At 57.2% G+C, this 55490-nt stretch carries 44 protein-coding genes and 1 pseudogene; 17 read left to right on the top strand and 28 right to left on the bottom strand.

Going from position 1 to position 55490, the window contains the following annotated elements:
- Positions 1-955 precede the first annotated feature (955 nt).
- From AC07T0_RS28655 to AC07T0_RS28645, 3 genes are all read right to left on the bottom strand, one after another.
- Positions 956-1504, bottom strand: a complete 549-nt coding sequence (locus tag AC07T0_RS28655) for a hypothetical protein (RefSeq protein ID WP_495004343.1) — start codon at positions 1502-1504, stop codon at positions 956-958.
- A gap of 143 nt (positions 1505-1647) precedes the next feature.
- On the bottom strand, positions 1648-1995 hold the full coding sequence (locus AC07T0_RS28650) for a DUF6124 family protein (protein WP_495004342.1): 348 nt from the start codon (positions 1993-1995) through the stop codon (positions 1648-1650).
- A gap of 602 nt (positions 1996-2597) precedes the next feature.
- Entirely contained in the window at positions 2598-3302 is a 705-nt protein-coding gene (locus AC07T0_RS28645; RefSeq protein ID WP_495004341.1) for a hypothetical protein, read from the bottom strand.
- A 387-nt stretch (positions 3303-3689) separates the two neighbouring features.
- Between AC07T0_RS28645 and AC07T0_RS28640 the strand changes: the two genes are divergently transcribed.
- From AC07T0_RS28640 to AC07T0_RS28610, 7 genes are all read left to right on the top strand, one after another.
- Positions 3690-6314, top strand: coding sequence for a UvrD-helicase domain-containing protein (locus AC07T0_RS28640; protein ID WP_495004340.1), 2625 nt, complete (start codon positions 3690-3692; stop codon positions 6312-6314).
- Between the two features lie 228 nt (positions 6315-6542).
- Positions 6543-8012, top strand: coding sequence for a hypothetical protein (locus AC07T0_RS28635; RefSeq protein ID WP_495004339.1), 1470 nt, complete (start codon positions 6543-6545; stop codon positions 8010-8012).
- 132 nt (positions 8013-8144) lie between these two features.
- Positions 8145-8627: a hypothetical protein gene (locus AC07T0_RS28630; protein WP_495004338.1), complete on the top strand. Its 483-nt coding sequence runs from the start codon at positions 8145-8147 to the stop codon at positions 8625-8627.
- A 31-nt stretch (positions 8628-8658) separates the two neighbouring features.
- Entirely contained in the window at positions 8659-8853 is a 195-nt protein-coding gene (locus AC07T0_RS28625) for a hypothetical protein (protein WP_495004337.1), read from the top strand.
- A gap of 573 nt (positions 8854-9426) precedes the next feature.
- Positions 9427-13254, top strand: a complete 3828-nt coding sequence (gene dsr1, locus AC07T0_RS28620) for an anti-phage defense-associated sirtuin Dsr1 (protein ID WP_495004336.1) — start codon at positions 9427-9429, stop codon at positions 13252-13254.
- Between the two features lie 441 nt (positions 13255-13695).
- Complete coding sequence (locus tag AC07T0_RS28615) at positions 13696-16158, top strand: AAA family ATPase (RefSeq protein ID WP_495004335.1); 2463 nt, start codon at positions 13696-13698, stop codon at positions 16156-16158.
- A complete protein-coding gene (locus AC07T0_RS28610; RefSeq protein ID WP_495004334.1) occupies positions 16155-16922 on the top strand; it encodes an HNH endonuclease in 768 nt (255 codons plus the stop codon). The genes AC07T0_RS28615 and AC07T0_RS28610 overlap by 4 nt, the downstream gene beginning before the upstream one ends.
- 207 nt (positions 16923-17129) lie before the next feature.
- Here AC07T0_RS28610 and AC07T0_RS28605 read toward each other — a convergent pair whose 3' ends face one another.
- Positions 17130-17432, bottom strand: a complete 303-nt coding sequence (locus tag AC07T0_RS28605; RefSeq protein ID WP_495004333.1) for a hypothetical protein — start codon at positions 17430-17432, stop codon at positions 17130-17132.
- Between the two features lie 575 nt (positions 17433-18007).
- On the opposite strand from AC07T0_RS28605, the gene AC07T0_RS28600 reads away from it, so the two are divergent.
- The 4 genes from AC07T0_RS28600 to AC07T0_RS28585 all read left to right on the top strand — a co-directional run bounded on the left by AC07T0_RS28600 (position 18008) and on the right by AC07T0_RS28585 (position 19819).
- On the top strand, positions 18008-18181 hold the full coding sequence (locus AC07T0_RS28600) for a hypothetical protein (protein WP_495004332.1): 174 nt from the start codon (positions 18008-18010) through the stop codon (positions 18179-18181).
- Between the two features lie 80 nt (positions 18182-18261).
- Positions 18262-18813: a DUF2857 domain-containing protein gene (locus tag AC07T0_RS28595; RefSeq protein WP_495004331.1), complete on the top strand. Its 552-nt coding sequence runs from the start codon at positions 18262-18264 to the stop codon at positions 18811-18813.
- 271 nt (positions 18814-19084) lie between these two features.
- A complete protein-coding gene (locus AC07T0_RS28590; protein ID WP_495004330.1) occupies positions 19085-19564 on the top strand; it encodes a hypothetical protein in 480 nt (159 codons plus the stop codon).
- A 12-nt stretch (positions 19565-19576) separates the two neighbouring features.
- Positions 19577-19819: a hypothetical protein gene (locus tag AC07T0_RS28585; RefSeq protein ID WP_495004329.1), complete on the top strand. Its 243-nt coding sequence runs from the start codon at positions 19577-19579 to the stop codon at positions 19817-19819.
- Between the two features lie 261 nt (positions 19820-20080).
- Here the strand turns inward: AC07T0_RS28585 and AC07T0_RS28580 are convergent, their stop codons facing one another.
- Positions 20081-20416, bottom strand: a complete 336-nt coding sequence (locus AC07T0_RS28580; RefSeq protein WP_495004328.1) for a DUF6124 family protein — start codon at positions 20414-20416, stop codon at positions 20081-20083.
- 636 nt (positions 20417-21052) lie between these two features.
- On the opposite strand from AC07T0_RS28580, the gene AC07T0_RS28575 reads away from it, so the two are divergent.
- The gene (locus tag AC07T0_RS28575) at positions 21053-22102 is read left to right on the top strand and encodes a hypothetical protein (RefSeq protein WP_495004345.1); all 1050 of its coding nucleotides are present in this window, start codon (positions 21053-21055) and stop codon (positions 22100-22102) included.
- Positions 22103-22153: 51 nt separating this feature from the next.
- Here the strand turns inward: AC07T0_RS28575 and AC07T0_RS28570 are convergent, their stop codons facing one another.
- On the bottom strand, positions 22154-23353 hold the full coding sequence (locus tag AC07T0_RS28570) for a lysozyme inhibitor LprI family protein (RefSeq protein WP_495004327.1): 1200 nt from the start codon (positions 23351-23353) through the stop codon (positions 22154-22156).
- A 362-nt stretch (positions 23354-23715) separates the two neighbouring features.
- On the opposite strand from AC07T0_RS28570, the gene AC07T0_RS28565 reads away from it, so the two are divergent.
- A complete protein-coding gene (locus AC07T0_RS28565) occupies positions 23716-25071 on the top strand; it encodes a Fic family protein (protein ID WP_495004344.1) in 1356 nt (451 codons plus the stop codon).
- Positions 25072-25338: 267 nt separating this feature from the next.
- Here the strand turns inward: AC07T0_RS28565 and AC07T0_RS28560 are convergent, their stop codons facing one another.
- Both AC07T0_RS28560 and AC07T0_RS28555 read right to left on the bottom strand, forming a co-directional pair.
- Positions 25339-25680 carry a DUF6124 family protein gene (locus AC07T0_RS28560; protein ID WP_495004326.1) on the bottom strand — a complete coding sequence of 114 codons (342 nt, stop codon included), beginning with the start codon at positions 25678-25680 and terminating at the stop codon, positions 25339-25341.
- 755 nt (positions 25681-26435) lie between these two features.
- The gene (locus AC07T0_RS28555) at positions 26436-26777 is read right to left on the bottom strand and encodes a DUF6124 family protein (RefSeq protein ID WP_495004325.1); all 342 of its coding nucleotides are present in this window, start codon (positions 26775-26777) and stop codon (positions 26436-26438) included.
- A gap of 558 nt (positions 26778-27335) precedes the next feature.
- Between AC07T0_RS28555 and AC07T0_RS28550 the strand changes: the two genes are divergently transcribed.
- Both AC07T0_RS28550 and AC07T0_RS28545 read left to right on the top strand, forming a co-directional pair.
- On the top strand, positions 27336-28316 hold the full coding sequence (locus AC07T0_RS28550; RefSeq protein ID WP_495004324.1) for a DUF3742 family protein: 981 nt from the start codon (positions 27336-27338) through the stop codon (positions 28314-28316).
- 226 nt (positions 28317-28542) lie between these two features.
- Entirely contained in the window at positions 28543-28902 is a 360-nt protein-coding gene (locus AC07T0_RS28545; protein WP_495004323.1) for a DUF3742 family protein, read from the top strand.
- A gap of 3 nt (positions 28903-28905) precedes the next feature.
- Here the strand turns inward: AC07T0_RS28545 and AC07T0_RS28540 are convergent, their stop codons facing one another.
- From AC07T0_RS28540 to AC07T0_RS28510, 7 genes are all read right to left on the bottom strand, one after another.
- Positions 28906-30438, bottom strand: coding sequence for a conjugal transfer protein TraG N-terminal domain-containing protein (locus AC07T0_RS28540; RefSeq protein WP_495004322.1), 1533 nt, complete (start codon positions 30436-30438; stop codon positions 28906-28908).
- Position 30439: 1 nt separating this feature from the next.
- Entirely contained in the window at positions 30440-30784 is a 345-nt protein-coding gene (locus tag AC07T0_RS28535) for a hypothetical protein (protein ID WP_495004321.1), read from the bottom strand.
- Positions 30781-32175: an integrating conjugative element protein gene (locus tag AC07T0_RS28530; protein ID WP_495004320.1), complete on the bottom strand. Its 1395-nt coding sequence runs from the start codon at positions 32173-32175 to the stop codon at positions 30781-30783. Before AC07T0_RS28530 ends, AC07T0_RS28535 begins: the two co-directional genes overlap by 4 nt.
- A gap of 48 nt (positions 32176-32223) precedes the next feature.
- The gene (locus AC07T0_RS28525; protein ID WP_495004319.1) at positions 32224-33171 is read right to left on the bottom strand and encodes a TIGR03756 family integrating conjugative element protein; all 948 of its coding nucleotides are present in this window, start codon (positions 33169-33171) and stop codon (positions 32224-32226) included.
- The gene (locus AC07T0_RS28520; RefSeq protein ID WP_495004318.1) at positions 33168-33572 is read right to left on the bottom strand and encodes a TIGR03757 family integrating conjugative element protein; all 405 of its coding nucleotides are present in this window, start codon (positions 33570-33572) and stop codon (positions 33168-33170) included. The genes AC07T0_RS28525 and AC07T0_RS28520 overlap by 4 nt, the downstream gene beginning before the upstream one ends.
- 477 nt (positions 33573-34049) lie before the next feature.
- Positions 34050-34718, bottom strand: coding sequence for an HNH endonuclease (locus tag AC07T0_RS28515; RefSeq protein WP_495004317.1), 669 nt, complete (start codon positions 34716-34718; stop codon positions 34050-34052).
- A gap of 32 nt (positions 34719-34750) precedes the next feature.
- Positions 34751-35368, bottom strand: a complete 618-nt coding sequence (locus tag AC07T0_RS28510) for a recombinase family protein (protein WP_495004316.1) — start codon at positions 35366-35368, stop codon at positions 34751-34753.
- Between the two features lie 208 nt (positions 35369-35576).
- Between AC07T0_RS28510 and AC07T0_RS28505 the strand changes: the two genes are divergently transcribed.
- Positions 35577-36782 carry a hypothetical protein gene (locus AC07T0_RS28505; protein WP_495004315.1) on the top strand — a complete coding sequence of 402 codons (1206 nt, stop codon included), beginning with the start codon at positions 35577-35579 and terminating at the stop codon, positions 36780-36782.
- Between the two features lie 475 nt (positions 36783-37257).
- Here the strand turns inward: AC07T0_RS28505 and AC07T0_RS28500 are convergent, their stop codons facing one another.
- From AC07T0_RS28500 to AC07T0_RS28455, 10 genes and pseudogenes are all read right to left on the bottom strand, one after another.
- Entirely contained in the window at positions 37258-38310 is a 1053-nt protein-coding gene (locus tag AC07T0_RS28500) for a hypothetical protein (protein WP_495004314.1), read from the bottom strand.
- A gap of 14 nt (positions 38311-38324) precedes the next feature.
- On the bottom strand, positions 38325-40151 hold the full coding sequence (locus tag AC07T0_RS28495) for a hypothetical protein (protein WP_495004313.1): 1827 nt from the start codon (positions 40149-40151) through the stop codon (positions 38325-38327).
- A 3-nt stretch (positions 40152-40154) separates the two neighbouring features.
- Positions 40155-41441: a hypothetical protein gene (locus tag AC07T0_RS28490; protein WP_495004312.1), complete on the bottom strand. Its 1287-nt coding sequence runs from the start codon at positions 41439-41441 to the stop codon at positions 40155-40157.
- A 13-nt stretch (positions 41442-41454) separates the two neighbouring features.
- Positions 41455-42396 (bottom strand): hypothetical protein, encoded by a 942-nt coding sequence (locus tag AC07T0_RS28485; protein ID WP_495004311.1) that lies wholly within the window; start codon positions 42394-42396, stop codon positions 41455-41457.
- Positions 42397-42463: 67 nt separating this feature from the next.
- Positions 42464-42709 (bottom strand): annotated as a pseudogene (locus AC07T0_RS28480) (hypothetical protein); the annotation flags it as partial.
- Positions 42710-43007: 298 nt separating this feature from the next.
- On the bottom strand, positions 43008-43892 hold the full coding sequence (locus tag AC07T0_RS28475; RefSeq protein ID WP_495004310.1) for a UbiA family prenyltransferase: 885 nt from the start codon (positions 43890-43892) through the stop codon (positions 43008-43010).
- Entirely contained in the window at positions 43889-45772 is a 1884-nt protein-coding gene (locus tag AC07T0_RS28470) for a 3-dehydroquinate synthase (RefSeq protein WP_495004309.1), read from the bottom strand. The genes AC07T0_RS28475 and AC07T0_RS28470 overlap by 4 nt, the downstream gene beginning before the upstream one ends.
- A gap of 486 nt (positions 45773-46258) precedes the next feature.
- A complete protein-coding gene (locus tag AC07T0_RS28465) occupies positions 46259-46615 on the bottom strand; it encodes an HNH endonuclease (RefSeq protein ID WP_495004308.1) in 357 nt (118 codons plus the stop codon).
- A gap of 224 nt (positions 46616-46839) precedes the next feature.
- Entirely contained in the window at positions 46840-47478 is a 639-nt protein-coding gene (locus AC07T0_RS28460) for a hypothetical protein (protein WP_495004307.1), read from the bottom strand.
- Positions 47479-47667: 189 nt separating this feature from the next.
- Entirely contained in the window at positions 47668-48021 is a 354-nt protein-coding gene (locus AC07T0_RS28455) for a DUF1640 domain-containing protein (protein ID WP_495004306.1), read from the bottom strand.
- A gap of 573 nt (positions 48022-48594) precedes the next feature.
- Here AC07T0_RS28455 and AC07T0_RS28450 point away from each other — a divergent pair.
- Entirely contained in the window at positions 48595-49881 is a 1287-nt protein-coding gene (locus tag AC07T0_RS28450; protein ID WP_495004305.1) for a DUF1173 family protein, read from the top strand.
- Between the two features lie 632 nt (positions 49882-50513).
- Here the strand turns inward: AC07T0_RS28450 and AC07T0_RS28445 are convergent.
- From AC07T0_RS28445 to AC07T0_RS28435, 3 genes are all read right to left on the bottom strand, one after another.
- Positions 50514-51068, bottom strand: coding sequence for a hypothetical protein (locus tag AC07T0_RS28445; RefSeq protein WP_495004304.1), 555 nt, complete (start codon positions 51066-51068; stop codon positions 50514-50516).
- 567 nt (positions 51069-51635) lie between these two features.
- Entirely contained in the window at positions 51636-53318 is a 1683-nt protein-coding gene (locus AC07T0_RS28440; protein ID WP_495004303.1) for a UvrD-helicase domain-containing protein, read from the bottom strand.
- The gene (locus tag AC07T0_RS28435; RefSeq protein WP_495004302.1) at positions 53315-55234 is read right to left on the bottom strand and encodes an ATP-dependent nuclease; all 1920 of its coding nucleotides are present in this window, start codon (positions 55232-55234) and stop codon (positions 53315-53317) included. The genes AC07T0_RS28440 and AC07T0_RS28435 overlap by 4 nt, the downstream gene beginning before the upstream one ends.
- Between the last annotated feature and the right edge of the window lie 256 nt (positions 55235-55490).

The following is a 55490-nucleotide window of genomic DNA, read 5'->3' as shown; positions in this document are numbered from 1 at the left end:
CACCACCGGCTACAACTTTACTGAGGTACTTCACTGAACAACTCCATGGCAGAAATCCCAGGATCCAATTCCGGGGGACGACACTCTAACCGCCCCGCTGGCCATTTGAAAACAATCGATTCGAAGCGGGCCAAAGGTCAGAGGCTGCTTCTGGCCGATCTCTGCCTGTCGCGAGGGCCGTAATCGACCGAGGCTGTGTAAAAACGTTTTTCAGCGCGATTGGAGCCCAGTGCTGGACTGAAAATCGCGTTTCTACGCAAAATCCAGATCAGCTGAGCAGCCGATAATTTTCAGATTTCGCATAGACGCGCAAACTTCAATTTTGACGAAGCGTTTTTACACAGCCTGGACCCAGAGCGGATGCCCAGACATTCAAACCAAACGAGTAGATAATTGTCTGCTATTCCAGCCATTTCCAGTGCGTATGAACAACGAATCTTCCCAGCGCGAATCTACCGGCAGTACAGCATATAACCTTGCGCAGGCCCACGGTGCCCGGCCCCTGTCCGTTGATGGCTATCATCAAACGGTAGAACTGTGCGGTCGCGTCGCCTGCGGCTGGCTGTTCCGCTACAGGATCATTTGCAGCTTGGACATCCCAGCGCATGACCAAGAGTCATTCGCTGGCGCTGTAGGTTGCTTGGTTGCTGACGACGGAGAGATACGTGATCTCTCAGGTCCGATGTTCATGGACATGCTTCACATGCTTGCATAGCTCGCGGGACCACTTTTGGCCGATTGTGCCTGTGATGATCATCTGACTGATCGATCACACGATTCATTGTCGCGTAGGCGGCTTGGTGAGTTTAGGGGCAACGCATCGATCGCGGTGCGAACTTGCCGACACCGGAATGTCGCAATAGCAGCACCAAGCATCCAGCGCGGATCTCGCCCAACCCAGAATACAAAAAAACCGCCTACTCGCCTGAAAAGGCGGGTAGACGGTCAGTTAGCCTCAGTCGAACTGGGGCAGGGTGGGTTCAATGGGCAGGAGGAGGGAGGTGAATCGCCTGTCCGCCGAGGTGATGATCCAGAGCTTTTTCGCCGCTCCAACGTCAACGTCGTATTGCGAGAACAAGCTGGCGCCGGTCAGCACCGCCAGTTCGTTTTTCTGTCTGTCCGTCCCGGGTAGATTTCCCCAATCTCCACAGAGGTGACGGTCCAGATAGGGCGCTATGTCCAACAAACCTTGTTGAACGAGCGCCTCCACACCAAGGGTCATGACAACTTCACCAAGAGCAAAGAGCTCTCCAGGAATCCGCTTTTCAAGCGCCTCGGCTTCATGCCTGAGCATGAGCGTCAGCACCTGCCGCTCTTCTTCCTTTCGGTCTACGACCAGGCGCAGATCCAACAGGATTCGATCTGATCGCTCACCTGTGGAAGGAAAGCATTTGTGGCCGAAGTCAAAGAACAAAGGCTCATCATCCCACGCTTCCTGGATGACGGCTTCGCGAATGGACTGAAGCACTTCCGTCAGACGATAGCCCTGTTTGTTGTGGTTCAACAGGCTCGGACACTGCATGGAGTGGTTTTGGTCTCGGTCCGAGCAGGGGCAGGCAATCGACTGAGGGGGGGGCTGACACGGCTGTTGAACTTCAGACCCGAATGAGCGAGAAGCCAGGCTTTCCGCTCACCCGCAGAGCGTGGTCAGCCGCCGATGCTGACCGCTTGCCTATCCAGCACCGAGTCCATCCTCAGCTGTGCCAACTCAATCAGATGCACCACACCCATCGCCACGTTGCGGTTCGAACCGGTCTGGTTATCAGCGTGCTCATAGGCCGTGGCCGCGGCGGATTGCAGAATTGAGTAGACGTTGGCCAGGGCGTCTTCCTGGTTCCCGGGTTCATTCAGACGATCATGCAGCATGGTGACAGGTGCTGGTTTAGCGCCTGCCTTCGGACCGAGGTTGTAGTGAGACAAGGCACGGTCGGCGATACGAGGGTCAATGCTTTCGATGTTGGAGGTTGCGGGCGGATTGGGGGTGGGCTTGAACATATGGCGTAACTCCCTAGTTTGAATGGAGCCGCCGCAGATCGCGACTAAACGATGGGTGGCGGCCGTACGCAGGTTAGTCGACCGGAAACTAGGGAACCGGCGCACCCGAGGGTGCCCTGCGCACGGCCACCATATTGTGCAGGCGATAAAAAAACGCCTGTCTCAAAGGGGACGCAGTGCGCCGTAGTTTCGCGGGCGACTAAACCCGATCACTGATGAGCAGTGAGGAGTCGAAGCCTAGCCGCGAGATCAGGCGCAAACAAGCGGTCAGGATTTTCTAGGAAATTTCACTCAAGGGAAAGAGAGAACTCTTGCCGGTCGTTGAAATTGCCGACGTCTGTGAGAGGCTTGAGCGCCACTGACCCCGTGTTCGATCCTACTAGTGTAAGGGGCCGTTGATGGGGCGCTGCTTTCGAGCCATGGAGGGCGTTGGCAGCAATGGGGGTTGAAATGCAGAAAATTCAAATGTAGCCGTTACAAAGGCGCGTTCCAATTGAAGCCACACACCTCCTGTCGAAACCATTGCGTTAGAACACATCATGATCGATCTATTCATCGCTCATCTGGCGTTCCCGGGCCCTCTGGACTCCGTAGATGTTTGGCTAATCCGCGATAACCCGGCTCTCGTCATAACCCATCTGGCCGCCGCTATGCTGAATGAGCAGGTTTAGGCCTTTGCCCTGTGCCGAAGCCTCGACGTTCATATAGATCGGCGTCATTAACAAACCGGCCATGTCATCGACTTCCAGAGTCCGTACCAGCCTGCCAGTCTTGATCTCGACCTCCTTGATCGTCTTCATCGTGATGAAGGGCACTTGGTACGTTTCTGCTGGGGCCTGAATACCGTAGACGCCCAGGAACATTCGATCCTTGGTATGGGACCACATCGGGATTTCGACGCTGCCTTCCAGCAACTGTTTGCTCTCGTCGGTGTTATCCAGGCGTCCTACCTGTTGCAGGTTGATCGGCAAGGTCCGCTTGCCGTTACTCCAGGTACCGCTCGCGCCTTGGTCAGTCACCATCAGTGTAATGGGACACTTTTTGCCAGGCTCTTCGCAGAGTGCCAGCTGGTTTTCAGCCTGTTGCTCACCATGCAGAGCAATCGGGATGCGGTGCTCATCATAGTAATAACTGCCATCGACCTTCCCGGGCTTACCTTGCTGCAACCACACATATGTCTGCAGCGACATATGCACCGAATGACTGCCCAGGGTGCCGGTGTAGTTGCGGATCTCATACCAGCCAGCCCAGCTTGGCAACGACAGACAGGTCAGAAGCAGGAGCGACAGTGAGGTGTTTTTTTTCATGGGGGCATTCAGTCCGAGTGTCCATACGAGGCGTTGGTAGTTTAACTAGATTGCTGTCAGTACCGATGGCATGGCCTCCGGAACAGGTCAAGAAGGTGTGGAGCATCTGTTTGATGAGCCCGCCCCGGAAAATGACTGAGGTACCCCTTCCAGCCGAAGCGAGATTACGGCGGCAGCCAGCCAGTCATAGCTACGGCTTGGGCATTATGTTGGGCACGGAATGCGTTTGGTCTGGGACTTTCATGGGCTCAAGCTTGGCACTTTATGATGGCTCGGTGATATCATTCTCCGTAGCTGCCGAGGTTTTCTCAGGCAGAAGCCCTGCCGAAGGTGATGAGTCAGTAAGTCTCATTTCATCCTGAAAAGGCCGGGCGCGTGGCGGTGGGTGTGCGCCTACCGGATCGAACGGATATCGCAAAAGGCTGGTACCAAGTGGGTTCTCTACACGAGTCGGATAGCAAGTCACCCACCGAGAATGAATCGGAGAACACGCCAACATCTAAGCAATCTAAGAGTGCTGAAGGGCATGTGGCCAAACGAGCACAGGCTTTCGCCCAGTGGTTGCTAAAGAAGGCAGATGCGCACGATGACACTTCCTGGGACGCTGGTAAGACTTATGGTCATGCCGCCGGTTATACAAAAGGTTGGGATGCAGGCCATGAGGAGGGGGTCAAAGATGGTCGCACAGAAGGTCTCCGCGATGGACGAAGAATAGGTCGTGAGCAAGGCTATCAGGCCGGTCATGAGGCAGGCTTCGAGGAAGGAAAGTTGGTACTGGAGCTGAACCCCGGAGCGGGGCTGACAGACGTAGCTCCCGGAGTAGACGCCAACCTCTTCGAGCACTTCGATTTCCCCATCACCGCAGAACTCGAGCGTAGGATTCGCTCTGATATCGAAGCGAAGCTTCCTTCCTATCAGCAGCCGACAGATCCCCAATGGAGGATGATTCTTTCACGAAGTCCTTCCACCTACATCGTCGCCGGTGCTGGTAGTGGCAAGTCCACAACGATGGTGCTGCGCCTGCTCGTTCTTCGGCATTACCTGAATGTGCCTGAGGAGAACATCACGGTCGTGACATTCACTCGAGACTCACGCTTCGACTTCATCGAAAAGGTGGTCAAGGTGTTCACGTTGTGGAAAATCCCCATGGACGAGGAGAAGGGTAAAAGCTTTGTACGGACGTTCCACTCTCGCATTCTTGATTTTTTCAGATGGTCGCCGCTATTTCAGAATGCGAAGGCATTCGAGTTTCTCAGCAAGGACAACACCGCTGAAGACGAAGAGCCGGAAAACGTCTTGGACGTTAGGTTGAATGTGCGACAGCTAGACCTCATGAACCGGTGCTACCAGAACCTGTTTGAGAACAACCAACGTTTCCGCGAATTGATCATCGAGCTTGTTAAACATTCTGTAAGCATCGGAGAGCCCCTTAATCCGCAGGATCCAGAGCATGCCGCACGCATAGCTGTGATCAAGCTCTGCTCAGCTCGTGATCAAGAGGCCTGTAAGGCGGTGGAGTCACTTTGGCGTAAGGCTGGGTATTGGCCAATGCCTGGGGTAACGACTGAACTCGAACCCATAAGGCTAAAGGGGCACACGTTCCATGCTCACGGATACGCAGCGGACTTGAACGCTCTGGTGGTGCTCGGACTCGACCGAAGTGAAACTGACACCATAATGGTCGAAATGGGCAAGACGGAACTCTCTCTGGCGCTGAACATGAGGAGGATTTTCTTCAGACTTTTCTGTTCGAAGCGCGTCCTGTATTTCACGAACTACGAAGAGGCCTTGTGCTCGCTCGAGACGCTGAGAGGAGAGGTTTCTGCTGTCCCCAAATTTAGCTATCAGGTCGGCGGAGATATCAGGCCAGCTCCAATCATGCAGGCGTTCCACAGCGCTGCATCTTTCCTTGAAAACCTCGGTCTTGGGGTGCCTGAGGCAGTGAAGGCGATGGAGTTCAGGAAGAACGATATCGAAGCAAAATTCTTCGAGGCGCTTGGTCTGTTCTGGCCAGCATTTGAGAGCTTCCTCGCTGATCAGACACCGCGTGTTTTCACCTTCAACAAGATGTTCTCTATGTACAGCGAGCATGGCGAGGAAAACCTCAGCAAGCTTCCTGATAGCGTATTGAGAGCTCAAATGGTCACCCTCGTGGATGAATTCCAGGATTGTGGTGCGAACACTATCAGTTGGCTACGCGGTCTACTCGCTGAGCTTCGGCGACGAAGGTTTGAGTATCGCTCTCCACAGGGCTTGATCTTCCCCTCGTTGATGGCAGTGGGCGACGACTGGCAAAGCATCTACGGATGGCGCGGCAGTTCACCTAAGTTCTTCCAACAGTTCGAACAGTATTTCCCGTCGCCCAAAAATCTACGGATCATGCTGCAGCAGAATTTCCGTTCTCAGCAGATGGTTATTGATGCTGCCGAAAGTATCGTGCAGCACACCCGCTCCATTGAAGAAAAACATGGTGTAGCTGCTCATCCCGACGTCAAGGACTTGAGCATCCCGGTTCAGCTTTTGCGACGTGATGATCGGCGCCTGGTGGAGCTGGTCGAGCGACATTATGAGGCAGGGCATGAAGTTATGGTGCTGTCCCGATCCAGAAGCACATTGCGTGAGGTGACTACAAAGCTCGCAGGCGTGATGCAGCGTGCGAAGAGGGAGAAGCGGAAAGAGGATCGAGATCCAATTCGGCTCATGACGTACCACGGCTCGAAAGGTCTTGAGGCCGATGCCGTATTCCTAGTCGGAGATTGCGAGCAGCTTTCCTCGTCCGACTGGCGAAATCAGGCCTATGCTATGGCCAAGCTGGTTATGAATGGCGAAGCAAGGGCCTATGACTTTGCCCAGGGCGAGGAGGTGATGAGGCTCGCGTATGTGGCGATTACACGTGCCAAGCTTCACTGCTACTGGTTCCTTGATCCCCCGAAGCCAGGGGCTCAGGGGTTCCCGAAAGCCTCGGAGCGAATAGACAGAAGCCAACCCTATTTCCGAGACCTCAGGCGCTAAGGGCATGAACATGTCGTCATTAACCTAGTTGAGCATCGAGAGGGCGTGTTCATAGCGTTTCGTAGATGCCACTCTGGAAGGCTGCTCTGGATTAGCTGCTTCGCAAGTACGTTGCTGCGGCGTAGTTCTTCGGTATGCGCACGTTTTGTATGGCGCTCCCGCTGCGGCTCAGTGACAGAAATGCATTCATGTTAAAGTGCCATCTTTCTGTCAATCAAGTACGCCCGCATGGATGCCTTGTTCCACCGCTTTGACTGTTTTCCTTTGCTCACCCTCACCCTGGCGCTTTCAGGATGCCAAGCCCTAGGGGGCGCATCGTCCTCACCGCCGGTAACCCCGTCAGGGCTAGAGGTGTTCAACGCCCTTCTGAACGGGACCCCAGAGCCGAGCTCAATCGTGCGTGAAGGGGATCGAGTCACTTATATCGTGCGCACCCCGCCGGGTCGGGAGCACCGCTATCTGGCGAGTTTCCAGGCGAGTTGCAGCCAGCCAACTGTCGAGATGTACTTTCGTACTACCGGGGGTATGGTGCCATTCTCTGATGGTCCAAGCGCGCCACCCGAGGAGTTGGGACAGCTTCCTGCAGAACAAAAAAAGCAGTACCTGCAGAGCACGCAACTCAAACAGGTCTGTGCTCAGACAGCACCGCCCGACTGGCGCGCCTTCTCAACACCTGACCATCAGGATTGGCAACTGATCGATCGCGCCAGCCTGAAGGTAAAGGGCGATGAGGTCACGTTCTGGAGCGCCCGAGTCCCGGTCAGCGAGATGCTGACGCCGGACAAAGAAGCCTTGTATCGCCAGTCACGCCAGCGTTGGACAGCCAACTGTTCACTGCAACAGCTCGCCCTCTTGAGTACCTTCCACCTCGCCCCGAAAGGCCACGTCATGGGTGGACAGATACAGGCAAAACCCGTCCCCAAGGGCCAGGGCAGTCTGGACGCCGATGAACGCCAACTGCTTCAGTTAGCGTGCGGCAAACCGCAGTCACTGGAGCAGTACGCGCATTATGAGGGGCGTGAGCAATCACCCTTCAAATTGCCGGCACCGGTGATCGCCCCCTCTATCGTGAAGGCCGTCGAGGCATTGAATATGCCCAGGCCGGAGAAGGGCATCCAGCACCTGCAACTGGTGTTCAACGACTTGACCGAGGCAAACCGACCAGGGCTATACGGCCTGGGGCGCTTGGGGAGCGATACAAGCTACCCGTCGAGCGAGGCGAGCACGCTATTGGTCGAGCGTGGCCAAGGCTCGCTGAACCAGGAGGTTAAAGTCAGTTTCCGAGGTCTGATTACCCTGGGCAAAAGTCAATCCAACACCCTTGCCAGTGGGCTCTCTGTCAAAGAACGTTCACCTGCCACTGACCTCAAGTTCGAGGGTGATTGGGCGACGATGCCGGTCGGTGCGCAGCTGCGATACACCCTGCAGATACCGTTCGTCTTTGACGAAGAACTTAAGATTCCCAAGGACTACGGCTTCACGTGCAACGTTGAATCGCAGCGGCCTGCCAGCACCTATTACCCGAGCCTGACGGGCAACGCAAAAGTACTCAACTGCACCGGCCAGGACTACCAGTGGGGGAGTGGCATCGGTACTTTCGCCTACCTGGAGACGTATGGACTGTTTGTGCCGGTCGAGTATGTCGCGAACAGCCCGTCCAAATGGTACGGGAAGTGGACGATCAAGGCGGTGGAGTAAAACACCTGGAGCGGGAAGCCTGGCTTCCCACTCCCGCTCTACATGGAACGCTATCAGCGACTCAACCCAGCACTCATGGCTTGGACGCTCAGGCACGAAATGGACCCTTCAGCATCACGTCGAGAGCCTTTCATGGTGTGTACCCGCAACTGTTTCAAAACCGCGTTCTTCTTCCTGATCAGCTCGTTCCTTTTGGGCGGTAGTGCGCTCGTGCAAGCCGAAGATACCGTGACCGCCCTCAAGCAGGGCCAGGTCTTCGCTGATATGAAAGCGCTTGAGGCATTCCTGGCCCACGACGGCGGTTCAGTAAGTGGAACCACCACCGGCGAGCTTGCGGGAATAGGTGAAGTGCAGGCTATTAGCATCAGGCACACGGAGCCCTTGATGAGCCTTCAAATAGCCTTGCTGACACACGACACCAATGGTTCTCTGCGGGTCATCGCTCAGACCTTGGCCGTCGCAAGTGGCTACATTGAAGCCGCCACCCGTATTGAACGGGGCAGCCTGTTCATCGATCTGGATGCGATAAAGGGCGCCTGGGGGAGGCTATCAGTTCAAGCAGCAAGCCGATGGGAGGCTTCGCCTTATTGGTATCAAGCTCCACCGCGCGAGTGACAGCGGCGAGCCGGATCATGATCTCGTCGCGGTGGTCGACACGGACTTCAACCTGGTCACGGGCAAGATGCTGTTCAAGCGAGAAGGGGACCCGCGCCCGCTCAAGGCCCAAGTCCATGGCCCAGCCTGCTACCTGGAGGATTTCGATTTCGACTTTTATGCCTGCTCCGCAACCATGAAGACCGTCGATGGAGTCGCTGCGGAAGATTTGATGAATACACCGTGAGAGGATTTACCGGCATAGGTCGGTGCCCAAGTGCTCAAGAGCACCGACATTCCGGTCTGGGTGGGCATTGCCGGTACCAGGCCCCTCAGCAAGTTGACCAACCGGAGTGCGAAGAGGCGGCAGGTGCAGTTGGGCGGTTCTGGATGTCCGCGCAACGAGCCGTAAGGAGAGGGGGCTGAAGGCCGGCGACGTATCAGATGTATGAGGCATCGGCCGGAAGATGACGGCGTACCTGGAACAGAATCCTCCCAAGCAGGAAATTTGCTGCATCCGGATGCTCGGCAGGTACCTGAGAATAGTTTGATCGTGAAAGTGTCGGCCCCTAAAAATCCAAGGTTCCATAATCTTTTAATTCATTGTGCGACTTCGTTCGAGTCCATCGTCCTTCAGCTATTGGGAGTGCTATGCCACTGATTCCGTGGTGCTTGATTCTATCTTCTCAATGTCTTGATTGACGCAAAGTGCTGGGCATGTGGGTAAATCCGGATGGGAAAACTCCGGAGTTTATGTTAAAAAATCCTGCATTAAGGGGGCGCGCGGTTCCATTAGGCGAATTTGGGAGAGGGCAAGGGAATGCAATTTGTTGCTAATGGGCCGGACATCCCCGATGAGCTATTGCAGGCTCATGAGGAAGGTCGCGTAGTGTTCTTCTGTGGCGCCGGTATTTCCTATCCAGCAGGGCTACCAGGCTTCAAGGGGCTGGTAGAGCAGATATATCGGCGCACTGGCACAACGCTCTCTGACATTGAGCAAGAGGCATTCGGCCGAAGCCAGTTTGATGCCACGCTCGATCTGCTGGAGCGGCGTCTGCCAGGGCAACGTCTCGCCGTCCGACAAGCTTTGGCGCAAGTCCTTAAACCCAATTTTCGTCGCAAAGGTGCGACAGAAACTCATGCAGCCTTGCTGAGGTTGGCACGTAGCCGCGAGGGCGCATTGCGCCTCGTAACCACCAACTTCGATCGCGTATTCGACACCGCAGCCAAGCGAACGGGGCAAGCGTTCCAGTCATATGCTGCGCCGATGCTCCCTATTCCAAAGAACAGTCGCTGGAATGGGCTTGTTTACCTGCACGGCCTACTGCCGAAAAAAATAGATGACACAGTATTAAACCGCTTGGTGATAACCAGTGGCGATTTCGGTTTGGCATATCTTACGGAGCGCTGGGCAGCGCGCTTTGTGAGTGAGTTATTCCGCAACTACGTGGTGTGTTTCGTCGGGTATAGCATCAATGATCCGGTGCTGCGCTACATGATGGATGCGCTGGCTGCCGACCGAATGCTGGGAGAAATTACACCGCAAGCTTGGGCATTAGGTGATTGTGAACCAGGGCAAGAACATCGCAAGACCATTGAGTGGGAAGCGAAGGGTGTTACCCCCATCTTGTACGATGTTCGTGCCGGTAGTCATGACCATTCGGCCCTGCATGAGACCTTGCACGCATGGGGGGAAACCTATCGTGATGGCGTAATGGGCAAGGAGCGGATCGTTGTCAGTCATGCTCTTGCACGGCCATCGGCCAGTACGCGACAGGATGACTTTGTTGGTCGAATGCTATGGGCGTTGTCTGATAAGTCCGGCTTGCCAGCTCGACAGTTCGCAACGTTCAACCCCGCCCCATCGCTGGACTGGCTACTAGATGCGTTTTCCGAGGAGCGCTATGAGCACGGTGATCTCAATCGTTTTGGCGTACCTCCGCGCGATGAGGTAGACGTTAAGTTGCGCTTCAGCTTAGTTCGCCGTCCGGCACCATATCCACTCGCACCAGCGCAAATGTTGGTGTCCGGTGGTATCTCGAGTTCCCAATGGGACGATGTGATGTTTCAGCTCGCCCGTTGGGTGGTGAGGCACTTGAATGATCCACGGTTGGTTATTTGGATTGCGCAGCGAGGTGGGCAACTGCATGACCGTTGGGTTTGGCTGATTGAGGAACGGTTGAATGAGTTTGCTCGCCTTGAGCGTGAGGGTAAGGCGGCTGAGTTGGACGAGATTCGCAGCCACGCACCCAACTCCATACCTGGACTGTTGATGCGAACTTTATGGCGGTTGGTTCTCAGTGGGAGGGTGAAGTCGCCATGGCGTGAGTTTGATATCTACCGCTGGAAAGATCGCTTGAAACGGGATGGATTGACAGCCACGCTGCGGCTTGAGCTCCGGGGGGTGCTTGCGCCCAAGGTAGTATTAAAGAAACCATTCCGCTTAGGCGAGGAGTCCAAAGTTACGGATGAGCCCACCCACATTCGACACCTCGTGGACTGGGAATTGGTACTGGCAGCTGATCACGTGAACTCTACGTTTCGAGACCTCACAGACGATGCTTGGGGATCAGCTTTGCCGTTGTTGCTGGACGACTTCCAGCAACTACTCCGTGATGCGTTGGATCTGCTGAGCGAGTTAGGTGAGGTTGACCATCAAAGAGACCGATCTCATTGGGATCTACCATCTATCAGTCCGCACTGGCAAAATCGTGGCTTTCGCGACTGGGTATCGCTTATTGAGTTGTTGCGCGATGCGTGGTTGGCGGTCCGTACAGTCAATGCCGGCCGTGCGACGCGGATCGCGCAGGTGTGGTTCGAACTCCCATATCCAACGTTTAAGCGCCTGGCATTCTTCGCCGCCAGCCAGGACGATTGCATTGCTGCCGAAAATTGGGTGGGTTGGCTGTTGGGCGATGGATCTTGGTGGCTGTGGGCAGTGGATACGCAGCGAGAGGTATTTAGGCTTTTGGTACTCCAAGGTGGTCGATTGGTAAAGCCTATCCAGGATAGGCTGGAGATGGCCATCTTGAGTGGTCCGCCGCGTGAGATGTACAGAGAGGACCTTGAAGCAGATCGTTGGCAAGAATTGGTCGAGCACTCTGTGTGGCTGCATCTCTCCAAACTCAATATATCAGGGCTCGCTCTGGGGCCCGCCGCCACAGTGCGCCTGGTCGACCTGTCACGTGCTAATCCTCACTGGAAATTGGCGACCAACGAGAGTGACGAGTTCTCGCATTGGATGAGTGGTACCAGTGACCCGGACTACGAGGAACGGAAAGATGTTGAGATTGCGCCTCACAAAAGGCACGAACTCGTTCAGTGGCTCAAGCAGCCGCTACCCGATCGCCGCTCCTTTTATGAGGACAACTGGGTCGAGGTCTGCCGAAAGCATTTAATGAACAGCTTGTTCGCGTTGAGCGACTTGGCCCAAGAGGGCGTATGGCCGGCGGGAAGATGGCGGGATGCGTTGCAAGTTTGGAGCGAAAAAGGGCGGGTGTTGCGATCTTGGCGATACGCCGCGCCTCTGTTACAGAGTATGCCAGATGCAGTACTACTGGAAACTGTACATAGCGTCACACGCTGGCTGGACACCGTGTCCAAGTCGATCAATCGACATGAGGAGCTGTTCCTAGGTCTCTGCCGCCGCGTGTTGGATCTGCCGCTGAATGCTGGTACCGGCATGACGCGAAACGGCCAACCGCTCAACGACCCTGTCACCGAGGCGATTAACCATCCGATAGGTCACGTTACGCAGGCCCTGTTGAACTATTGGTTCCAGCGTGAGCCGAACGACAATGATCAACTGCCATCCGAAATCGAACCTTTTTTCACCGAACTCTGTGATATTCGGGTAGACCGGTTCCGTCACGGCAGAGTATTACTAGGTTCGCGACTAATCGCGCTCTTCCGCGTGGATCGCCCGTGGACCGAACGCCACCTGCTGCTGTTACTTAATTGGGCGGTCAATCCGGTAGAAGCTCGTGCCATATGGATGGGCTTTTTGTGGTCGCCCCGCCTGTATCGGCCACTGCTGATCGCGTTTAAATCACAGTTCCTTGAGACTGCACACCACTATGCCGAATTGGGTGAACATGCCCAGCAGTTTGCTGCCTTTCTGACTTATGCGGCGTTAGGGCCTATCGATGGCTATACGACGAAAGAGTTCCAATCCTCTATCAAAGCGTTGCCCCAGATGGGGCTTCAGGAGTCTGCACAAGCGCTTTCGCAGGCCCTTGAAGGGGCCGCTGATCAGCGAGAGGAGTACTGGAGGAATCGCATTCAGCCATTTTGGCAGCACGTCTGGCCCAAATCTCGTGATCTCGCCACGCCGCAGATAGCAGAATCTCTCGTTCGAATGAGTATTGCAGCGGGCTCTGAGTTTCCCGCAGCCCTGACGTCTGTCCAAGACTGGTTGCGTCCGATCGAACATCTACATTTTGTCGTGCATAAATTGCAGGAATCTGGGTTAAATGACCGTTTCCCAATAGAAGCCTTGGGACTGCTGAGTGCCATCATTGATGATCAAGCATGGGCGCCTCGTGAATTAGGGCAATGCTTAGACGCAATCGTGCGGGCAGCGCCAGATCTGAACCTGGACGCCCGATATCAGCGCCTCTTTGAATATTCCCGCCGCCGAGGGATGTGAGTCTGGAGAGCACTCGAAACGTGTGCTCCTGGCTGAGTGTTGCTCCTTGCAATAGACAGCTTTGGGGCGATCTCTTGCCGGCCGCAGAAATGGCCGGCTTCCATGAGAGGGCGGGAGCACTACTAACCGTTTGGTCAATCCCACGGGTGGCTGTCAGTAGCTCACATTCTTGGGGCGGCTTTGGGAGAGAGTAAGCATCTGGCGAACACATCATGTTGTAGTTAAACGGGCGCCCCTCTATGCGGCAGCAGCTCGGCAATTGTGCCTATCAGTAGTGTCGTCCCGAATGTGTGTAAGCAGATTGTCTATCGGGGCGGTTGCGAAAGCTGTAAGGGTGCTAGGCTGCTTCTAGCGGTCCCTGCAGCAACCAATCCGGACTTGTGGGGCCGCTGCCGGCACAGGCCGCTTTCCATCTACAAGGCTATGCAATGGTAATGCACGATGTTTGACGAAAAGGATTTTGCCGTCGCTCAGTTTTGGAAGATGTTGAAGAAACGTATCGCCTCACGCGAGCGAAGCGACGATCGCCAGGTGGATAAGGCCCTGCTGCAGATGCTTTTTATCGTGGCTCTCGATCAGGGGCTGTTATCGATTTCTGCTGAGAAGCCTATCCACTTCAGGCATCTGTTGATCGCGGAGCACGATCAGGAATTTGACCGGCAGTGGCGGGGCATCTGTGATGAATTAATCGGCATTCTGGACTTGCCACCGCAGGCTGAATTTTTTGGATCGATCATCGACAGATCCTTCTTCACAGAAGCATTCGAAGCCATTGACGGTGAACTACCCCGTTCGCCGGGCGAGGTGTTGAGACTGTTCGATTATCTGTTCTTCGCCAGTGCGGCCGCTGATCTTGGGTCCAGTTCACGCTACCTGAACATGGTCGCCAGGTTCTCCAGCATGTTGGCTGGTCGAGCTTACAGACGAGTCGAGGCATTCGCTTTGACGGGTGAGTTCCTGTCATTGAGTCCCTCCGGAGCGCCTGCCATTCCACCTGGATGGGGCTCTGCCATTGTGCGATTCATCAAAGGTTGGGAGTTTGAGTTGCGGCTTCGCATGGCTTTCCTTCATGTCGGTACGGAACAACTCGCTGAGAAGGCCTTTGGCTCCATCGAGCTCCTGTCTGGGGATTTTGTCCTGATTGACGCTCCTCGGAAGCTGTCAAATCGTGCTTCAGGCGCTTTTCATCAGCTGCGATCAGCATCCGCTGCCGACAGTTCTGTGCAGATGCTGGACGTATTGCTGAGCCGCAATCATTTTCTCGACGGCGTGGTGATGGTTCGTGGATCAGAACGGATCGCTACCAAACACGAGATTCAAAAAGTGCGAGAGTGGTTGGTGGAGTCGAAGATGTTGGTCGCAGTGATCGATTTTCCCTCGGGCAGCCGTAATACGACTATTTCCCATAGCGCGTGGGTGCTTCGCGCCCATCCGACCTCTTCGCGAGAAGCGGTGTTGATGGCGGACATGCGAGCGCTGCTACCTGCCAATCATCGTGATGGTTGGACCGCGTTGGCCGAGTTTGCGGCTCGTCTGGTCCTTGCGTGGGAAGTCGATCAAGATCATGCCGACTGGTCGCTGCCGGAGAGGACCAACAGCAGCGACAAACGCCTGCACAATATCTACCTGCGCGAATTCGGTGATGGCTATCGTGACGTGCCGGGGTTGTGTGTGCGTGTGTCAAGGCAACAGCTGTTGGCGAATCATTCTCGTCTACAAGCCCTTGACTACTTGGCCTCCCAGAAGCCCCGCATCTGGGCTTCCGGTCTGGATAATGCCGCTATCGCCCAACTGCTAGCAGCAAAGCGAGAGCCCCGTGAGCCGATCTATGTGATTGGAAACAATGGTGAGGGTAAGAGCCTGCTGCTGCGTGAAATTGCAGAGCTGTCTGTTGACCAGGGGCGCGCCACCATTGGGGTGGCTTTTGGCTTTAGTGATCGGTTTTCCCATCGCGCCCAGAAGAACAAAGAGGACGTTTTTTTCCGTTATGAGGGGACCCGCAACGCCAACTCGACTGCGTCAGGAAAGAAGCTTGCCTTGGACATGGGTAAGAAGATGTTTGACATCCATTGCGATCCCCATCGACTGGCCGCGTTCAGTATGGGATTGGAACTGTTGGATTTCAGGGCGCGGCGGTATTTGGTGCCTTTCACATCTGAACGGGACAGCCAGGATACTGATTTGCTGGTCAGCTCGACCGTTCTGTTGAGCGATCTCGCCAGGGAAAATATCGGTCTGGTTGAGCCGAGCGCTCTGGCGAGTATGCAGCCTGCGCTGGGGCGCATGAGCGCGCGCAGTGAGGTCACACCATTCTCCGAGCTGAGTTCGGGAGAACAGCAAATGCTAGCCTTGCTGGTGAAGTTGGCGGTTTCGGCGACGCCAAACGCACTCATATTGATCGATGAACCAGAGATAAGCCTGCATGTGAGTTGGCAGCGCTTGCTGCCCGTCATGCTGAGCAGGATGTGTGAGCACTTCGAGTGCGACATGGTGGTAGCGACGCACTCTCCTCTCTTGGTAACAAGTGCGTTGACTGCCAGCAATCATTGCTTTGTTGCCCGAGATCAGCAGTTGATCCCTCTGCGAGTCCATGATCGCGGTTCTGTTGAGCGGGTACTGTTTACTGGCTTTGGTACCCATACTGAAAATAACCGACAAGTACACGAACGTTGTGCCGCGATTGTCTCGGAGGCCATTAAGGCCGTGAACGCGGAGCATCAAAATCTACAGGCCGTCACCCGCTTGGAGGAGGAGCTGGTTGCGATGCGCCGCACCGTCCACTCGGCAACTGGGCAATTGCGCAGTTTATCCCTTGATAGCGAACTGGTGCTCATCGAAAAAACTCGCGAGGCATTGGATCAGTTGCAACGCTGGGCTCAGGAGACTGGGGAGGGTGGGCGGTGAGTCTGTTACCCGCAGGTCGTGACCGGCAAGCAGAAGAAGCGCAGTACCTGGCGAAGAGCCATCGGAGGGTGAAGCGTCGCCCCCATGCGGCGGAAATCATGAAGGGCGAGAATTTCTTTGATGCTGCACGTAGGGAAAGCCATGATGTGTGGGTCGAATTCTACGCTACCGAGTGGCAGACCCCGGCAGGTCCGATAACGGGAGCGGAGCTGATGGCTGCCCTGCGCGATCATTTGGCTGGGTTGCAAGAAGAGCAGTGTTGTTATTGTCGGCAACCGCTCCTTAAAGGCGGCTACGCCCGCCCCATTGAACACGTTCTTTCCCGGTCCGAGCATCCAAGATTCACCTTGCACTTCTGGAATCTCGCAGTCAGCTGTGAACGCTGCAACCGGCTCAAGGGAAAGACACAATCTGAGATTTTTGGGCGTGCGCTCTCCAGTTACCCCGACCATGCGGATTTCGTGTCTCAGTATCATCCAAGGTTGCATGAGTATGATGCGCACATCAAATACACCGCCATTACCCAGAATGGGGTCAATATCCCGTTGTATGCCGGGCGGACCGTCCATGGTCGAAACCTTTGTTCGCAATTCCTTCACGCGGCCGCGCTCGAGATGACCCTTTTATCGCCCAAGTCAAAGCTTTATGGGGACGTGAACACCATTCAGAACTTTATCGTCAGTCATGACGAGGCTGCCATTGACAAGGTTCAGGCGGTTCAGACTGCATTGATCGAGGCCATGGTCAATGCCGCCACCGGTTGAGCATGACGCGAGCAAAGTGGCGAGACTGACCTGAGCACAGATCGGTGCTTGCAGAGGAGATGATCGAGCGGTGTGCGTCACATTGCCACCCCTCACTCCTTGATCCTATTCAAGCGCTTGTACACGATCTTGCGTTGCGTCGTCGCAACCGAGATATCAGATGAACCTGGCACCGGCACGGACGGCTCAAGCTTTAAATCGATGAAGTCACAGGTTGAAAATAGTTAAGCATAGGACTAGTCCTGTGCCCGCACCAAACAGCCACGGCACCATAACGTCAGACCTTTGTTGTTTTGCCCTATCACGTTCTTTACGATTATTCAGTGCAATTTCTTCGGCGATTTCTTTACAAAACTGACGGCGTTGATCGATGAGGGTTTTGCTGAGAGTAGCTATGCTTTCGCTCTGTTCTTTAATAGACGTATGTAGCTCTCTGATCGTGGTATTTAATTTGTCGCCCTGATTTGAGACATTTCGGCTCAACAGATTTTCAGTAGATGTCAGCATCATATTTTGATGCTGGATCTCGCACTTCGGCCTCCTAAGCCGTTCACAGCGGCTTTGGTCTTTTCGGGTGGTTTATTGAAGGCAGCTCATACTCGCAAAGACTGAGTAAACCTCAACCGGTCAATGAGCCGTCAGTACACGGTGGTCTTGAAGGCAACACCGCCTGGGAAGAGGTTGTTGCTAGCCGTCATCCCGATCTAATAATCGAGCTAAACCCTTTAGCTGAGATAGCCGGCCATTTCCCGGGTGGTTGTAAGGAGATACTTCGCTTGTCGCGTGCCGGTGATGTGTTCTGAGCTGGCGAACTGAGTGAATTTTGGCGCATTCCTCGAGAAAACAGCTGCCTCACAACTGACACATGCTTTTCCCTTTTGATGAAGCGCTTTTTCTGACAGATGCGTCCTCATGGATGCACTACATAATTAGGGGCACCACAAAATCGAGCAGTTGCGCAGCAGACCCGTTCGATGAACCCGCGGAACGTTTTCGCAGGTTCGCACGGGAAAATTGACGCCGGCCGCTCAGCCATCACCGCCTATCGCGCCTGGAGCGATAGCGACTACAGGGAGAACAAACAAATGGATTTGAGTCCTGATACCACTGGCGATACCACCTATACGGTCCTGCTCAAGCTCAGCACAGAGCAAATGAAGAACCATGGCTTTCTGTATGAGCTGGCCCGCCGTATGGAGGACTGGGCCGGTGTCGAGATACTGAGCGTCCAGCGTAATGGGCATCGCGAAAACACATAGAGCCCGATGGACTATCGGGCTTGAGAACGAACGGCTTGTAAGTGAGGCCGATAAAAAACCATGGGATGGTGGAGGTACACGTGCACCCTTTGAATCTGGCAATCGCCTTTCAAGTTTTGGACAACATCAAAAATGGCCAGCTGCGTAGCTGCCTGGCCATGGGGTTTGAAGAGAAAGATCTGCAAACCCTGATTGATCCTCGCAGCATGGGGACGTTGGTGAACTCACCCGTTCCCTGGTTCAAGGTCGTCGTGGATGGCAGCATCGTCCACCGTCTGTTGGCCCATGCCAGTAATACGGATGAAGAGGACACGATCCGCCGCGCAATCACCCTGGGCGCGAGCACCCCCATGATCACTGAGCTCTTTGGTTTGCAGGCCAAAGAGATTGCCGTGCGCCGCGATATCCTGGGGATTCCCTGTCGCAAGGGACGTTGGCCTCTGGTCGGCCCTGAGGAAGAGCCCCGCCTGTGGGAGCATTGGGTCCGCCTGACGAAAGAGCAGGGCACCAACTTGCAGAACCCACGATCCGTCCTGGAGGTGGCCATGTCGATGACCGAGTGCGAACCCACCTTGAACCTGACCATGGTCTGGAACCTCGTCCAGCGTTGGATCGCCGAAGGGCTGGTGTGAGGGCCTGAGGATTCGATAACCGTTACGGAAATTGCTGCAGGTCTGGTGAGAGGACCGTTACTCCCCCTCACCAGACCTGCAGCAAGAGCCGCCCAGTCTCACCGTCGCCACGACGCGCGCGAAGGCGATGGGAGGCGCGTGCGGCGGACGCTTACGCCTGTGCGAGCTGATCGATGAAGGCCCCCGCCGCCTTGCCAGCAAGGTGAAATGATTTGAACTCAATGCGCTCCTTGTAGAGAATCGCCACCTTTGTGCCGAAAGGAAGCGCGCGATGAAGTTCGAAGGGACTTTTCAATACATGGGCAATCACGGGATCGTCTTCAGCGTCTCGCAGATCACCCTCACCGACAGTGAACGTGGACGCCTGCGCGAGCTGCATTTTGGCGAGGCGAAAAGCGCCCACTATGAGGTCAACAGCAAGGTCGTCGAGGTGTACGACAAGATGCAGGCCAAGAGCCTGCCGTGCACGATGAGGATCGGCATCTCCAAGCCGCTGACCCGGCAACAGGGCGATGTCCTCAATGCCCAACGCACCAAGATCGCCAACCTTGCCGCCACGGCCTTCGCTTCCGCCACCACTGCCGTGTCCTCCTCTTACGTGGGTATTCCTGTAGGGGCCGGCGTGCGCATGTACGCCAATGAAATCCTGCCCACCTACCATGCTGGCGACGTACTGGTCAGCATCGAGGCGCAGGTCAACGGCGGTATCGGCCCGCAACACACCCTCTCGACACTGATCATCAAGACCTGACTGGAGACGCACATGTCCGACATTACCCAACTGGTCATTGCCATGGTGCTGTTCTTTCTGTTCGATCGGTTTCTCAAGCCGTATCTGTTGCGCAAGTGGCTAGGGGTGGTGCTGGTGGTGGCTGGTGCGGTTGGCTGCGTTGCAGCGAGCCAGGTCCACTTGTTGGGGTTTGATCTGGGGTTGCTGTCGATCTTCGCCGTGGCGTTGGGGGTGGGATTGTTCATCAAGCGGCGGCGGTTCGAGCAGATGGATTGAAGGGATGATCGGGAGAATTGAGTGTGCAGTGGCACCTCTGGGGTTTGCCCTCGATTCAGATCTGATTTGTACGGCAGGGCCACATGGAAAATGAACCTGACCATGGTCTGAAACCTCGTCCAGCGTTGGGTCGCCGGCGGGCTGGTGTGAGGGCTTGCTGATTCGGTAACCGCCCTCTGAGGCGGTTACCGTTTTGGTAAGAAAAGCTCGGCCCCTCTTACGAGACGACCTTCAGCAAACGCTGCCGCAGGTCCACTTCAGTCAGGCCCGAAACCCTTGAAGTTTTTCCTCCAGCGCTGAGTCCACTCGGCGTTGCGCCAACTCAATCAGATGAACCATGCCCATAGCGACCTTGCGGTTTGAACCTGTGAGGTTGTCTGCATGATCGTAGGCCATGGCCGCGGCCGATTCGAGAATGGAGCAGGCGTCAACGAGCGTTTGTTCCTGATTGTTTGGACCCGCGACATTGTCAGGGCGAGAGGGTTTGGATGTGGAGGGCCGCGGAAAAATGTAATGCGCCAATGCTCGATCGACGGCATCAGGGGTAAGGTCTAATGGGCTGGGCGTCGCCGGCGGGTTGGGTGTGGCTTTGAACATGATGGAGCTCCTGTGATGGGCTACCACCGCCTGCTGTCAAACAGGGAAGGGTGGCAGCTGTACGTAGGTTGACAGACCGGACACAGGTACCCGGCGCACCCGAAGATGCCCTGCGCACAGCCGCCATAACACGCACGACAGGCTCGCGCCTGCAATGAGGATTGGCGCGCTGCTTGCGCCTGTGAGTATCGGTCTGTCAAAACCGGTCACCGAGTGAGCGATGACGAAACGCAGACTAGCCACCGAAAATATCAGGCGCAAGCGGCCGGGATTTTCTAGGAAATTTCACTCGAGGGAAAGCGAGATGTCTTGCTGGCCATGGCAAATCACGACCAGGAAACGCTCTGTCAACAGCTCACGGGGCTTCACACCCTTTCCATCATTCACCCAAAAACTCATTGATCCTGGCTGCATGAGAACTTTGGTGAGCTCGCCTGTTCCCAGGTTCAAGGTCGTTGTGGAAGACACCGTCGATACCCGTTGTTGGTCTATGTCGGCAATACGGATGAGGAGGACACGATCCGTCGCGCGATCAGCCTGGGCGCGAGTACACCCATGCGGTTGACTCAAATGCGAACGCTCCCTAGCATCGCCGCCAGTAAGCCCATTCATCGGACATCCGGACGTCTGATTCCTATGCGAAGCCCTCTGTTACTGCTCTCCCTCGTGACCCTCTCGTCTTTCGCCCACGCCGACCTGGCTGGCGTCTGGAAAGGCACTCTGGACAAAAGCCCCATCACTGTCTGTTTCAACGCACCGCCTTTCGAGGGCGCCAGTTACTACTACCAACGCTTCCTGACGCCCATTCAACTGACCCAGAGCAAGACGGGTGAGCCATGGGTCGAGGCAGGTAATACCGGCATCTGGCGGTTGGATGCACCACAGGGCGATGTGTTGACCGGGGCGTGGAGCAAGAGTCAGGACAGTCAGCCAGCTCCCTTGCACCTTGAGCGCATCGGCACTTCATCAAACGATAGAGACTGTACCAGCGATACCTATAACGACCCAATCGACGCCGTGCCGCCGGCAGCCAAGATCGAGAAAAAAAGCTTCCAGGACCACCCCTATCAGGTGAAGACCCAAGGTGCGCAAGTCACCTTGAAGCTTGAAGGGGATGCCCCGGCCATTGCCAAGATCAATAAGGACTTGGCACGCCTAGCGATCAGCCCAGAAGGTCAAAAAGATTTTTACCAAGAGCGGCGCAACTCCCTGGGTAACAGTGGCGGGGTCTTCACCAGTGAACTACTCGTCGAGCCCACGTATTGGTCGTCGCAATGGATCACCGTCCGCTTCTATCGCTGGACCGCCGGTTACGGCATAAACGGTAACAGCTGGGGCCGGCACACCTGGAACCTGAAAACCGGTGAAAGCGTTGACCCGTGGTCTTGGCTGGGTGGACGCTACGAGTGGCATGATCCTTACTACGGCAATATCAAACTGCCCGCCAAGTTCGGAGCCTGGATGGTAAAGCAACCCAAGGGGGCCGAGGATCAGGTTGAGCCCGAAGGCTGCCACGCCCCCAGCTACTCCGACTCAGACCTGACCTTTGATGCCCAAGGCATAAAGCTCTCTACGCGCGCCACGGGCGACGGTTGCGACGTTGAGCTGAGCTTTAGCTGGGACCAGTTGCAGCCAATCCTGACTGCCGAGGGCAAGGCGGCACTGCCCAGTTTGAAAATGCCCTGAGGCCTTTCCACCCAGGAGGTGTCACCCGGTACGGAGGAGGGGCAGCGGGGTTTACTCACCCCCGCTGTTTTCGCTGATGAAATCCAGGCGCTGGCTCATCCACTGCCGAACGATTTCCCGCGCGGCCTGCTGCGCCTCGCTCGCGGATAAACCGCGCTCGTGTTGTAACCAGGTGCTGGTCACCTGCCGGGCGGGTTCAACCGCCGCCAAGGCCTGCTGACGCTGCTTTTTCGGCCAGGACTTGTCGTCGGTCCAGTCACGTGCGATCTGCTCGGGATCGTCCACCTGCGCAACCGGCGCCTTGAGAAAGTCCCGGGGAGACACCGTAGCCCGCAGCGCCATCAAGTGCCAGTCGGCATAGCTGGCAAAGCGGATGGTGCCGGCATTCCCGCTCGCCGCAGACAGCGCTTCGTTAAAGCTGCCGCTCAGTTGCTTCCAGGGACCTTGTTCAAACAGGTTGCCCTGGGGCGCGCAGATCGGCGCAAAGGTGTCACGGGTAGAGCCGTAGAGCGAGCCGAAGGCGTCATAGGCAGCCTCACCCTGGCGCGAGAAAACAAAGCAGTGCACAAAGGCGCGCTGGTCAGCAAAGAACGCGTACTCTGCCCGCTCGATCATCATGCGCAGTAGTGTCAGTTCGACCCGGTCGCGACTCACTGACTGATTGCTCTGAATGTCGCTAAACACCGAGCGCGGAAAGTCATCATCAGCCAGTGCCTTGAGTGCCTGCTGGCGGCTCGCTTCGGCTTCCTCTTGTGTCACCCCACTGGCGGGTTCAAAACGATGCAGATAAACCAGCCAGGCCGCGGCTAACTCACTTTTCGGAAAACGCCTCAGCCCTTGTGCCGCCTCAGCCGGGCGGTAGGGAATACTGGCGATGGTCGCGTCCAGGGCCGCCGTGTCCGGCTGGGTAAGCGTGCCCACCTCAATCACCCGCTGGCTCAGTAGCGGTTGCAGACAGGCGACCAGTTTGTCCTGTTCCGTGGCGCAGGCGTTGCGGGTTTGCAACCAGGCACGCTGGCCAGTGCGCAAGGCGTCGCGCTGATCGGGTACCAGCTTGGCGATTGCCCGGGTGTAGTGTGCACCAAGGGTGCTGTCCAGCTCGCTCAACTCGGGACTGGCACAGATAGTGCGCTCCACCGGTGTCGAGGCTTTCTGACAATCGAAGGACGCCGCCATGGCAGGCGTGCCCACATTCAGCAGCAATCCGGCAGTCATCAATATTGAACGCAGAGGCTGTACGGGGCGGTCCATGGTTTTCCTTGTGAGAGTTCCTTTCAGGGGGCGCATTGTGCCAAGACCACTGATTTCACGTCTATCGGCCGTGGTGTTTATGACGGCACGACGACGGCTCATCAGCGCGGAACAGGCCGGGCCAGCAAGCGGGGGGTATACCCGCCGGCGTGGACACTGCGTTGCTGGGTCAGTCCAGAGTCCACTTCACGTCTGAGGGGCACGGTGAGCTGACTGCGCACGGCCACCATAAAGTTGAGGCCGAAAAAAGCGCCTTGCTCAAGGTGGCGCTTTACTGCTTCTGGGGCAGCGATTTCATTTTGTGGAATTTTGAAATGGAATGCCCTATGCTCGTTTCAATTCATAGGTATTTTGAAATGAGCATGATCAAGTCTCCACCTCCTACCAATCCGAACCCCTTTGCAGAGATCCTTGAAAAGCACCCGGACAAAGTAGGTGCGTACCTGGAACTGAGCCATAGCGTTGACTCGAAAGGTCGCTACCTACATTTCGACAAACTGAGATTCAGAATCCCTAGCGATTTAGATCCCGCATTGGCTTGGTCCGTGGTGAGGCAGGCAAGGTTGAGGCAGCTGACGGACGTTTTGTTACTAGGCGAGCCCCCAAAAAAGTGTAGTTTTCTTTACACCCCTGCTATGCACATGGCGATCTCAGCGTGCGATCAACACACGACCACTGCCGCGCTCGAATGGATGTGCTCAAAGATAGGTGAGACCAAACATTTACACTATCTTTTGAATGATTTGATTGAAGATGAAGCGATTAGTAGTAGTCAGCTGGAAGGCGCGGCGACTACCACCAAGGCCGCTAAAGACCTCCTTAAAAGGAAAAGGGGGGCGAGAACACTCGATGAGAAAATGATCATCGGAAACTTCAAGATGATGAACCATGCCTGGGATTTTAGGGAGCATGCGCTCACGCTGGACATTATCTCTGACCTGCATCAAGTCGGTGTGGAAGGTATTAGTGACGAGAGCTATCGGCCCGGCGAGTTTAGAAAAGACGACAATATCGTTGTAGAAGATGGCAGTGGTGATGTGGTACATCAGCCCCCACCGGCTCAACATCTTGAAGAACGGTTGAAGGTGATAATCGATTGGGTCAACACCAATCACTCAGACATGGAAAACCAAAGCTATATTCACCCAGTAGTGAAGGCGATCATTATTCACTTCATCATAGGGTATGAGCATCCCTTCAATGATGGGAATGGCAGGGTCGCAAGGTCATTGTTTTATTGGTATTTGTTCAAGAGTGGATTCGGTGCCTTTAGATATATAGCAATCAGCACACTGCTTAAGATATCCCCTATCCAGTATGGAAAGAGCTATCTCTATACTGAAACCGATAGTATGGATCTCACCTATTTTATCGACTACCAGTGCAGGGTTATCGCCAGGGCGATTGGGCAGTTCAGGAAAACATATGAGGCTACTGTTGAAGATATGGAAAAGTTTAACGCTTTTTTATATCAGTCTGGTCTGTATGGGAAACTGTCTGAGAAGCAACGAGTCGTCTTCAATGTGGCGAAATCTGGAAAGGCGCAAGAGTTTACGATTACCAATGTTAAAGAGAATTTAGGTTGCGCCTACAACACGGCTGCAACAGTGCTTAATGGTTTGGTTGAGCATAAGCTGTTCGAAAAAACAAAAATCGGTAATGAATGGGTTTTTAATATGATTGATGCTAGCCAGATTATAAATGGCTGGAAAAAATAGAAGGTACAGCCTCGACGTCCAACGACGTATTTAACGATGATGGATGCGCTCTAGCCGATCGGCGATATTCCCAGCGTGCGAGGTGCTCTTCGCAACCCGCAGGGTCACCGTGCAGTGGTCAATTGATTCCGGACTGTTGCGGTTCAACTGAGCCGGAGCCAGCCTTGGGTTTCCTCTCTCGGTCCAGGCAGGCACCAGTCAATTGCCTGAGGAGGGCTGAGTCGAATGAGCGGGAAGCCAGGCTTTCCGCTCATTCGCAAAGTGCCGTCAGCCGCTGACGGCCTGCTTATCCAGAACAGAGCTCATTCTCAGTTGTGCCAGTTCAATCAAATGCATCACCCCCATCGCCACCTTGCGGTTCGAGCCGGCTTGGTTGTCGGCGTTTTCATAAGCGGTGGCCGCAGCGGATTCCAGAATCGAATAGACATCGGCCAGGGCGTCCTCCTGATTCCTGGGTTCATTCAGATGATCATGCAGTACGGTGACAGAGGCCGGTTTCGGGCAAGCGTCTGGACCTAGGTTGTAGTGAGACAAAGCCCGGTCGGCGATACGAGGGTCGATGGTTTCAACGTTGGGTATTGCAGGCGGATTGGGGGTTACTTTGAACATATTTGCACTTCCAATGTTAAGTGGAACTGCCAGTTATCGCTGCTAAACGAAGAGGTGGCAGCTGTACGCAGGTTAGCAGACCGGAACATTGGGAACCCGGCGCACCCGTGAGGATGCCCTGCGCACAGCCACCATAAAGCGGAGGCAAAAAAATAGCGCCCGACTAGGGTGGCGCTGTGCGCCCAATGTTTATTTCCAGGCTGCTAAACCTGATCACTGATGAGCAGTGACAGTCGAAGCCTAGCCGCGAGATTGGGCGCATACAAGCGGTCAGGATTTTCTAGGAAATTTCACTCGAGGGAAAGCGAGTTGTCTTGCTGGCCTTAGCAAATCACGATCACGAAACGTTCGTTCAACTGCCCGCCGAACCTCAAAAAGCTCCCCACCGTCCACCCTGCGCCCACTTCACGCCTGAAGGTCACCGTGAGCTCTCGAGCGACGGCGTATACCTGCTGAAAAATGCCCACCGTTTTTGCGAATTCCCCTACACGTGTCTTGCGTATCTATCTGCAAAGCTGAGGGCCAGGAGGCCAGTAACGGCTGCTGATTCTTTGAAACGTTGTGCTGAGCTTCGTGGTGGATGAAACCGCAGGCGGGCTACCAGTGACGTATGACTATGGAGTGTTGCGGTTCAACTGAGCCGGGCCCGGCCTTGGGTTTCCTGTCTCAGTCTGGGCAGGCACCAGCCAATTGCCCTGGGAAGGCTGAGTCGAATGAGCGGGAAGTCAGGATTTCCGCTCATTCGCAGGGTGCCGTCAGCCGCTGACGGTTTGCTTATCCAGCACTGAGTCCATTCTCAATTGCGCCAGCTCAATCAAATGCATCACGCCCATCGCCACCTTGCGGTTCGAACCGGTTTGGTTGTCGGCGTTTTCATAAGCGGTGGCCGCAGCGGATTGCAGAATCGAGCAGACATCGGCCAGGGCGTCTTCCTGATTCCTGGGTTCATTCAGATGATCATGCAGTACGGTGACAGAGGCAGGTTTCGGGCGCGCCTCTGGACCGAGGTTGTAGTGAGACAAAGCCCGGTCGGCGATACGAGGGTCGATGGATTCAACGTTGGAGAAAACAGGCGGATTGGGGGTGGGTTTGAACATAGATTGGTTACTCCCGATCTGTTGAGGGAGCCGCCAACATCGCTGCTAAACGAGAGGGTGGCAGCCGTACGCAGGTTAGCAGACCGGTGATCAGGAAACCCGGCGCACCGAAGTGCCCTGCGCACGACCACCATAAAACGGAGGCTGAAAAAAAGCGCCTCGTAGAAGGTGGCGCCGTGCGCCTGATCACAATGGGCTGCTAAACCCGGTCACTGAATTGGCAGTGACGGATCGAAGCCTAGCCGCGAGATCAGGCGCAAACAAGCGGTCAGGATTTTCTAGGAAATTTCACTCGATGGAAAGCGAGTTGTCTTGCTGGCCTTGGCAAATCACGACGACGAAACGTTCGTTCAACTGCCCGTCGAACCCTAAAAAGCTCCCCACCGTCCACCCCGCGCCAACTGCACACCTGAAGGTCGCCGTGAGCTCTCGAGCGGCAGCGATTCCTGCTGAAAAACACCCACTGTTTTTGAGAATTCCCCTACACATGTGTCTCGTATCCATCTGCGAAGCTGAGGGCCTGCAGGCCAGTAACGGCTGTGGGTTCTTTGAAACGTTGTGCTGAGCTTCGTGGTGGATGAAGCAGCAGACGGGCTACCAGTGACGTATGACTATGGAGAGATTTACGTGGCAGACATGGACAGTAGAGCCGCCGGTAGCATCGCAGGTGTCGTCATCAGTTTTGTTCCCATCAAGGGGTACGGTTTCATCAAAGGGGAGGACGGGGAGCAGTACTTTTTCCACCTTGATGACGTCGAGGAGCGAGCGCCTCTGGTGACGGGGCAGCATGTCACGTTCATGCCGACACCTTCTGCCAAGGGCTCGAAGGCAAAGCGCGTGATGCCTGGACCTGGTCCGACAGTCATTTACGTTGATCCGGACGACTTCGTCTGGTCCAAAGCAGGCCCACCGAAAGGCATGAAGGCGGTGCTGATCACCGGTAAAGGCTGGAGCGAGTCCGACGATCCCAACGAGGCCCGCCAACTGCTGATCGAGACCGCCAGGCTGTGGGGTGCGAACGCGGTGTTACACGTCACCCAGTCCAGGTACACGGAAGAAGAGGCCGGCTCCAACTACAAATACACGGTGCACCGGTTTGACGCCGAGTTGGCTGTCGTGAAGGTGATCAAAACCACCTCTGACCCTGAGCTCATTGCGGCCTCGCAGGCGCAGATGCAGACGTTGAAGGACTGGTGGGCAAAATACAAAGCACAACACAGCAGCGAGCAGGACGGGCCTTCTGCCGCGACGCGCCATCGTGGACAGTCCTATCGGCTGGGCTTCTGGCTGGGGCGGTTTTCTGGCCGCTACCGGAGGGCTGAGGATGACGCCATGGACTGGCTAAAGAACAAAGGCGTGCCCGCTGTTCTGGCCGGGATCCTGACGTGGTCGGTGAGGCTGAGCTTTCTCGGCTGTTTCTTGTATTTGGCGTTTTGGATAGCGCCCTTGATTCTTGGGCTCTTGGTGCTGATGGGCATTCTGAGGAATGATCCTGACTGCGGCGCAGAGAGAGTGGACTCTGAAGTGGAGGAGCTTTGACCTGATCCGACATCGATAGATTCGACCACGCAACGGCAAGAAACTGGCGGTCTCACGGTCCTCGAGGGTAATGCCACTTCAACAGTTTCTCTATTGAGAGACCACGCCGTCAGCATTTGCCGAAAAACCCTACAGGCGCTTCTGCGGATCATCTGCAAAGCTGGTCTGAACAATCGCACCATTGAACTGTGCGAAGAATGGAATCTCAACAGCAGAGGTCAGCAGCATGGCGGACGACATTAAAAAGCAGAGACCTTCATATCGCTTGGGCTTCTCGCTGGGGCGGTTATCTGGCCGCTACCTGAGGTCTGAGGATACAGCTATGGGGTGGCTAAAGGGCAAAGGCGTGCCCGCCATTCTGGCGGGCATCCTGAAGTGGTCGGTGAGGTTGGTTTTTGTAGGTTGTTTCTTGTATTTGGCTTTTTGGATTGCGCCGTTAATCGTTGGACTTCTGGCGCTCCAGGGGCTTAAGAGAGGAAAGTCGGGCTGTGGCGGAGAAATAGTAGATTTTGATGTGGAGGAGCTCTGTCCTGATCCCCATGCACCTAAATATATTCATGACCCGAGGTTTGATCGTGACTTGTAGGAGTCAATTTTCTTCATCTGGCTCCGTATTTTCATGAATGCTCTCTATCATTATGTCCCCACCCTGGCCTCCCTGTTGTTGGGCTCCACTGGTTCCACCTACCAACCCTTGGATAATTGGTCCAGCGTGTATGCCCGCCCAAGCCAAGGCAGTGATCCAGAACGTTGGCAATATGATGAATAGCGCGGCCATCACATAATTCAGCAGCATGTCGGCCTGTATGTTGTGCAAGCCCATCAACGGGTCCAGATTCGAGTAGGGCGAATTTTGGCCGTACAGGGCGTCGAGGATGGTGCTATCGATCCAGCGCGCAAGCTGAAACCAAAAGTCCACGAAGATCATCGCGAACTGCACGATTGAAACCGTGACGGCGGCCTTCAGGTCGTAGGTGCTGAAAATCAGCACCAGTGGTATGCAGATCACCAGCGCCATCTTCAGCGCCGCCATCACCATGGGCAGCGCCTGGCGCACAACGTCCATGGCCGGGAAGTACGCAGCTGTTCCCATCGATAAGCCAATGGTGCTCACCGCTCGGCTCAAGTCGTTGTAAAGGGAGCTTTGCACCTGACCGCCATAGTCAGAGTAGAGCTGCCCTTGGGTCATCCACTGGCTACTCGGCGACACCACTTGCCGAATGATCGCGTCGTTCACTTCATCCTGGGGCATGGAGCCGGCCCACCGCACAAAGCGATCCAGCAGAGTGATGTCTACCTGAGTCAGTAGCCGTGCGCGCAGCCCCTGATCACTGTCGGCCCACCACTGATTGCAGGTCGGGTAACCGCCGCCATGGCTGACCTCAGCCAACCCCATGTCTCGCACCGGGTCGTAGGGCCACTCAACTCGCGGGGTCTTGGAATGGTAGGTGTCGTAGTACCCGGACTGCTGGTTGAAGTACCGGGAGCCGATCCAGTTGATGTCGTGGGTTTGTTCGTCACTCAGGGTAGGGCGGCTCATGAACAGCTTGGCCCGGGAGTAGCCGTAGCAGTCATTAGTAAAGTCAGCCACTTCCTGGGTGAGCACCGGGTCATGCAGCCGGGTGGTGTTGACCTGCATGCGCATCTGCCGCAGATCCGTCCCGCACGGAATGGCCGCCACCGCAGCGCCGGTCACCGCCTTGGACATTGAATGCACGAACCACCACCACACCGGCACGCGAGCGCTCTGGTTATTCAGGGAGGTGAAGGAGCGGCCCCAGCCGGTGTCCTCGGGCGCCGGCACCTGGTACTGACATTGTTGCGAACGCGTGTCGTCGAACTGCAGGGTGGTGAGATTGAGCTCAATGAAGGGCACGCCCGCAAACATGATCACGGCGGTGGCCAGCCAGAGCCGATTCTCGATGCGGGTGGCGGCCAGCAGCCCCTTGTTGCCCTCATCGGCGCCTTCGTCACGGGCCTTGAGCCATTCCTGAAGCAGGATCGCAAAGAACGGCAGGGCAAAGAGCCCTGAGTCCATCAGCACGTCCCAGATGCCGTTGCCGACGAGCCAGCCCACCAGGGTGAGGTAGTACTCCAGATAATCGTTGGTGTAGAGGGTCATATCAGCCTCCTAGCTGCGTGTGAGCGCGGGACAGTTCCATCAGAACCAAGGCCATCACGACCGCAATTTCGGCTCGGCGCCAGCGCAGGCTCGCGCCCGGTTCACGCTTGAGTAGGCGTGCGCGGTACTTGAGCCACCCCAGTAGGGCAGCGCTGTAAAGCCCCATCCGCCAGGCAAAGAAATACCAGTAGGTGTGAGCTCTCCAGGATTGCCAGGCCGGCAACCCCTGCATCACATACACACCGCCGAGGTTGAAGGCTGCGGCGATGATGATGACCAACAAGGCGACGGCGATGGGCCCCCAGATGCCCAGGCTTTTGAAACGGGAAGAAGAGGGCGTGCTCATGGCTGCATCCTCCGACGGCTGTTGACGTCCTTCTCCACGCTCTCAAGGCGGTTGGTGTCCGGGTCGCCCTCGTAGATGGTCCGGGAGTTGTCCTTGCGCTCGGTGTGGCGGGCGATGATGGCGGCGGGGGAGTTGCTGGTCAGGGCACGGCGCAGCTCCAGCTCGGTCCGCAGGTTGGTGATTTCCTGTTGCAGGGATTCACGCTCCTGGTTCACTGCTGCTGTGGCGATCTCGTTGGCGGCGACGTTGGGTTCCTTGTTGCCGGCCAACAGGGCACGTTGTAGCAACAGGGCTTTCTCCAGCACGCTGGTGACGGCGGTCTCCGACGCCAGGCGCTGAGCCAACAGCTCCTGGTCGGGCTCATCGCGCAGTGCGGTGATAACGCCACGGGTGATGGGCATCGAGCTGCTGCCAGCGGCGGCGAGGTTCTCCAGGCTGGGCGGCTGGGTACCGGCAATCAGCGCTTGCAGCGACTGGAGTTTGCTTTCGTACTCTTCCTGAATCAGTGGCGTCAGGCCGACACCGGCCGTGGTGCTGCTCTTGGTGCAGTCCTCACAGGTCTGCTGTTCCACTTCGCCCAGCACTCGGTTGGCGAAGGTGGCGGCTTCATCGGGTGAGCGCCAGACACCGCAGAGCATGCCGTTGTTGCAATCGGCGGGCGCGATGGGCGATGACTCTGTGGCGCCACGACCATTGAGGAGGTTGTAGCCGGCCTTGGTGACGGTGTTCACCACCCGGATTGGTGGCTGGCCCTGGCCACCGGCTTTGTCACCACCCACCCAGGGAATGCCGGTGTTGCCCTTGTCCGACTCGGCCTGGGCTGTCACCGCGACGGCATCGCTTTTCTGGCCCATGGCTTCCTTGAGGGCCTGGCCTTCAGCGAGTGAGCCCCAGCCGCTTTGGCTGCCGGCCACGTTGATCATGCGCTCGGCCATGGCGCGACAAGTGCTCTTGGAGCGATCGAAGTCCAGACGAGCCTGCAGGATGCCGTTGGTGAGCAGGTTGTACAGGGCCGGGTCCGCCCGCTGAATGATCAGCGCCGGCAGCGAGGCCACAGCTCCGGTGGCGTTCTGAATCAAACTCCCCATGATGCTCTGAAAGCCATCGGTGAGTCCGTTGAGCTGGTTGTGCAGGGTGGTGGACAGGTCCATGTTTCCGCACATGAGGTTGCTGTTCCAGCCGACGCCCACGCCGAAACTGCGCATGTTGCCGGCACGTCCCATGGACACCGCATTACCACCACCAATGCGGTACAGCACATCGTCACCGATCACACTGCCGGAGTTGCTGAAACTGGGAGTCGCTGCGAAGGTGAGGGGGCCCGATAGGGCCGTGAGGAGGACCAGCCAGGGGGCGGCTGAAGAAGAGTGAAGCACTGACATCCAAGTCATGAGGGGGAACTCCGTTCCGTAAAAAACGATGCAAAGACGGGAAAAACGTTACTGAGGGCCGGTGCTGCCGAGGAAGGTCTGTCCCTCTCGCTTGCAGCAGGTGTAGGGGCGCCACAACGACCAGGCATAACCGCCGTCCCGGGCCTGCGGGTGAGGGCCCGGGTGAGGAAAGACCGAGCAGGATTGACTGAGCACCGGCGTCAGCGATTGCCACTTGCCCGTGCTGGGATCGGATTCGCGTAATTCCCCCGCTGGCCAGTAGCCCGGGCTGGGCAACGCCAGGAGCGGCTGGTAGACATGCAACTGGCCCGGGCGGGTGACGATGTCCCCCGCGCGTTGAGCCGTCACGGCGGAGGCCTTGTAGTCGTCAGGCTGGTGCAGAAAGCCACTGCGCGGATAGACGCTGCCCCACAGGTTCAGTGCCAGCCGGCTGCCGATTTCGCGCAGGCCAGGGATCAGTGAAGGCGGATAGATGCTTTCTGGAATGCCGTGGCGCCAGCCAAGGGGATCCAGGGTGCTGAGCAGGTTGGGTACATAGGGTGTGCCGGCGCCCGCACACGTGTATCCCGAACCGCTGGCAAAGGCATTGAACGCCGCGATGCCTGGATGGCCAATCACATCGACGTTCTTGAAGACGGCGAGGTTGTTCTCGTTCGAGTTGTTGGTGGTACCGCTGCCACCGCCCTGGGCCGTTGGGTTGGTCGGGCTCAGCAGTTTGACCTCGGTCCAGGGATTCTCACCCGTGGAGGAGTAACTGGAGACCACGGCATCGGGCACGTAATGCCGGACCTTGGCCGATGTCTTGACGCTACAGCCGAAGGGCGTGCACCGCAGCCAATAGCACACGCCCACGACCTGGTACTCCAGACAGCTCGGAGACGACACCGACGGGATGATGGTGGCGGTGTCCAGGGCTAGGCTCAGGGTCGAGTAGGGAAGGGCCAGGAGAACGGGTGCCAACGATTTCACACGTCGACGTGGCGCACAAAGACTCATGGCCGATCCCTCCTGAACTGCTCGATCTTCGCGAGCGCTTGCTCAAGGTTTGGATCGCCGTAGACGACGTAGCGCTGGTCCACGACAACGGCTGGCATCTTGGTGACGCCGAGGCTCCAGGCTTCTACCACGTCCTGGTGAGCCTGACTGATCTCGGCGGCAGCCTCGGCCGTGAGGCTTTCTTGAAAGAGAGCCTGTGCCTGGGCTGGGTCGTCCGGCAGCAAACTGGAAAGTGAAGCCTCCAACTGATCAAGTCGATCCAAGTGGAGCAGACGAACGTCCGCCGTCACCTCAACGGGATGGGCTGAGTCCGTGATGACCCAGGTGCTGGCGAAACAGGTTGGGGCAACGGTCAGCAGGGCAAACAGGCCGAGCGGCCGGAGAGAGGGCAAAAGCATCATGGCAAAGGTCCAGGCAACAGAAACCTAGATCCTCTCTAAAACGATACACGATCACAGCCAGAAAACAGGATCCCGGGCGATGGCTTTTTTGTGAGAAGTGCGCAGAGGTTTTTCCGTGGAAGCTATGTCAGGTGCAGGCCCGAGGCCAAAAGAAACTGTGCCAGCAGGCTTTGATGGGTGTCGCTGAGCCGGTATTGAGGAAGGGAGTGGTTCTACCTGCCTGTGTAGCCTTCTCTGAAGTACGAAGGAGAAACTCGCAGCCCTCAATGCGCGGGATATGCACGCGAATGCGGTACATCACATCGTCACGCTCTCCTAAGGGGAAGGTTGGCAGTTCGAACCTGCCCTGGGACACCATATAATTCAAGGCTTACAGCCTGTTTGCTCCAGCCGCTAAAAAACCTATGGGTGCAGGGTGGGTGCAGCAGAGAAAAGAAAGCCCCGCACAGGTTCGCCTGACGGGGCTTTTTTGTAGGATCAGAGCGCTGAGCAGGGTTGCATCTTCTGCGCGCCAAAGTGAGCAGGGGCATTGGCTGTTGCTATTGCCAGGTGACCGCCGAAAAACATAAGCCCCCAAACGGATTTTCCTGACTCGTCGAACGCTACCTTGTAGATAAACGTCGATTCATTAAGATGGCGGGGTGGAAGGCTATCCATCAAGGTCTTTATCTGAATGACCCTGTCTGGATCTGTTATATGCCCAAATGCATCTACAGTCACCTTCGCTGCCAGCCCGAGCGCTGAGCCTTTTTCTACCCAATACAGCGCTTTCACAATCCTCGTCATTACTTCACGGTACGGCTTCCCGTCAAAGCGCACTGCTATGGCAGGACGAAGGATCTTCCCGTTAAAGGGGTGAAAGGTAGGCTGGGCTGATCGTATTACCTCGCGTTGAAGTTTTTTGTTCCCAGCCAAGGTACGTTGCATCGACTCAAGCACCAAAAGCGAGTCTTCTCTTAGCTCGCCAGTGCCCAGGCCAATCATGATTTTCACAATTTCATCCGCTGTGGAGCCGCCCTGATTGCATTTTGAGCAGGCTGGAACAGTGTGTAAATTCTTGGGATACGGCTTCGTATAGAGGCCCTTGGGTGGAATGTGATCAGCGGTCGTAGCTGGTCTGATGCCGCAAATTGCGCATAACTTCATCATTGGCTCCTTGCATCAAGTGGTAGCGGCATTCATACCGCCGACGTGTCTCGAATCCGCAATACAGTGGTGGTGGAACAGTCGGCGTGCCGGGCCGTTGCACGGATGCCCAGGCCCGCGGCCAGCAGCTCCCGCACTCGCTTGTGCAGGTCGGCGTCGACCGGGCGCCCTTGATATTTGCCCTCGGCCTTGGCCTTCTCGATACCCTGAGCCTGGCGCTCCCGGCGCTGCTCGTAGTCCTTGCGAGCTATGGCCGCCATCATTTCCACCAGCATTGAGTTGATCGCGTTCAGCATCCGACTGGTGAACTCATCGTTCTTCGTGTCCCGCATTCCCTGGTGACTGGTTGGCAGATCGAGCGCGACGATGCGCAGCCCCTTAGAATCAATCGCTGCTTTGAGCTTCTGCCAGTCTTCCACAGGAAGGCGGGAGAGACGATCTATCGACTCCACCAGCAGCACGTCACCCTTGCGCGCATCCTTGAGCAGACGCAGCAGCTCGGGCCTATCTGCGGTCGCACCGCTGGCATTCTCCAGGTACACACTGGCAATCGTCTTGTCGTGATCGGCGGCGAACTGCTCAAGTGATTCGCGGGCGCGGCCGGCGTCCTGCTCTTCGGTTGATGCTCGGAGGTATGCGCGGATGAACATGATGGGTGCCTGTATCAGTTAGGGTGTTCTCCTAATACTGTTTCACTTTAGGTGTTACTTATCAAGCGAAAAGGCTGAAAAAGGCAAAATCTGCCCGTATCTGGATAGGCATACCCATAGATTCGATAGACAGAGTGATGGCCAAACAGTAGCGTTGCATCGCACCGGAAGCGCCACCCACGAAGCTCATCTTTATCAAGGAGCATGAATGTCCTTTTCTGGCTACAGGGAGCACCCAATACATACCACCGTACGGCGGTTTTTGGAGCTGCGAGATTCACCAGCATTTTCGACAAATGCGGTCGTATTCAGTGAGGCGCATACCTACGCCCGCAATAAGATCTTCGCAATCGCCCAGGCAATACAGCATTTGCTGAAGACCACCCCGGAAGAGTTGACCAGTCTCCCGGGGCTGTATTCAGTTAATGAGTCATTGCAACAGCCGCTTGCCGAGCTGACGGTCTTTACAAACGACGAGAATATCGCACGGCTAGAAAATGCAGCGGCGATCATGGAGAACACTATTCTTCAAGGCATGTGGGCGTTCTCGCCGAATGTGCACGCGACGCTCATTGATGTACTACCGGGGCTTCTCCAAGCCCAGCAAAAATTTGCAATGGACAGCGTCGCCCAAATTGCAGATTCCAGCGATTCTTTAGCTGCGCATCTTGTAGAGCTAGATGAAGAAGTTGTCGTTTTACAGGCTAAGCTCGCTGAGATTATAGAAAGCGCGAATCGTGAGCGGGCCGAAGCTACAACAGCCTTAGCCAAGCTTGACCAGGCTTTCACTATCGCGGAGGGAGCTAGGCAGGTAGCTTTCGATGAAGCACAACGAGTCAATAAATTAGCTGTTGAGGAGGGGCTGAGGAACATCCATGACCAATCTGAAGCCCTCATACTTGAGCTGGAATACAAGCGCGAACAGGCTTCGCAGATAGTTCAGGTGGTGGGCAATATCGGAGTAACCGGTAACTATCAGCGCATTGCGATCAGTGAAGGTCAAAGTGCGAATTTCTGGCGATGGATCACGGTGACCATTTTTGGAGCAGGCATAGCACTCGCTATGGCCACATTCTATAAGTTCTGGCATGAGCCATTTTCGCAAGATACTGCAGTCTCGGTGCTGATTCGGTTGTTCTACGCAATGGTCATAACGTCACCAGCAATCTACACCGCCCGCGAATCTGCTCGGCATCGTACCAACGCTGATCGGGCCAGGCAGACTGAGCTTGAGCTGGCGTCAATTGGGCCGTTTATTGAGCTTCTACCGGAAGAGAGTAAGGTCGCGATCCGCACCGGTCTCACATCGAGTTATTTCGGTAAAGTGACTGAGGCTCATACGGTGAGCAGCCCTCTGGACCCTGAACATTTCAAGAATCTCGTCGAGATGCTGAAGGCAGTAAAGTCTAAGTGAATCGGGGCTGGTAAAAACGCCACAGTGTGTAGGTTTCAACACACTGTGTTGTTTTCGACACGGTGCAGGTTCAGAGCGAGCTTGGGAGGCGGGAAAGGGCACATATCCATAATTCCCACCTGGCCAGCGCCCTTCGGACGGTGTAGTGGTCAACTAATCCCGGACACGACGTTAAGTTTTTCCTCGGTCTGAGCTAACGCGAGCGCCCCGTTGAGTCGGCTCGCTATTCGATATCTTGTGGAGGGTATCGTGTCGAGTGCGTGGTACCGAAGGTGAACAACGGTCACGCTACGGACGCCTTGCTGACCTCTACATACCAAGACCTAGAAATGCACATCCTTATCCCGAGGATCGCTTCGCGTCACACACCCGAGGCAGGAGCCGTATGCGGTAGCTCCGCACGTACGGATCTGTGCGGGGGGTGGCAGGTAACTGCCATCCCTACCGCGACCTCCCTCCTGACGTTGGAGTCAGCTCAAAGTTGGACCCGCCGCAATCGTCCGCTCAGCGCAACCACCTGCTGATCCGCAGTGGGAATCGGCCGTCCGCTCAGCCCCATGCCTTCACTCACCAGTACCGCGCCCTCGATGCAGCACAGGTTGGACGGCGTATCCAGGCCCGTGGCGAGCACCTGGACACTGCGTTGCTGCAAGTCGCAGCACAGCAGGCGGCCACTGAAACGGGCGAAGCCGCCGTGCAGGACTTCGCCGGACCAATCGGGCGGCAGGGGTTGCAACAGCCGGTCGCACAGTTCCAGCACCAGAACCCGTCCCTGCGGATCCAGTGCCAGCCCGGTGGGCAGCTGCAGCCCGCGAATCAACACCTCGATCCTGCCGCTGGCAGGCCAGACACGAATTACCTGGCCGGCCTTGTCGGCGAAGTCGATGCCCTTGCGTGCCGGGTCGCGATGCAGTTCCCCGGAGAACAGGCTGATCAGCACTGCATCGGTTTGCGGCTCGAACACCAGGGTCACGGGGACCGCTTCCTGGCCTTGATCCTGGTCGGGTAATAGGGCCAGGATCTGCTCGCCGTCCGGGGTGAACTCCACCAGTTGGTTGGTATCGGGCTTGACGGCGAGCCAACTTTGGCGCGAAGGGTGATAGCACAGCGAGTTGAGGTTGCCGCGACTGTGGAACAGCGGTTCGGGCGGACTGTATTGCAGGTCCAGAAGCTTCGAACCGGCGACGTAGTCGGTCTGGCTGGCCAGGTAGCGCCCGGCTCCGAAGGCGATGTCCGATAGCCCCATGATTTCATCGCGCAGCATCCGCGCCTGCATGTTCATCGAGCGAAAACCCTGGGCCAGGACCTCTGGCGGCAGGTAGGCTCCCGGTGCGTGTGTGTCTGGTCGCAGGCGACTGATACGACCACTGAACGTCTGGTCCGGTAGGCCTGAGCCGGCTTCCACCAGCAGCAGGCTGCCATCGTCTTCCACGCAGACACCGCGAGGGTTGAAGAGGCCCTCGGTGATGATGTCGCTTGGGCGCAGCGTCTGTTCCGGCTGGGCGGGAATGTGCAAAGCAACGGGCATGGTCTTCTCCTTGTTCAAGGCTGCCAGGGTGTGCCGTTGAGATAGGACGTCAGAAGGGACCTTTGGCTCGGCGACATCGAACGCACCACCGACATGTACAAGGTGGTGTTCTGGTACTCGGGAGAGATCCGGGCCAGGATCGCCTGCTTGTAGCCCATCACCGCGTCAGGCTGGTTGAGCTGGATGTAGCGCGACATGGCGGGGAAGGCCAGGTAATGAAAGCGCAGCACGTTCTGATACGCCTGTTCCCAGGTCACGATGTTGCCGGTGGGAATGCCGAAGTCGCTCCAGGCGTATTTGCGAAAGTTGCTGAAGCTCTGGGTCAGAGTGTTGTTGTCGAGGGTGTAGGTCAGTGTGGTGAAGCCGGCCTGGGTTCTGGAGCCGGCGGCGGGGACGACATCGAAGCTCACTGAGGGCTGACCGGCCGGAACCGTTAGCGACTTCGGCAACTCCAGGAAGTCCCAGTAGCGGTTGGCCTGATAGACGGCGGTCGCCGAGGCAGCGATGTCGATTGGCGTATCTTCTTGCACCACAGCTCCCAGGTAACGGACTTGCAAGGTGATCTGCACGCCTGTGCTGTCCGGATCGAGGTAGGTGTTGCGCTGATCGCTGTAGACTCGATACGGGCATTCGGGTGCTGATAGTGCTGGGTTGCGGGCGTTCCCTGGGGCACTGATGCACAAGGGCGTGCTCTGCACCTGCTGGGTCTGGGTGGTGTTGAGCGGCACGTCGATGATGCCACCGTACCGGTAGTAGTCCTGCAGCAGCGGGTCGCTGGGTTCAAAGCTCGCCAGGAACGCCGTCGCGGTCGCGATGGTGACGGTCCCGTAGTCGGCGTTGGGACCAATGGGGCTGGTGATGTCGTCGCGCAGGGCCCTGAAGGTCTGCTTGGGGATCAGGTTGACCATATCGATGCTCAGTTGCCCATTGGCGACCTCGGCATAGGCAACGCTGCTGATGTTCAGGTCCTTGTCGGCATTGATGAGTTGACGGCCCGGCGGGCAGATCTGCGGCTCATCGGCATACGCCGTGGCCAGAGTGCCAATGACCCGGCCGATGCTCGGGTTAGGGTTGAACTGGTTGGCGGCGTAGTCCGCATTCAGTTGCTCGGTGGTCAGGGTGGGGCACATTTCGAACATCACGAAACGCAGCACGATCCCGGTGGCGTTGGGCGCTTCGATCAGGGCCTTGAGCCCGGCACTGTCCTTGTTGTAGCTGACGATGCTGGTCAGTGGAAAGGTCAGTTGAAAGGTGCCGCTCGCATGGAAGGAACCGGGCGAGTCCATGCTTCCAGGCTCAAGCACCCGGGTGTTTAGGTCGAAACTGCTGCACACGGTATCCCAGCGAATCAAGAGCTCTGGCGCTGTGCTGCTGCCGATCTGCAGGCCGCCGACAAAGATCTGCGTTGTGGTGCTCGCTGTGGGGTCCAGGTCGACCATCATCGGGCCGGAGTAGGGGCCTTGTCCGGTGCTGGGGGTAACGGAGCCGAGCAGGTAAACCGGCTGGCCGACCATGTCCCCTTCCAGCGAGATGTTGCCCGGTGTGCCTTGGGAGCTGATCAGCGCGTTGTGCATCGTCACCACGTGGTCTCCGTAGTGGTTCCAGCCGCCGGCTGTGTATCGGCTATTGGGGCCGATTCTGGGGTCCGGGGCGTTGATCAATTCATATAGACGGTCATCGCTATAGGACCGGGCTGGTTCCGATACGGTCGAGGTGGTCAGGTCGAACAGATCAAGGGACGTGGCGATGCCATCGGGCAAGGTCGGTGAGTTGTTCGACACGCTGACGTCGGTGGAGATGCCACCCCAGAAGTTCAGTCGGGGTCCATTCAGTATGCTCATGATCTATTCCTTATCCTTGGTGGCGCTGTTGACCGGGGCGTGGGCGAATCTGAACAAGAAGGAGAAGTCGCTCTTGTATTGGCTGTTGAGCGGTGTCGCCATGGAGTGGCAGTTCATGCAGCTGCTGCTGGGCTGGATATAGCTTTCCATGGTGACGTTGGCCGACAGCGACGGCGTTGGCTGTCCTAGCGGGTTACCGGGGTTGTCCGGCGACTGTGGGCGTTGGGTAGTGATCAGTTGGTAGTACTTGAAGACGCTCTGCTGTACCTGCGGATTGCTCTGGTACTGAGTATTGATCTGCTGGGTGGCATCCGTGATCGGGGTGACCCGGTTCAGCGGGTCCGGGGTGCTGAAGCTGGTGCCGGGTTTGGGCGTACAGACCATCTGTGCACCCTGCTGCTGCCACTGGCAGGGGGATTGGTTGAGGCTTTCGGCGGGCGCTTTGGCGTTGAAGTAGGAGTAGAAAATCCCCGAGACCGGTTGATCCACCCACTTGCCCCCCAGATTGGCCTTGGGTGGCACGTTGTCGATCTGCTCGAAGGTCGACCAGATCCACTGCGGGAAGCCCTCGACCTTGCTGATGATGTGCAGCCCTACCAACCCCAGGTTGGCTTCTTGGGTGCCGTTGGGCCGCCCCTGGGTGTCGAACCGGGTGACCAGGGCTTTCATCGTCAGGTAGCGGCGGCTGTCGTCGGCGCTGGTGAGGATGCGCCAGCTGGCCTTGATCTCGCCGGCGTTTTTGGGAAAGTCGATGTTCTTCGCTGCATCGACGATTGCTGCGTTATAGAAGTTGTTGGCGACGATGTAGTTGTAGGACTCCTCGTTGGCGGCGATGTCATAGTAGGTTGGGTTGCCGCGCTGATCGATCAGCCAGCCGCCCACGGCCTGGTTGTCGGACTGCACCACCTGGGTGTTCTTGATTGCGGCGATGTTGATCAGATTGAGGTTCTTGCGCTGCTGTTTCGAGTTCCATGGACCGGGATCCTTGGCTCCGGGAAGAAAGGTCTCGTTGACGCTCTTGTAGGTCTGCCAGACCGTACTGCCGCCGCTGCCCAGGGGCTTGCTGCAGTCAGCCACTCCACGCTGGTCAGGCTTGGCCGGCCAGTTCAGGTTGATGAACATCTGCCAGCTGTATTGATCGAAGGCCGCCTGCGATGCCCCGGCCGCAGGCACCACGGCGCTGGGTGGGCAGGTGGTCTGTGCGTCGGTGGCGGCAGGTTGCAGGGCGCTGGCCGGTAGGCTGCCCAGCCCCAGCAACATCAGGGCGGTGAAACGAGTCCAGTTGTTCATGAGGTGACTCCTGTCACTGTGCGGCGGGCATGAGTTGGTTCCACTGAGCGCGCTTGCCGTTGCTCAGCGAGGGTGGCGGATTGAACAGTTGGCAGGGCGGCGGGTTGCTCGGGCACATTTTTGCCACCTGGTCCCAGGTCTTCGCCGGGTCCGGTTTCTCGATACGCCAGTTGCGGTAGTTCTGGCTGACGATGGGCGCGTTGGCGACGCTGGTATCACCGGAGAAATAGAACGACTGCGGGTGTCGATAACTCGGTTGCCCAGGTCCGTCGCTGGTGGCCTGCTTGTTGAAGGCGTAACCGAACAGGATCGGGCTCGGCTTGACCGGAATCTCCAGGGCGTAGGCCTGTACGCGGCCGTCCAGATTCTGACTGCGTACGGCGCTGTAAGGCAGGTGCTGGATAAAGTCCTGGCGCGGTGGATGATTCATCGGCGAGAACATGCAACAGGCGGGCATGTCCTTGGGCCGGTCCTCGGGGTAGGTGAGGAAGTAGGCCTTGTTGCCCAGGGACACGAACGAGCAGGTGTAGTTGTTGTTCTTGATCGGGAAGATCGGCAGGCAGTACTTCTCGTAGTGCTCCATCATCGCGCCGAAACCGTCGCCGTCGGCCGGGATATAACCGGTGTCGTAGTAGCTGGTGCCCTGGGACACGCTGTAGTCCGCAGGTTTCAGGGTGCTGGGCGGGCTGCTGTAGGGCGGCGGGTTCGTCTGGTAGTTGTTCGTGACCCGGTACATGGTCCAGTCGCTGACCCAGGTGGCAGGAAAGAACGGATCGCTCGGTTCCCCGACCTTGCGCTTGGCGATGCAGTTGTTGGTCTTGGCGTCGCAGCCCTTGTTGTTGTGCACGCCCATGTTGAAGTAGACGTTGTCGGGGTATTCCTGGGCCCACAGTGTCTGGCTCGCGCCCAACAGCAGGGCCGCCAACAGCAGGCGTTTGAGGAAGCGGGTGTTCATCTGACTCTCCTTTGCAAAAGCCAGGCGCCGCGGGGCGCCCGGGGTTCCATTGCATGGCAGTTGCGTCTCAGCCTGGTTGGTAGTTGCTGAGTTTCAGCGGGCGCGGCGGGTAACCTAAGCTCATCAGGTCCTTGGCCCAAACCTCCAACACCTGTCGACGGCTTTGCGGCAAATCCCGGGTGATGGGCATGGCAAGGGGGCTGGCCTCCTGATACTCCTTGCTGATCAGGGTGATGAACTGGTCGATCGCGCCCTCGATGCGTTGCAGGGAGTTGAGCCGCATGTATTTGTTCATGATCGGGTAGAGGTAATAGAGTTGATCGGCGTCGGCCTTCTGCTCCAGCAACTGGGCCAGGAGCCGCGCCCGGGCCATCTGGGTGCGGTTTCCGTCCGGGCTGGCGGCCAAAGGGGCATCCCCGAGGCGGCGCCGGCACGGCTGCTGAGCAGCATCAGGGTGTAGGCCGAAGGCTGCCGGACCCGTTGCTTCCGGGCTTCTTGCCACCAGCGGCGGCTTTCGTCGTCCAGTTGCCGGTCCAGCCGTTGCTGGCGCTCGGCGAAGGCTGCATGACGAATGGCGAGCGCAGGCTGCGCGTAAGAGAGGGCGTCCATGCTCATGTTGGCTTGATCCAGCGTTGAAGGTGGGGAAGCAGAAAGAACACCAGCACACACAGCAGGCTGCCAAGGGGCTGATTGGCCACGGCCAGCACCAGGGCATCGAACAGCGGCAGGGCGGCCAGCCCGGCACCGATAAAGGCACGGATCTGCCGTTGTTGCGGGTTGGCCAAATGGCGCTGGTAATGCCAGCCCAGCCAACCCAACCACAACAGCAGGACCAGCCAGAACACACTGTTGTTGGCGTAGGCGGCCAGGAGCAGGGGGCTGAGCATGAGCAGCAGCGGCAGGCGGCTGAGTAACTGGTTGCGATGCTCCAGCCGGGCCAGGTAGGTCAACCCGGCGATGTAAGTGCCCAGCAGTGCAGCGCACAGCCACAACGGCTGGGGGGGCATGGCCATGCTGGCGGCGGCGGTCAGGTACAGGGCCGAGCGGCAGCCGCCCATCAGCCAGACGCTGTGGGGGTACTTCTTATGCAAAAGGTTGTAGCCAAGGATAAACAGCAGCAGCAATCCGGCACTGGCCAGCAGCCAGTGGGGCTGGGCAATCAGCCGGCTCAGGCCGAGGATCGCCAGTGCCGCCAGCAGCAACAGGGCGGCGGTGGCCAGGCTGACCTGGGTGCGGCTGACCAGTCCCAGGACGATCGGCCGCGGGTTGTGATGCTGCTGGTCCCAGTCGGCATCCAGCAGGTCGTTGAGCAGCATGCCCGCCAGGTACAGCGCCGAGAGCGCCACCAGCAACAGGGTCCAGACCAGCGGCGAGGGCGGCGCCAGGGTGGTGGTGCTGCTGGCCAGTAGGGCGGCGGCCAGGGCGTTGGTCCACACGGTGGGCAGGTTGGACACCCGCCCCAGGGTCAGCCAGGTGGTCAGTGAGGAGTGAGTCATTGCGCGCACCGCGGGCCCCAGGCGAAATCCGGCCCGCCGAACCCCGTCAGGCGCAATAGGGCCTGCTCCATCAACGGCATGTCGATCTGGTGCACATCCACTGACTGGCCCAGGCGGCTGAGCATTGGGATCGACAACTGGCCTCCCAGGTGCTGGCGGAACTCTTCCAGGCCCTGGAGGATCGGCGAGCGTCCCTGGGCGTCCCTGAGGTTCAGTTCCGGCGGGGACAGGTTGAAGCCGAGCTTGTCCAGCAGTTGCAGCAGGCGTTGGCTGTCGGTATCGGACAGTAGGCCGCTGGCGTTGGCATACAGCGCATCCAGGGCCATGCCCACGGCCACCGCTTCACCGTGGCGCAAGCGGTGCTGGCTGAGGTTCTCCAGCTTGTGCGCGGCCCAGTGCCCGTAGTCCAGCGGACGGCCATTGCCCCGCTCGAATGGGTCGCCGGCTCCGGTGATATGGTCCAGGTGCAGTTCCGCGCAGCGGCGGATGGCATAGCGGCTGGCGCTGTGCTCGAAACCAGCCAGGGCCTCGGCCTGCTGCTCCATCCACTGGAAGAAGGCCACGTCCTTGATCACCGCGACTTTTATCGCCTCGGCCAGGCCGGCGATCTGGTCCCGGTGGGAAAGACTAAGAAGCAGTTGGAAGTCGTTGATCACCGCCGTGGCGGGGTAGAAGGCTCCCAGCAGGTTCTTCTGGGCGAAGGCGTTAATGCCGTTCTTCACCCCGATGCCGGCATCGTTCTGTGCCAGCACGGTGGATGGGATGCGGATCAGGCGCATGCCCCGGTGGAAGGTCGCGCAGGCGTAGCCCACTGCGTCTAGTACCGCGCCGCCGCCCAGGGCCAGCACATAGCAGTGGCGATCCAGGCCCTGTTCCAGCATGTGTGCATACAGCTGCTGGAGTACATCCGGGGTTTTGCTCAACTCGCCGGCCGGTACCGAGATCGGTGCGGCTTGCAGATGCAGGTCGGTGGCATGGGCGCTGAAGTAGGTGCTGATCTGCTGTGGCAATTGAGGCGAGCACAGCAGCAATTGTTCATCGACAAACACCAGCACGGTGGTGGGGCCCGGGCTCTGCCGGGTCAGTTGCTGGTGCAGGCAGGGGTTGTCCGCCTGGAAGATGTGGTCGGTGAACAGCACCGGATAGTGGTAGCTCACCTGGAAGCGGCCTTCCAGAGGCTGAGTCTGGTCGAGCCGCGGCTGTGCCAGGTGGTCTTTGAACAGGCTGCGGGCGCCCAGGAACAGCCCAGGCAGCACCATGCTGGCGAGAATGGTCGCCAGCAGCGCGTTCTGTTCCACTAGCAGGCTGCCGATGCCCGCGTAGGCCAGGGCCAAGCCGGCGTTAGCCAGGGTGGTGACCAGGAGGAACTGGCGCAGCGGATAGCGTTGCATGCCGGCGGCCAGCACCGAGGTTTCCGCCAGCACCGGTACGCCACGCAGGCACACCAGCGATAGCGCGCTGAGTCGATAGGCCAGTTGCCCGGGTTGCCATCTTCTGAGTCCCAGCCAGTTGGACAGCAGGCGAAAGTAGCCGGCCCCCAGCCAGTAGCCGAGGCTGGCTCCCAGGCACAGGCCGGTGAAGATCACCAGGTAACCGCCGATTGCGCCCAGAGCCGCCACGGCCAGCAAGGCCACCAGGCTGGAAGGCACGGGCAGCAGCACGTCCAGGGCCAGCAGCGTTACCAGCAGCAGGCTCAGGCTTAGGCGTTGTACCGAGTCGGTGGGGAGGACGGTGCTCAGGTGATTCAGCAGCTGTTGGATCTGCTGTTCAAACAACAGAAAGCTGGCGACAACCAGGATCGAAAACACTACTAACGAGAGCCAGTAGTTTTCGGCCGCACCCTTGAATGAAAAGGCACCAGGCAACAAGCTGCGCTTCATCAAGCATCCCTCTTGATTGATATGACTAAATTCCGTGTCAGTGTCAGCTGGGTACGATGGGAGGGCGTCTGGTTATTGAATTCCTCGACGATTTTTATTGGGCTTCTGGCAGCTGAAGAACACTTCAGTGGCCAGTAGCTATCAACTTAGTCAAAGCCGGGGGTTTTGCAAGTTAAGGGGCGCCTACAGAATTCGGAGAAATCCCACGCTAAGGTTTCCCGACCTGTAGTGGCGGCCTGAATTTCCCGTCTTCCAGCTTGCGGTTCTGCCGCCAGGCATCATCTCCGGTCAGGTTGATGTGTAGTGATCCACTCACTCCGGACACGACGTTGAGTTTTCTCTGGCGCCGCCCCAACATTGAGTCGGCTCGCTATTGGGTTGGGAAATGAAGCTGTTGCGAATTCAGCGACGAGTGTCGAGCGCATGGGGACTGAATGACCCACCCCATGGTCGTGAGTACGACCATGGGTGGTTGCTGTGTCCTACCTACGGCTGAACCACTGACCCCATCAGACGAAACGGGTGCCAGCGGCCTTCCATCACCTTGCTCTGGACGAGCTCCCGATAGGCTTGCGGCGGCAGAGCGACATCGCCCTGATGCCGACGTACGTTACACCGCTTGCAGGCTGCGGCGATGTTTGAGGCGCGGTTTGAGCCACCCTCACACTTGGCCACCAGGTGCTCGGCGGTGCATTGCAGGTACAGGGCCTGCCTGTGCGAGCAACCATAGAGCTGCGCGTATTTCTGGGGCGAGGTGACATACATGGGATAGTCGCAGTAATAGCAGCGACCCTCCTGGCGGTAGAACGCTTTGGCGCGTGATCTTGCTACGGAACTGGGCATTGAAGACCTCCTGGATTCAGAGGAAGTCCGCGGTGCTGCCAGAGGTCTTGTGCCGTCCTCACGGATCAAGGCATACGGGCAAATGGTGTCCGATGCGAGAAGTGCATCGCCATTGAACCAGCGCCTCGGACTCACAACGTGCAGCAAGGGAAAACCGTCTACTCACCCGGGAAGGTGAGCAGACGGCCGATGGGCCTCAGTCAGGCTGGGGCAGGGGAAATGAGTCAGTACTCATAGGGCAGCAGCAGGGTGGTGACGCTCCTGTCTGCCTCGGTGATGATGTAGAGCCTTCTGTTGTCTCCAGCGTCAATGTCGTAGGCCGAGAACAGCCGGGTGCCGTTGTGCAACGCCTGTTCGTTGCTCAGTTTGTCGTCTTCGTCCAGCTCGCCCCAGTCACCGGCGAGGTGCCGGTCCAGGTACGGGAGTACGTCCAGCAGCCCTTGTTGCTCGAGCTGACTGACACCTCGAGTCATCACCATTTGGCCGGGCTCAAAGAGCATGCTTTGAGTGGGCCGACTCGGCTGAGTGCTTTCGCTCCTGAGCATGATCCGTAGCAATGTTGGAACGTCATGATCTCGCTCGACGATCAGGCGCAGGTCCAACCAGTGATACTCATCCTGCAGATGCTTAGGTGGTAAGCGAAAGAAGCCAAAGTCGTAGGTATACCTGCACAGGACCGTTACCTTGGGCCGCTGGAGAATGGCCCGATAGCTGGCCCTGATGACTTCGGTCAGACGTTGTTCAAACTCCATCCACTCAAAGGGATGCTCGGTGTAAACGGCTTCCAGCCAGGTGCGTGCACTGAGCACGATCGGCAGTTTGATCAGTTGCTGTTGCAGCGGGGTAAGGGCATTCAGTTGCATGGGATCTCTCCAGAAAAGCCCAACACGGAGAGACACTGCACCCGTACGGGGGAGTGTTCCCCGCATGGGCTGAATAGGTGATGAATCAGGACGCGGCGAATGCCGACGCCTTGTTACGAATGGGCCACCGGTGAAGACCAGGTGGCTGAAGGTTGGTACCGTGGCTCAATCAAACCCAGAGGGCTTGGCCTACACCCCGACCATACTTCGGATAAAGGGCGTCGCCACACAGAGGAACGTCACACCGTTACCCCATTGCAGAATCCTAATGGATGACCGGTGGTCGGCTCGCTGTTCCTTGAGCTCGGCTCTAAGCTCCGCCCCCTGTTCTCGCAGAGCGGCTTGCATCTCTCTGATCGAAGAGCGGAGCTCAACACCCAACGCTGTGATGGACTGTGTCAAATGGGTCTCGACCTGCTTGAGGTCAGCTTTGGATGCAAGGTTTTCCACTTCGGCCTCCCAAGCGTGTACCACCGCTTTGGCTTTGTCAGGGGGAACGTTGGCGGTCGTCAACGCGTCGTAGATCGTTATCGCAAGTGTCATGTTGTCTCCTGTACGGAAAGTCGATCAGGAGACCCACCTGACGGTGAATTTCCGTCACGGTGGGGTTGAGGCATTCGGTCGTCGAGAGACTCGACGATTGTTCGCGCTTCCGAATGCTGAGCGAACTACAGATGACCCATGGGCTTGAAAACCCATCGTAGCCTTGAAGGTCCTGGCTACCGGGGAAGGTGCTGCCAACGACAGCGAACCAGCCCAGATAGTCGATCCAAACCCACTGGATGAGATAGTCAGACGTTTCCTTGCGTTGCGTGGGTCTATGCCTAGTGTTTTGAGGGGCAGTGATCCTGGGCGCCGGGAGGCGTGGCTTCCGACGTTAGCGGCGGGCCGAGAGGTATCCGGTTAGTCCCTTTCATTCAGTGACAACTTTGGCCTTTGACACCCATGTGCACTCGAACATGATGAAGGGCCCAGCGCGTCTGGGTGATGTCGATGCAGGGTAGAGGGCAGACCGGGTGAGACGACCTTCACGGATGTGCCCAAGCCCCGGCTCGAAAACGCTAGTCGGTAGGACAAAGGTCCAACGCGAAGGGCCTGCACAAGGAGAGTGTTTCCATGCTCAATGAGCGCTTCACGGTCGTGATCGACGGCCAACCGTTCTCGAAGCCCTTTCAAACGGAGGATCAGTTCGCCAAGGGCTGGAAGTCCGTGCTGGAGAAGGCCTACGGTCGCACTCACGCCACGTGCCGCTGCCCAGGTAAGGGAGAGCGCAAGCTGGCGATCAAGCGTCGGGAAACGACCGACGACTTCCACCTGGCCAGGTTCGCCGGCACAGGTTCTGAGCATGCCAACGAATGCCGTTTTTACGCACCAGCACCTGAGCGCTCAGGCATGCAGGGCTATGAACAGGGCGTGGTCGAGGAGGGCGATGACGGCACCTTGCGTGTGCGTCTGGCGCGTGGGCTGCTTGAGCAGGCGGCGAAGGGTGAGCGTGCCGATAAGGGCATGGGCATTCACAAACCCGCGGCGAGCATCCGCAAACCGGCGATGACCCTGCTGGGGTTGCTCCACCTGCTGTGGCAAGAGGCACGGCTGAACGTCTGGTACCCGGCGATGGAGGGTAAACGCACCAGTGGGGTGGTCCACAGCGCTCTGCGTCAAACAGCGGGCCGGATCAAGGTCGGGCGCATGACGCTGAGTGACGTGTTACTGGTCAGCGCCACCCCTCGCTCCAAAGCTGAAGTCTCCAACGAGGGTGTGGTGCTGGATGCGATTCAGCGTAACCGTCGAGCGATTGCGGTATCGCCCTTGGCGCGCTATGACAAGAGCAAGCACGACGGGGCGATCCTCAAGCTGCCTATGGCGGGCCCTTTTGGCATGCCGTACCTGAGCATGCCTACCGAAGTCTGGGAAGACGCCGAGAAGCGATTCAAGCAGGAACTCGCGGCCTGGAAACGCGGTGCGCGGGTCATCGTAATCGCTCAGCTCAATGTTGAAACGGGCAGCCCTGGTGCTCGCGCCCAGGTGCTGGACCTAGCCCTGATGCACGTGAGTGAACGCTGGATACCACTGGATTCGGATTACGAATCCACCCTGGAGACCAAGCTGTTCGCCGCCGGCCGCCGATTTGAAAAACCGCTTCGCTATGACGCCGATGAGTGCGAGTTTTTCCCGGATTTCTGGCTCCTGGACTTGAAGCAGGATTTTCCCTTGGAAGTCTTCGGGATGAGCACGCCCGAATACCTGGCGCAGAAGGCCCGGAAAACCCAGTGGTACGACCGCGTCTACGGAACGGACGGCTGGTGGAGCTGGAACGCTGCAGAGGATCTGGATGGGCCGCGGATGCTTGAATTGCCTTGTCTGCCAGGAGGCAAAGCTGACGACTCGAATGGATTCCGATAGCGCACGGTGTAGTGAATGGCACCCACGAGGTACTCGCTGTTTGCTTCGATCTGCGCGTCCCCGGGGCAAAGCTCGATCCATGAGGCAGACGAGTTCCCCAGGGTTGAGTATGCAGGCAAATGCAAGCAAACCCTTCGGTCGAGACTTGCCTGAATACTTCGCGGCAAACCCATTACGTCAGAAGCCAATCGCTAAGGAAGGCCCATTGAGCTTGCTAAGGATCTAGCGAGGCTGACGGTTGAGTCTCTTGATGGAGCTGCGTTGACTGCGTTGGGGGCGCAGCCTGGAAAAGTGAAATCGGGGTCTGTGAAACATGTGGAAGCCGGTCTGATGACGCAGGAAGCGACATTATAGGAAGCAAGGGCGCTGACCAAGGTATGGTGGGAATCAACCAGCTGAGGCTGGTAGACGCGTATTTACCGTCTTCAGCATTTGTCGAAGCGTTTGATCTTGTAGGTGTCGATCAGCAGTCCGATTCACTGGTACAAGGGCGCCAGATGCTTGAGTTCCTGGTCGACTCTCTGGCGGGGGGGGGGGGACGAAGGTCTTTTCCCGGCCAACCGTCAAAGGCAAGTGACTAGAGCCTGAGAGGTTGGCCGGGGAGAGCGCTGAAGCAAAAAACTGTGGTGGGTTCACTCCGCTGGCGCGTCAGATTGCTGTGGAGCGGGTTCGTTGGATGGATGTCTTGGCAGGGTAATCGACCTGATGTAAAGCTCGGTGAAGCCTCGAACAATCCTCCGGATTTCGCTCAGTGGCATGGGCTTGAGCACAGGCGGCTCCCTCACATCTGAGTGGCGCGCCGATAGGCCAGTGTAGAAATTGTTGCAGGTTTGTTTCAGTAGTTTGAGGGCGTTGCCTGAAACGCTTTTGAGGATTTTCGCGTCCACAGACTGGATAAACTCCACGATTTTGTACAAACCCTCGTACGACTCGGCATTGGGTTGTCCCCAGTAATCAAGGAGGGTAGCCAGTCTCGGAAGGCTCTCAGGAAGAATCCTGGAGAAATCTGCCGCTGCTGGCTCGGTCGGGCGCAAGCCTCCAAGAACCGTGACTTTAAACACCAATCTCAGTGGGATAGCTACATCCCTATTATTTTCATGGTCGTATTCGACATGGTGCGTCATTTCGATCAAGCCAGGTTGGCCTGAGCTCACTGCGATGCCATTCATTCGGGTTATGGATTGCATGGCTAGGTCGAACTGCCGGTTTGAATCAGCCTCATGTTGGTGGTCGGGTATGAATGCCTCCCATTCAGAGTGGTCGGCCGCAAACTCTATCGACCACCAGGGACTGACCGATGGGAGGCATTCCAAGGACGAGCTTGGCCCTTTGACGAGAAACGCCCAATTGCATTTTTTCTTATCACATACGCTAGCTTGAGGTTGAGGGGTCATCGGTGAATACTGCTCCCGTGGCTTGTTGCAGCGACGTTTTCGAGGTGTGGCTGGATTGCCATCAGTGGGGGAATAAAGCGTTCCTCCGTTCTCTCCGATCGCTTCCTATTCACTGGTTGATCCGCCTTGCCGAGTAGAGATCGGAGGCGGCGCGCTAGGGGGGGACGGACGGTTATGGATAGCACAATTTTGTTACTCCCGAGCTATCGGGATACGGAGTGATTTGCATGGAATGCTTTCGAATTGCATTCACAGTCGTTGCGCATTCAAGAGAATTCACTGAGCCGACCCGCCGGCATAGGCGCGTTTGGATGATTAATCCAGGCCGTGGAGGCCTTCCACGTTCACACCGGCTGTACATCACTGCGGCTGTTTGGGCGACAAATGCTCAGTGACATACGTGACAAAGGCTACATGCGGCTGTCTCGCGACATCCCATCTTTTGCTCGCCGATATTCCCGCAGGGCGTTGCCTCTGATTCGCAGTGGTAATGATCAGACGATCTTTCGCTCGAGACACTGCGACGAAGAATACCTGTCGCTCATCCCCAATTTTGCCGCGAAACGTTTGCTGCTCAACCCCGGAGATGATCACCGAATGAAACTCCAGCCCTTTGCTTTTGTGCATGGATAGGAAGCGGACAGCGTTGTCGTCCGAGAACCGGGCAAGTGCCCTTGGCAGGTCGGGTTCTGTCAGCAGTAGGGTGGTGATGTGGTCACGGGTATCGCGAATGATCTCCTTCAGACGTCGCTTAGTTTCGTAGTCTGAAGATAGGGTTGTCATGACGGCATGCCCCAAGATGTCGAAGAACGCCCTCGCGAGCTCCCACCAATCGGCGTAGGGGGTCGTTGTCTTCGCTGCTGCCTTCACCTGCTTCTGATGCTGTTTGTAACAAAGCTCGAACGATTTGTGAGTCCGGTCGCTGTTACCCTCGTCATCAAACGGCGCGAAAAGATCCATCAGCCGTGACCAGGCTTTGTTGGAGCCTCGCGTATAGAGGCAGGTCAAGTAGTCGATCATTAGCCTGGCTGCAGGCTCCTTGAGCAAGTCCTGAAGGCTGTTCTCATTGCGAAAGGGTATGTTCCGAAGCGTCAGCTGCTCCATCAGTTCTTCGCCATACAAATCGATCTCGCCGCGGAAAAGAACGGCGATATCGGCTGGTCGCAAATCTTCGACCTCGATCCATTTCTGGATAAGGTTCGCCAGGGAAACGGCTTCAGCGGCGCTCGAGGAGAAATTCCCTGCGCGGATCACGCCATCGTCTCCCACGATCATTTCGTCAGGCATGATGGCTAAAGGGTCGATGTCCCGGATAACGCTGTTCTGCATACGGAGCAGGCGCGGCTTGGATCGGAAATTTCGGTACAGCCGTAGTGGCCGGGCGGCGAAGTCATCGGCGTAAAGCTTGAATATGCCATCCAGTGCGCCCGCCCACCCCATGATGGTCTGCTTGGTGTCACCGACGGCAGTCAGAAGAGCCGGTGTTCCTTCAAACAGAAGCTTGATCAGTTGGTACTGGTCAGAGGTGCAGTCCTGGAATTCGTCGAGAAATACGTGAGCATAGGTCTGACGGATAGTGTTTCGGGCGATCTTGCTCATACGCAGAATTTTGAGCGCCATGGGAAGCAGTTGCATGAAGGTGATCTGCTCGCCTGGGATAGCCTCTTTGCCGATTGAGTAGTCGGGTTTGAGGGCGTCGGGGCCGGTCAATAAGACTCGGAAGCGACTGACGATTCGATTGGCGAAAGAGTGGAACGTAAAGCTGTCGAATCGCGTGGCCTGTTCCCACCCACATCGCAGGCTTACACGGTCTTTGAGATTTCGGCTCGCGTCGGATTTGAAGGAAATCGCCAGGATTCGCTTGGGATACCGGCAACTGCCTGTGCTCAGGAGAAAGTCTGCCCGCTGAGCCAATATTTCAGTTTTGCCAGCGCCAGGCCCCGCCAGAAGGACGAGCGAGTGCTCGGTGTCCTTAATGGCGTGCCACGCATTCGCTTCCAGAGTGAGCCTAGGTGAGTGCATCCAACGGTCAGGGTGAATCACTCGGGTGACTCCTCTAACGCTGCTATGACTGCATTGGCTAGTCGATCCAGTGCGGGTGGCAGGCCTGCGAGCAGTTCTGCGTCAGAGAGGCTCGACAGCGCGGTGAGATGGGCCGCGGGTTTGCTGCCGAGCTTGAAGAGATGGTGGTAGGAATCGAACCAAGCTTGCTCTTGAGGGGTGTATTGATCGGCGCCTTGATGGCTCTTTCCGAGAACCGCCTTCTGGCTTTCTGGCGTGGACACGGCAGGCAGCGCGTTGAATGCTAGAGGGAAGGCGGTCAGCATGGCGAAGTCCAGATCCAGTGGTGCCGAGAAGAACACGCCTCGCTGCTCAAGGAGGTCGAAGAGGGTCTCTGATGATGTAGACGAGACGCAGTTGTGGATTCTGACTTTAAGCTCATGGCTGTCCCATGCCGGGATCGTATAGGGCAAAACCTTGGAGGGCTCGAAAAGCGCCAGCTGGTCATTGACGTATTTCAGCCGTCCCCAGCCTCCTTGGTACCGTGCGAGATCTAGGTCAAGCAGGGTGATGTACGGCGTGCCGAGCTGGGAAAGCAACCGCCAGAAGTGATTCACGTGACGGCCACCTAGCGGCGCGATGGTCACCGCCGATTCGTCAACCGGCGCTCCTTTGGCTTGTAGAATCCTCGGAAGGACAATCTCTTCGCTGTCACCTTCGCCCAGCACGACCAGGCGCGAGAAATAGATCTCAGGAAAGGCCTGGACGGCTTCTCGAACGAATTTATGGGCCACATCTTCCTTAGCTGGCAGCGCGATGCCGCTGACGAGAGAGCACCGGTTCGAGCCGAGCCGTAGGTAGCGGATGTTCTCAGGATCAACCCGGCGCAACATCGAAGGCGCGTGTGTCGCGATCAGCGCCTGCGCATCCACACCGATTGATCCTTTCAGGGCGTTCACGATCCGGCCGAGGTAGTGAGGCGACAAGCTATTCTCGGGCTCCTCCATGGCCAGTATGGTGAAGGCGGGTGGTTTCAGCTTCGCTGGATCAATGGCCGTGTTTTTACCCGATCTCACGTCACGGTTAATCGAGTGAGCCGCCAACACAAGCGAGAGATAGAGCATTGATTTCTGCCCATCACTCAGTCGTGAAAAATCGACTTCATTCTCACCATGGCCCGGCGTGAATGACACCGACATGTGCCGCAACAGCATCTCGATGTCGGAATTGACGAAAGTGAGCTTCGGCTCAGCGAAGAAGGCTCCCTTATGAAGTCCTTTCCATGAGGCGTTCAGGCTTTGTCCGAGCGCTGTGACCGAAGCATTGCCGGCCAGGCAGCTTGTGATCTGGTCGGTTAGATCCTTGACCGTATTTCGGTCGCCACCCCACTGTGTTGCGCGAAGCAATCGCCCGAGCAATGCGGTTGCGCCGTAGGCGATGTGGTCGGATGGGTCACGTCGGGCCGGGATGTAGTGAAGGTGGATCTGGTTGCGCTGATGCTTGGGGACGATGGAGCTAACTGTTGGGTTTCCATCGGCATCTGCCTGCGTGACGTAAACAAGCGCCTCTTCAACGTCACCTTCGTCATCAACAGTGGCTGTTAGGCGATAACGTACTCGCGGCACATCGCCCGCAGCTTGGAGGCGCATGTGGTCGAAGTGCGGGGCAACCGTGTCGTTTTCCTCGTCGTCTTCTGTCTCTGGGAAGGAGAATTCGGCCTCCAGCCATAACGTGGTACCACCCTCAGCATTGCTGAGGCCAACCGGAACGTGAAAGTCAGAAGGCCGGACGCGACGCAATCCTGGCTCGAATGCAAATAGCCTGCACAGCGCTTGGAGGACAGCGGTTTTGCCCGCGCCATTCGGGCCCAAGAGGTAGGTTATGTCTTCGAATGTGATCGGAGTAGGTTGAGGGCCAAACGACTGGAAATTGGATATCCGCAGACTGCACAGCTTCATTGCTAGCTTCCTTATCTGATTAAGCTGTCTTTTCGAAGGCACGCAGAAATTACTGGCTGACGGCTCTAGCTATCCCTGTCCGTGTGCAGCGCGCTGGAGTGAAGAATACTGTGCCTGCTCAGGTGGCAGAAAGGCCCGCTGGAAAAATTTTCAACGGTGTTGTGAGCTTCTCCATCTATTGTAGTGGTCAACTAATTCCGGACACCTCGATAGGTAATTTTGACACCATCGCCCGCTCGTAAACGGTCGGTGGCAG

It is taken from the genome of Pseudomonas sp. GW821-FHT04D07, from assembly GCF_059420225.1.
Note: the sequence above shows the minus strand (reverse complement) of the source record. Positions and strands in the feature narration are given on the sequence as shown.

Bases quoted from the DNA above. Each gene is read 5' to 3' on its own strand.
- AC07T0_RS28650 (WP_495004342.1), bottom strand. From the start codon at position 1,995: ATGTTCAAGCCCACCCCCAATCCGCCCGCAACCTCCAACATCGAAAGC.
- AC07T0_RS28645 (WP_495004341.1), bottom strand. From the start codon at position 3,302: ATGAAAAAAAACACCTCACTGTCGCTCCTGCTTCTGACCTGTCTGTCG.
- AC07T0_RS28635 (WP_495004339.1), top strand. From the start codon at position 6,543: ATGGATGCCTTGTTCCACCGCTTTGACTGTTTTCCTTTGCTCACCCTC.
- AC07T0_RS28630 (WP_495004338.1), top strand. From the start codon at position 8,145: ATGGTGTGTACCCGCAACTGTTTCAAAACCGCGTTCTTCTTCCTGATC.
- dsr1 (WP_495004336.1), top strand. From the start codon at position 9,427: ATGCAATTTGTTGCTAATGGGCCGGACATCCCCGATGAGCTATTGCAG.
- AC07T0_RS28615 (WP_495004335.1), top strand. From the start codon at position 13,696: ATGTTTGACGAAAAGGATTTTGCCGTCGCTCAGTTTTGGAAGATGTTG.
- AC07T0_RS28605 (WP_495004333.1), bottom strand. From the start codon at position 17,432: ATGATGCTGACATCTACTGAAAATCTGTTGAGCCGAAATGTCTCAAAT.
- AC07T0_RS28600 (WP_495004332.1), top strand. From the start codon at position 18,008: ATGGATTTGAGTCCTGATACCACTGGCGATACCACCTATACGGTCCTG.
- AC07T0_RS28590 (WP_495004330.1), top strand. From the start codon at position 19,085: ATGAAGTTCGAAGGGACTTTTCAATACATGGGCAATCACGGGATCGTC.
- AC07T0_RS28585 (WP_495004329.1), top strand. From the start codon at position 19,577: ATGTCCGACATTACCCAACTGGTCATTGCCATGGTGCTGTTCTTTCTG.
- AC07T0_RS28580 (WP_495004328.1), bottom strand. From the start codon at position 20,416: ATGTTCAAAGCCACACCCAACCCGCCGGCGACGCCCAGCCCATTAGAC.
- AC07T0_RS28575 (WP_495004345.1), top strand. From the start codon at position 21,053: ATGCGAAGCCCTCTGTTACTGCTCTCCCTCGTGACCCTCTCGTCTTTC.
- AC07T0_RS28570 (WP_495004327.1), bottom strand. From the start codon at position 23,353: ATGGACCGCCCCGTACAGCCTCTGCGTTCAATATTGATGACTGCCGGA.
- AC07T0_RS28565 (WP_495004344.1), top strand. From the start codon at position 23,716: ATGATCAAGTCTCCACCTCCTACCAATCCGAACCCCTTTGCAGAGATC.
- AC07T0_RS28560 (WP_495004326.1), bottom strand. From the start codon at position 25,680: ATGTTCAAAGTAACCCCCAATCCGCCTGCAATACCCAACGTTGAAACC.
- AC07T0_RS28555 (WP_495004325.1), bottom strand. From the start codon at position 26,777: ATGTTCAAACCCACCCCCAATCCGCCTGTTTTCTCCAACGTTGAATCC.
- AC07T0_RS28545 (WP_495004323.1), top strand. From the start codon at position 28,543: ATGGCGGACGACATTAAAAAGCAGAGACCTTCATATCGCTTGGGCTTC.
- AC07T0_RS28540 (WP_495004322.1), bottom strand. From the start codon at position 30,438: ATGACCCTCTACACCAACGATTATCTGGAGTACTACCTCACCCTGGTG.
- AC07T0_RS28535 (WP_495004321.1), bottom strand. From the start codon at position 30,784: ATGAGCACGCCCTCTTCTTCCCGTTTCAAAAGCCTGGGCATCTGGGGG.
- AC07T0_RS28530 (WP_495004320.1), bottom strand. From the start codon at position 32,175: ATGACTTGGATGTCAGTGCTTCACTCTTCTTCAGCCGCCCCCTGGCTG.
- AC07T0_RS28525 (WP_495004319.1), bottom strand. From the start codon at position 33,171: ATGAGTCTTTGTGCGCCACGTCGACGTGTGAAATCGTTGGCACCCGTT.
- AC07T0_RS28520 (WP_495004318.1), bottom strand. From the start codon at position 33,572: ATGATGCTTTTGCCCTCTCTCCGGCCGCTCGGCCTGTTTGCCCTGCTG.
- AC07T0_RS28515 (WP_495004317.1), bottom strand. From the start codon at position 34,718: ATGAAGTTATGCGCAATTTGCGGCATCAGACCAGCTACGACCGCTGAT.
- AC07T0_RS28510 (WP_495004316.1), bottom strand. From the start codon at position 35,368: ATGTTCATCCGCGCATACCTCCGAGCATCAACCGAAGAGCAGGACGCC.
- AC07T0_RS28505 (WP_495004315.1), top strand. From the start codon at position 35,577: ATGTCCTTTTCTGGCTACAGGGAGCACCCAATACATACCACCGTACGG.
- AC07T0_RS28500 (WP_495004314.1), bottom strand. From the start codon at position 38,310: ATGCCCGTTGCTTTGCACATTCCCGCCCAGCCGGAACAGACGCTGCGC.
- AC07T0_RS28495 (WP_495004313.1), bottom strand. From the start codon at position 40,151: ATGAGCATACTGAATGGACCCCGACTGAACTTCTGGGGTGGCATCTCC.
- AC07T0_RS28490 (WP_495004312.1), bottom strand. From the start codon at position 41,441: ATGAACAACTGGACTCGTTTCACCGCCCTGATGTTGCTGGGGCTGGGC.
- AC07T0_RS28485 (WP_495004311.1), bottom strand. From the start codon at position 42,396: ATGAACACCCGCTTCCTCAAACGCCTGCTGTTGGCGGCCCTGCTGTTG.
- AC07T0_RS28475 (WP_495004310.1), bottom strand. From the start codon at position 43,892: ATGACTCACTCCTCACTGACCACCTGGCTGACCCTGGGGCGGGTGTCC.
- AC07T0_RS28470 (WP_495004309.1), bottom strand. From the start codon at position 45,772: ATGAAGCGCAGCTTGTTGCCTGGTGCCTTTTCATTCAAGGGTGCGGCC.
- AC07T0_RS28465 (WP_495004308.1), bottom strand. From the start codon at position 46,615: ATGCCCAGTTCCGTAGCAAGATCACGCGCCAAAGCGTTCTACCGCCAG.
- AC07T0_RS28460 (WP_495004307.1), bottom strand. From the start codon at position 47,478: ATGCAACTGAATGCCCTTACCCCGCTGCAACAGCAACTGATCAAACTG.
- AC07T0_RS28455 (WP_495004306.1), bottom strand. From the start codon at position 48,021: ATGACACTTGCGATAACGATCTACGACGCGTTGACGACCGCCAACGTT.
- AC07T0_RS28450 (WP_495004305.1), top strand. From the start codon at position 48,595: ATGCTCAATGAGCGCTTCACGGTCGTGATCGACGGCCAACCGTTCTCG.
- AC07T0_RS28445 (WP_495004304.1), bottom strand. From the start codon at position 51,068: ATGCAATCCATAACCCGAATGAATGGCATCGCAGTGAGCTCAGGCCAA.
- AC07T0_RS28435 (WP_495004302.1), bottom strand. From the start codon at position 55,234: ATGAAGCTGTGCAGTCTGCGGATATCCAATTTCCAGTCGTTTGGCCCT.